The sequence below is a fragment of the Kribbella sp. NPDC059898 genome, assembly GCF_042730855.1.
Classification (GTDB): Bacteria; Actinomycetota; Actinomycetes; order Propionibacteriales; family Kribbellaceae; genus Kribbella.
Window position 1 is genome coordinate 1 of record NZ_JBHWKR010000004.1, and the last position, 54,759, is coordinate 54,759.

61 protein-coding genes and 1 tRNA gene are annotated in these 54,759 nt (G+C 69.6%); 31 read left to right on the forward strand and 31 right to left on the reverse strand.

What is annotated here, in order from left to right; genetic code table 11:
- The first annotated feature begins 247 nt into the window (after nt 1–247).
- The gene (locus tag ACFV9C_RS13930; protein ID WP_380193561.1) at nt 248–784 is read left to right on the forward strand and encodes a GNAT family N-acetyltransferase; all 537 of its coding nucleotides are present in this window, start codon (nt 248–250) and stop codon (nt 782–784) included.
- 57 nt (nt 785–841) lie between these two features.
- On the opposite strand, the gene ACFV9C_RS13935 is transcribed toward ACFV9C_RS13930, so the two are convergent.
- From ACFV9C_RS13935 to ACFV9C_RS13955, 5 genes are all read right to left on the reverse strand, one after another.
- Nucleotides 842–1,291: an NUDIX hydrolase gene (locus ACFV9C_RS13935; RefSeq protein WP_380193563.1), complete on the reverse strand. Its 450-nt coding sequence runs from the start codon at nt 1,289–1,291 to the stop codon at nt 842–844.
- Nucleotides 1,292–2,248 (reverse strand): threonine/serine dehydratase, encoded by a 957-nt coding sequence (locus ACFV9C_RS13940; RefSeq protein ID WP_380193565.1) that lies wholly within the window; start codon nt 2,246–2,248, stop codon nt 1,292–1,294.
- A 52-nt stretch (nt 2,249–2,300) separates the two neighbouring features.
- On the reverse strand, nt 2,301–2,876 hold the full coding sequence (locus ACFV9C_RS13945; RefSeq protein ID WP_380193567.1) for a nucleotidyltransferase domain-containing protein: 576 nt from the start codon (nt 2,874–2,876) through the stop codon (nt 2,301–2,303).
- Between the two features lie 167 nt (nt 2,877–3,043).
- Complete coding sequence (locus ACFV9C_RS13950; protein ID WP_380193568.1) at nt 3,044–3,835, reverse strand: alpha/beta fold hydrolase; 792 nt, start codon at nt 3,833–3,835, stop codon at nt 3,044–3,046.
- A 316-nt stretch (nt 3,836–4,151) separates the two neighbouring features.
- A complete protein-coding gene (locus ACFV9C_RS13955) occupies nt 4,152–4,478 on the reverse strand; it encodes a VOC family protein (protein WP_380193570.1) in 327 nt (108 codons plus the stop codon).
- Between the two features lie 94 nt (nt 4,479–4,572).
- Between ACFV9C_RS13955 and ACFV9C_RS13960 the strand changes: the two genes are divergently transcribed.
- The 3 genes from ACFV9C_RS13960 to ACFV9C_RS13970 all read left to right on the forward strand — a co-directional run bounded on the left by ACFV9C_RS13960 (nt 4,573) and on the right by ACFV9C_RS13970 (nt 8,232).
- Nucleotides 4,573–5,628, forward strand: a complete 1,056-nt coding sequence (locus tag ACFV9C_RS13960; protein WP_380193572.1) for a hypothetical protein — start codon at nt 4,573–4,575, stop codon at nt 5,626–5,628.
- Between the two features lie 145 nt (nt 5,629–5,773).
- Nucleotides 5,774–7,225, forward strand: coding sequence for a bifunctional UDP-N-acetylglucosamine diphosphorylase/glucosamine-1-phosphate N-acetyltransferase GlmU (glmU, locus tag ACFV9C_RS13965; RefSeq protein ID WP_380193574.1), 1,452 nt, complete (start codon nt 5,774–5,776; stop codon nt 7,223–7,225).
- Between the two features lie 26 nt (nt 7,226–7,251).
- The gene (locus ACFV9C_RS13970; RefSeq protein WP_380193576.1) at nt 7,252–8,232 is read left to right on the forward strand and encodes a ribose-phosphate diphosphokinase; all 981 of its coding nucleotides are present in this window, start codon (nt 7,252–7,254) and stop codon (nt 8,230–8,232) included.
- A 51-nt stretch (nt 8,233–8,283) separates the two neighbouring features.
- Here ACFV9C_RS13970 and ACFV9C_RS13975 read toward each other — a convergent pair whose 3' ends face one another.
- Nucleotides 8,284–8,769, reverse strand: coding sequence for a hypothetical protein (locus ACFV9C_RS13975; protein ID WP_380193578.1), 486 nt, complete (start codon nt 8,767–8,769; stop codon nt 8,284–8,286).
- Nucleotides 8,770–8,901: 132 nt separating this feature from the next.
- Between ACFV9C_RS13975 and ACFV9C_RS13980 the strand changes: the two genes are divergently transcribed.
- Complete coding sequence (locus tag ACFV9C_RS13980) at nt 8,902–9,663, forward strand: NAD(P)-binding domain-containing protein (RefSeq protein ID WP_380193579.1); 762 nt, start codon at nt 8,902–8,904, stop codon at nt 9,661–9,663.
- Here ACFV9C_RS13980 and ACFV9C_RS13985 read toward each other — a convergent pair.
- Together ACFV9C_RS13985 and ACFV9C_RS13990 are read right to left on the reverse strand one after the other, a co-directional pair.
- On the reverse strand, nt 9,656–9,994 hold the full coding sequence (locus ACFV9C_RS13985) for a hypothetical protein (RefSeq protein WP_380193581.1): 339 nt from the start codon (nt 9,992–9,994) through the stop codon (nt 9,656–9,658). The genes ACFV9C_RS13980 and ACFV9C_RS13985 overlap by 8 nt on opposite strands.
- Nucleotides 9,995–10,158: 164 nt before the next feature.
- Nucleotides 10,159–10,833 carry a hypothetical protein gene (locus ACFV9C_RS13990; RefSeq protein ID WP_380193583.1) on the reverse strand — a complete coding sequence of 225 codons (675 nt, stop codon included), beginning with the start codon at nt 10,831–10,833 and terminating at the stop codon, nt 10,159–10,161.
- A 285-nt stretch (nt 10,834–11,118) separates the two neighbouring features.
- On the opposite strand from ACFV9C_RS13990, the gene ACFV9C_RS13995 reads away from it, so the two are divergent.
- Genes ACFV9C_RS13995 through ACFV9C_RS14015 form a run of 5 tightly spaced genes read left to right on the forward strand, consistent with a single transcriptional unit; the run spans nt 11,119 to nt 17,639 of the window.
- The gene (locus ACFV9C_RS13995; protein WP_380193585.1) at nt 11,119–11,736 is read left to right on the forward strand and encodes a 50S ribosomal protein L25/general stress protein Ctc; all 618 of its coding nucleotides are present in this window, start codon (nt 11,119–11,121) and stop codon (nt 11,734–11,736) included.
- A gap of 49 nt (nt 11,737–11,785) precedes the next feature.
- Nucleotides 11,786–12,361 (forward strand): aminoacyl-tRNA hydrolase, encoded by a 576-nt coding sequence (gene pth, locus ACFV9C_RS14000; protein WP_380193586.1) that lies wholly within the window; start codon nt 11,786–11,788, stop codon nt 12,359–12,361.
- The gene (gene mfd, locus ACFV9C_RS14005) at nt 12,358–15,987 is read left to right on the forward strand and encodes a transcription-repair coupling factor (protein WP_380193588.1); all 3,630 of its coding nucleotides are present in this window, start codon (nt 12,358–12,360) and stop codon (nt 15,985–15,987) included. Before pth ends, mfd begins: the two co-directional genes overlap by 4 nt.
- A gap of 27 nt (nt 15,988–16,014) precedes the next feature.
- Complete coding sequence (locus ACFV9C_RS14010) at nt 16,015–16,650, forward strand: hypothetical protein (RefSeq protein ID WP_380193590.1); 636 nt, start codon at nt 16,015–16,017, stop codon at nt 16,648–16,650.
- Between the two features lie 47 nt (nt 16,651–16,697).
- Nucleotides 16,698–17,639, forward strand: a complete 942-nt coding sequence (locus tag ACFV9C_RS14015; protein ID WP_380193592.1) for a MazG family protein — start codon at nt 16,698–16,700, stop codon at nt 17,637–17,639.
- Nucleotide 17,640: 1 nt separating this feature from the next.
- On the opposite strand, the gene ACFV9C_RS14020 is transcribed toward ACFV9C_RS14015, so the two are convergent.
- From ACFV9C_RS14020 to ACFV9C_RS14035, 4 genes are all read right to left on the reverse strand, one after another.
- Nucleotides 17,641–17,982 carry a type II toxin-antitoxin system VapC family toxin gene (locus ACFV9C_RS14020; RefSeq protein WP_380193593.1) on the reverse strand — a complete coding sequence of 114 codons (342 nt, stop codon included), beginning with the start codon at nt 17,980–17,982 and terminating at the stop codon, nt 17,641–17,643.
- An 86-nt stretch (nt 17,983–18,068) separates the two neighbouring features.
- On the reverse strand, nt 18,069–18,302 hold the full coding sequence (locus tag ACFV9C_RS14025) for a hypothetical protein (RefSeq protein WP_380193595.1): 234 nt from the start codon (nt 18,300–18,302) through the stop codon (nt 18,069–18,071).
- 36 nt (nt 18,303–18,338) lie between these two features.
- Entirely contained in the window at nt 18,339–18,629 is a 291-nt protein-coding gene (locus ACFV9C_RS14030; protein WP_380193597.1) for a transcriptional regulator, read from the reverse strand.
- Nucleotides 18,626–19,087 carry a hypothetical protein gene (locus ACFV9C_RS14035; RefSeq protein ID WP_380193598.1) on the reverse strand — a complete coding sequence of 154 codons (462 nt, stop codon included), beginning with the start codon at nt 19,085–19,087 and terminating at the stop codon, nt 18,626–18,628. Before ACFV9C_RS14035 ends, ACFV9C_RS14030 begins: the two co-directional genes overlap by 4 nt.
- Nucleotides 19,088–19,432: 345 nt before the next feature.
- Between ACFV9C_RS14035 and ACFV9C_RS14040 the strand changes: the two genes are divergently transcribed.
- The 7 genes from ACFV9C_RS14040 to ACFV9C_RS14070 all read left to right on the forward strand — a co-directional run bounded on the left by ACFV9C_RS14040 (nt 19,433) and on the right by ACFV9C_RS14070 (nt 24,466).
- Nucleotides 19,433–20,266, forward strand: a complete 834-nt coding sequence (locus tag ACFV9C_RS14040) for a phosphotransferase enzyme family protein (RefSeq protein ID WP_380193599.1) — start codon at nt 19,433–19,435, stop codon at nt 20,264–20,266.
- A gap of 183 nt (nt 20,267–20,449) precedes the next feature.
- Nucleotides 20,450–21,730 (forward strand): phosphopyruvate hydratase, encoded by a 1,281-nt coding sequence (eno, locus tag ACFV9C_RS14045; RefSeq protein WP_380193600.1) that lies wholly within the window; start codon nt 20,450–20,452, stop codon nt 21,728–21,730.
- Nucleotides 21,731–21,748: 18 nt separating this feature from the next.
- The gene (locus tag ACFV9C_RS14050; RefSeq protein ID WP_380193602.1) at nt 21,749–22,309 is read left to right on the forward strand and encodes a septum formation initiator family protein; all 561 of its coding nucleotides are present in this window, start codon (nt 21,749–21,751) and stop codon (nt 22,307–22,309) included.
- Entirely contained in the window at nt 22,306–22,788 is a 483-nt protein-coding gene (locus ACFV9C_RS14055) for a DUF501 domain-containing protein (protein WP_380193603.1), read from the forward strand. Before ACFV9C_RS14050 ends, ACFV9C_RS14055 begins: the two co-directional genes overlap by 4 nt.
- A gap of 13 nt (nt 22,789–22,801) precedes the next feature.
- Nucleotides 22,802–23,725 carry an exopolyphosphatase gene (locus ACFV9C_RS14060; protein ID WP_380193605.1) on the forward strand — a complete coding sequence of 308 codons (924 nt, stop codon included), beginning with the start codon at nt 22,802–22,804 and terminating at the stop codon, nt 23,723–23,725.
- Between the two features lie 40 nt (nt 23,726–23,765).
- Entirely contained in the window at nt 23,766–24,068 is a 303-nt protein-coding gene (locus ACFV9C_RS14065; protein ID WP_380193606.1) for a type II toxin-antitoxin system Phd/YefM family antitoxin, read from the forward strand.
- Complete coding sequence (locus ACFV9C_RS14070; protein WP_380193607.1) at nt 24,065–24,466, forward strand: type II toxin-antitoxin system VapC family toxin; 402 nt, start codon at nt 24,065–24,067, stop codon at nt 24,464–24,466. Before ACFV9C_RS14065 ends, ACFV9C_RS14070 begins: the two co-directional genes overlap by 4 nt.
- A 4-nt stretch (nt 24,467–24,470) precedes the next feature.
- Here ACFV9C_RS14070 and ACFV9C_RS14075 read toward each other — a convergent pair whose 3' ends face one another.
- The gene (locus ACFV9C_RS14075) at nt 24,471–25,043 is read right to left on the reverse strand and encodes a TetR/AcrR family transcriptional regulator (RefSeq protein ID WP_380193609.1); all 573 of its coding nucleotides are present in this window, start codon (nt 25,041–25,043) and stop codon (nt 24,471–24,473) included.
- A 129-nt stretch (nt 25,044–25,172) separates the two neighbouring features.
- Here ACFV9C_RS14075 and ACFV9C_RS14080 point away from each other — a divergent pair, with 129 nt between their 5' ends.
- Nucleotides 25,173–26,603: an MFS transporter gene (locus tag ACFV9C_RS14080; RefSeq protein WP_380193610.1), complete on the forward strand. Its 1,431-nt coding sequence runs from the start codon at nt 25,173–25,175 to the stop codon at nt 26,601–26,603.
- Here ACFV9C_RS14080 and ACFV9C_RS14085 read toward each other — a convergent pair.
- Nucleotides 26,588–27,064 carry a flavoprotein gene (locus tag ACFV9C_RS14085; RefSeq protein ID WP_380193611.1) on the reverse strand — a complete coding sequence of 159 codons (477 nt, stop codon included), beginning with the start codon at nt 27,062–27,064 and terminating at the stop codon, nt 26,588–26,590. The genes ACFV9C_RS14080 and ACFV9C_RS14085 overlap by 16 nt on opposite strands.
- 17 nt (nt 27,065–27,081) lie before the next feature.
- On the opposite strand from ACFV9C_RS14085, the gene ACFV9C_RS14090 reads away from it, so the two are divergent.
- From ACFV9C_RS14090 to ACFV9C_RS14100, 3 genes are read left to right on the forward strand one after another with little or no spacing between them, the layout of a single operon-like run.
- A complete protein-coding gene (locus ACFV9C_RS14090; RefSeq protein WP_380193613.1) occupies nt 27,082–27,927 on the forward strand; it encodes a uracil-DNA glycosylase in 846 nt (281 codons plus the stop codon).
- A 49-nt stretch (nt 27,928–27,976) separates the two neighbouring features.
- On the forward strand, nt 27,977–28,720 hold the full coding sequence (locus ACFV9C_RS14095) for a hypothetical protein (RefSeq protein WP_380193614.1): 744 nt from the start codon (nt 27,977–27,979) through the stop codon (nt 28,718–28,720).
- Nucleotides 28,717–29,439, forward strand: a complete 723-nt coding sequence (locus ACFV9C_RS14100) for a DnaJ domain-containing protein (RefSeq protein ID WP_380193615.1) — start codon at nt 28,717–28,719, stop codon at nt 29,437–29,439. The genes ACFV9C_RS14095 and ACFV9C_RS14100 overlap by 4 nt, the downstream gene beginning before the upstream one ends.
- A gap of 10 nt (nt 29,440–29,449) precedes the next feature.
- On the opposite strand, the gene ACFV9C_RS14105 is transcribed toward ACFV9C_RS14100, so the two are convergent.
- The 3 genes from ACFV9C_RS14105 to ACFV9C_RS14115 form a co-directional block, all read right to left on the reverse strand.
- Nucleotides 29,450–29,532, reverse strand: a tRNA-Leu gene (locus ACFV9C_RS14105).
- Nucleotides 29,533–29,550: 18 nt separating this feature from the next.
- Nucleotides 29,551–30,093 carry a peptide deformylase gene (def, locus tag ACFV9C_RS14110; RefSeq protein WP_380193616.1) on the reverse strand — a complete coding sequence of 181 codons (543 nt, stop codon included), beginning with the start codon at nt 30,091–30,093 and terminating at the stop codon, nt 29,551–29,553.
- Nucleotides 30,090–30,596 carry a glycine cleavage system protein R gene (locus tag ACFV9C_RS14115; RefSeq protein WP_380193617.1) on the reverse strand — a complete coding sequence of 169 codons (507 nt, stop codon included), beginning with the start codon at nt 30,594–30,596 and terminating at the stop codon, nt 30,090–30,092. Before ACFV9C_RS14115 ends, def begins: the two co-directional genes overlap by 4 nt.
- Before the next feature lie 104 nt (nt 30,597–30,700).
- Here ACFV9C_RS14115 and ACFV9C_RS14120 point away from each other — a divergent pair, with 104 nt between their 5' ends.
- Entirely contained in the window at nt 30,701–31,810 is a 1,110-nt protein-coding gene (locus ACFV9C_RS14120; RefSeq protein WP_380193618.1) for a sensor histidine kinase, read from the forward strand.
- Nucleotides 31,807–32,466 carry a response regulator gene (locus tag ACFV9C_RS14125; protein ID WP_380193620.1) on the forward strand — a complete coding sequence of 220 codons (660 nt, stop codon included), beginning with the start codon at nt 31,807–31,809 and terminating at the stop codon, nt 32,464–32,466. The genes ACFV9C_RS14120 and ACFV9C_RS14125 overlap by 4 nt, the downstream gene beginning before the upstream one ends.
- A gap of 52 nt (nt 32,467–32,518) precedes the next feature.
- On the opposite strand, the gene ACFV9C_RS14130 is transcribed toward ACFV9C_RS14125, so the two are convergent.
- The 3 genes from ACFV9C_RS14130 to ACFV9C_RS14140 all read right to left on the reverse strand — a co-directional run bounded on the left by ACFV9C_RS14130 (nt 32,519) and on the right by ACFV9C_RS14140 (nt 35,593).
- A complete protein-coding gene (locus ACFV9C_RS14130) occupies nt 32,519–33,826 on the reverse strand; it encodes an NAD(P)/FAD-dependent oxidoreductase (protein WP_380193622.1) in 1,308 nt (435 codons plus the stop codon).
- Nucleotides 33,827–34,015: 189 nt separating this feature from the next.
- A complete protein-coding gene (locus tag ACFV9C_RS14135; RefSeq protein ID WP_380193623.1) occupies nt 34,016–34,390 on the reverse strand; it encodes a VOC family protein in 375 nt (124 codons plus the stop codon).
- A gap of 15 nt (nt 34,391–34,405) precedes the next feature.
- Entirely contained in the window at nt 34,406–35,593 is a 1,188-nt protein-coding gene (locus ACFV9C_RS14140; RefSeq protein WP_380193624.1) for a GNAT family N-acetyltransferase, read from the reverse strand.
- A gap of 113 nt (nt 35,594–35,706) precedes the next feature.
- Here ACFV9C_RS14140 and ACFV9C_RS14145 point away from each other — a divergent pair, with 113 nt between their 5' ends.
- Nucleotides 35,707–36,456 carry a DUF4118 domain-containing protein gene (locus ACFV9C_RS14145; protein WP_380193626.1) on the forward strand — a complete coding sequence of 250 codons (750 nt, stop codon included), beginning with the start codon at nt 35,707–35,709 and terminating at the stop codon, nt 36,454–36,456.
- A gap of 148 nt (nt 36,457–36,604) precedes the next feature.
- Entirely contained in the window at nt 36,605–37,432 is an 828-nt protein-coding gene (locus ACFV9C_RS14150; protein ID WP_380193628.1) for a Bax inhibitor-1/YccA family protein, read from the forward strand.
- Between the two features lie 54 nt (nt 37,433–37,486).
- On the opposite strand, the gene ACFV9C_RS14155 is transcribed toward ACFV9C_RS14150, so the two are convergent.
- Nucleotides 37,487–38,509, reverse strand: a complete 1,023-nt coding sequence (locus tag ACFV9C_RS14155) for a DUF2252 family protein (protein WP_380193629.1) — start codon at nt 38,507–38,509, stop codon at nt 37,487–37,489.
- A complete protein-coding gene (locus ACFV9C_RS14160) occupies nt 38,506–39,645 on the reverse strand; it encodes a cation:proton antiporter (RefSeq protein WP_380193630.1) in 1,140 nt (379 codons plus the stop codon). The genes ACFV9C_RS14155 and ACFV9C_RS14160 overlap by 4 nt, the downstream gene beginning before the upstream one ends.
- Before the next feature lie 103 nt (nt 39,646–39,748).
- Between ACFV9C_RS14160 and ACFV9C_RS14165 the strand changes: the two genes are divergently transcribed.
- Nucleotides 39,749–40,690 (forward strand): VOC family protein, encoded by a 942-nt coding sequence (locus tag ACFV9C_RS14165; RefSeq protein WP_380193632.1) that lies wholly within the window; start codon nt 39,749–39,751, stop codon nt 40,688–40,690.
- Nucleotides 40,691–40,744: 54 nt separating this feature from the next.
- Here the strand turns inward: ACFV9C_RS14165 and ACFV9C_RS14170 are convergent, their stop codons facing one another.
- Both ACFV9C_RS14170 and ACFV9C_RS14175 read right to left on the reverse strand, forming a co-directional pair.
- Nucleotides 40,745–40,975, reverse strand: a complete 231-nt coding sequence (locus ACFV9C_RS14170) for a DUF4287 domain-containing protein (protein WP_380193634.1) — start codon at nt 40,973–40,975, stop codon at nt 40,745–40,747.
- Between the two features lie 115 nt (nt 40,976–41,090).
- The gene (locus ACFV9C_RS14175; protein WP_380193636.1) at nt 41,091–42,131 is read right to left on the reverse strand and encodes an SGNH/GDSL hydrolase family protein; all 1,041 of its coding nucleotides are present in this window, start codon (nt 42,129–42,131) and stop codon (nt 41,091–41,093) included.
- Between the two features lie 78 nt (nt 42,132–42,209).
- Here ACFV9C_RS14175 and ACFV9C_RS14180 point away from each other — a divergent pair, with 78 nt between their 5' ends.
- Nucleotides 42,210–43,583: a cystathionine beta-synthase gene (locus ACFV9C_RS14180; protein ID WP_380193637.1), complete on the forward strand. Its 1,374-nt coding sequence runs from the start codon at nt 42,210–42,212 to the stop codon at nt 43,581–43,583.
- A 220-nt stretch (nt 43,584–43,803) separates the two neighbouring features.
- Here the strand turns inward: ACFV9C_RS14180 and ACFV9C_RS14185 are convergent, their stop codons facing one another.
- The 3 genes from ACFV9C_RS14185 to ACFV9C_RS14195 are packed head-to-tail and all read right to left on the reverse strand — an operon-like array spanning nt 43,804 to nt 47,251.
- Nucleotides 43,804–45,255, reverse strand: a complete 1,452-nt coding sequence (locus ACFV9C_RS14185; protein ID WP_380193639.1) for a flavin-containing monooxygenase — start codon at nt 45,253–45,255, stop codon at nt 43,804–43,806.
- 35 nt (nt 45,256–45,290) lie between these two features.
- Nucleotides 45,291–46,517 carry a lactate racemase domain-containing protein gene (locus ACFV9C_RS14190; RefSeq protein ID WP_380193640.1) on the reverse strand — a complete coding sequence of 409 codons (1,227 nt, stop codon included), beginning with the start codon at nt 46,515–46,517 and terminating at the stop codon, nt 45,291–45,293.
- The gene (locus tag ACFV9C_RS14195; RefSeq protein WP_380193642.1) at nt 46,514–47,251 is read right to left on the reverse strand and encodes a hypothetical protein; all 738 of its coding nucleotides are present in this window, start codon (nt 47,249–47,251) and stop codon (nt 46,514–46,516) included. Before ACFV9C_RS14195 ends, ACFV9C_RS14190 begins: the two co-directional genes overlap by 4 nt.
- 18 nt (nt 47,252–47,269) lie before the next feature.
- Between ACFV9C_RS14195 and ACFV9C_RS14200 the strand changes: the two genes are divergently transcribed.
- Together ACFV9C_RS14200 and ACFV9C_RS14205 are read left to right on the forward strand one after the other, a co-directional pair.
- Complete coding sequence (locus ACFV9C_RS14200; protein ID WP_380193643.1) at nt 47,270–47,749, forward strand: NUDIX domain-containing protein; 480 nt, start codon at nt 47,270–47,272, stop codon at nt 47,747–47,749.
- A 58-nt stretch (nt 47,750–47,807) separates the two neighbouring features.
- Nucleotides 47,808–48,641, forward strand: a complete 834-nt coding sequence (locus ACFV9C_RS14205; RefSeq protein ID WP_380193645.1) for an AAC(3) family N-acetyltransferase — start codon at nt 47,808–47,810, stop codon at nt 48,639–48,641.
- On the opposite strand, the gene ACFV9C_RS14210 is transcribed toward ACFV9C_RS14205, so the two are convergent.
- Both ACFV9C_RS14210 and ACFV9C_RS14215 read right to left on the reverse strand, forming a co-directional pair.
- Nucleotides 48,638–49,660 (reverse strand): NADPH:quinone reductase, encoded by a 1,023-nt coding sequence (locus ACFV9C_RS14210; RefSeq protein WP_380193647.1) that lies wholly within the window; start codon nt 49,658–49,660, stop codon nt 48,638–48,640. The two genes, ACFV9C_RS14205 and ACFV9C_RS14210, sit on opposite strands and share 4 nt — an antisense overlap.
- A 71-nt stretch (nt 49,661–49,731) precedes the next feature.
- Nucleotides 49,732–51,462, reverse strand: coding sequence for a sialidase family protein (locus ACFV9C_RS14215; RefSeq protein ID WP_380193649.1), 1,731 nt, complete (start codon nt 51,460–51,462; stop codon nt 49,732–49,734).
- Between the two features lie 227 nt (nt 51,463–51,689).
- On the opposite strand from ACFV9C_RS14215, the gene ACFV9C_RS14220 reads away from it, so the two are divergent.
- Nucleotides 51,690–52,211 carry a DinB family protein gene (locus ACFV9C_RS14220; RefSeq protein WP_380193651.1) on the forward strand — a complete coding sequence of 174 codons (522 nt, stop codon included), beginning with the start codon at nt 51,690–51,692 and terminating at the stop codon, nt 52,209–52,211.
- Between the two features lie 78 nt (nt 52,212–52,289).
- Nucleotides 52,290–53,258, forward strand: a complete 969-nt coding sequence (locus ACFV9C_RS14225) for a hypothetical protein (protein ID WP_380193653.1) — start codon at nt 52,290–52,292, stop codon at nt 53,256–53,258.
- Here the strand turns inward: ACFV9C_RS14225 and ACFV9C_RS14230 are convergent.
- On the reverse strand, nt 53,251–53,835 hold the full coding sequence (locus ACFV9C_RS14230; RefSeq protein ID WP_380193655.1) for a chloramphenicol phosphotransferase CPT family protein: 585 nt from the start codon (nt 53,833–53,835) through the stop codon (nt 53,251–53,253). The genes ACFV9C_RS14225 and ACFV9C_RS14230 overlap by 8 nt on opposite strands.
- A gap of 46 nt (nt 53,836–53,881) precedes the next feature.
- Nucleotides 53,882–54,241, reverse strand: coding sequence for a YciI family protein (locus ACFV9C_RS14235; RefSeq protein WP_380193657.1), 360 nt, complete (start codon nt 54,239–54,241; stop codon nt 53,882–53,884).
- Nucleotides 54,242–54,759 lie beyond the last annotated feature (518 nt).

The window sequence follows — 54,759 nt, forward strand, 5'->3', positions numbered from 1 at the left end:
TCATCGGTCACCACCAGCACAGCCTTCGGCCGACCCGTCCTCGCCATCCAGCAACCCTACAACTTAAAACACGAATTCCTGACTCAGGACACTAGCTGCCTGAGAGGGTTTTCTTGAAGAAGATTGCGGAGTCTTCGTAGGACAGGGCTGGGCGGGTGCGGATCTGCTGGTCGGGCACGGGCCAAGTCTCACAGGTGAGGCCGCGAAATCTGGTGCGAGGCGGCGGATGGGTCTCTATTGTCCGGGCATGGAGCTTCGGGAAGAGCGGGTAGGAGACCGGCAGGCTGTGCGGGACGTTCAGCTGCGGGCGTTCGGTGATCACGGGGATGTCGTGGCCGAGCTTGTCGACAGTTTGCGGGATGTCGTCGGGCTGTCGCTGGTGGCGGAGCAGGAGGGTCAGGTCGTCGGGCATGTCATGTTCACCCGGAGTCTGCTCGATGCTCCGCGGCGGCTGGTCGACGTACTGGTGCTCAGTCCGCTGGGTGTGTTGCCCGACTTCCACCGGCGTGGTGTGGGTTCCGCGCTCGTGCGGCGGGGGTTGGAGACTCTTGCCGAGCGGTCGGTTCCGCTCGTCTTCCTGGAGGGCGACCCGGGCTACTACTCGCGCTTCGGCTTCGCGCCCGGTGCCGAGCTGGGGTTCCGGAAGCCGTCGCTGCGGATCCCGGACGGTGCGTTCCAGGCGTTCAAGTTGCCGGCGTACGAGCCCTGGATGACCGGAACGCTGGTGTACGCGGAGCAGTTCTGGCGGCACGACGCGGTCGGCCTCCGCACTCCCGACGCATGATCGTTCGGCGGACGTCGCGAGTCTGTCCGTAGGTTCCTGGTGTACGACGAGGTGCGGTTATGGACGGATGCTGTGGATGCCGTTGGTGAGCAGGGTGGTCAGTAGGCGGCAGAGGTTGGGTGGGAAGACCGTGTCGCGGGTGGCTTCGAGTTCGGGGGCGGACCACCAGCGGAAGGCGATGATGGTCCGGGCTTCGTACGCGCTCAGCTCGGCGGGCACTGGGTCGAAGTGCTCGACGCGGTGCAGCAGCCATTCTTCGTGTACGTCGTACCGCTGGTCCTCGTACTCGTACGTGTGATCGCGCCACCAGACCTGCGTACCGACGGGAAGATCACGGAGCCCCGTCTCCTCGTACGCCTCGCGGGCCGCCGCCTGCTGGAGGGATTCGCCGGGCTCGATGCCGCCGCCGACCGGGTACCAGTAGGTGGCGTCCGCGTTGCGTGACTGGATCAGGAGGAGCCGGTCGTCGGGGTCGAGCAGGAGGAGTTTGACTGCTTGCCGCACCATTCAGATCCAGCTCCGGTACTTGGCCTGGTCGACGTTGCTGCCGCAGATGATCGTGGTCACCGGGCGGCCGGCGAAGCGGGCCGGGTCTTCGAGGATCGCGGCGATGCCGAGCGCGGCGGACGGCTCGACGATCAGGCCGGCGTGGTCGTGGAGCAGGCGGATCGCGGTGACGATGGAGGATTCCTCGACGAGTACGGCGTCGTCCGCGACCTGCAGCAGGTCCTCGAGTACTTCGGGGATCGGGTACCGACCGGCGACGCCGTCAGCGATCGTGATCGCGGTCTCGGTGCTGATCACGCGGCGCGCGTGCCAGGAGCGGGTCAGCGCGGGCGCGCCGTACGGCTGCACGCAGACGACCTCGACGTACGGCGTGAGCGTCTTCAGCACGTAGCCGATCCCGGTCGCCATCGCGCCACCGCCGAGGGCGACCAGTACGACGGGCCGGTCATCACTGAAGGAGTCGACGAGTTCGAGGGCGATGGTGGCGGCGCCTTCGCAGGTCTCCAGGTCGAGGCTGTCCTCCAGGAGGCGGATGCCGTCGTACTGCGCGATCGCGGCGGCGCGTTCACGGGCGAGTTCGTGGTCGCCGTCGACGAGCTCGAGGGTGGCGCCGAGGGCGCGGATGCGGTCGAGTTTGACGGGCGTTGCGAAGCGGGACGCGACAACGGTGACGTCGAGATCGCGGTGCCGACCGGACCACGCGAGCGCCTGCCCGAGATTGCCCGCGCTGGCACACACCACGGCCCGGGAATCGCTGCGGGCCAGCTGATCCGCGACCAGCTCGGTGCCACGACCTTTGAAGCTCCGCACCGGGTTCGCGGTCTCGAGCTTGATGTTCAGCGAACAACCGAGCACCGGCTCGAGCGCCTCGCACCTGTACAGCGGACTGTCCAGAAACACCGGATCGATCACCCGCCGCGCCGCCCGAATCCGCTCCATGCCGAGCCGCGTCTCCATGACCGCAGCCTAGGCGGTGGCGCCCGCGATCCCCGGGCGCCACCGCACGTTCCTATTGCGTCAGCTCAGGCAGCCACGCATGCTCCGGGTAGCGCGGGGCGATGTGGTTGTGGAGCCACGTACGGCGTGATGGGTCGAGGAGAGCAGCGACGTCGTGGAAGTCGGCGGTGTCCTTGGTGCGGTCGGAGCGGGACTTGAAGAGGAGCGCGATCTCCGGTGCCAGGTACGGGATTCCGTCCCGGGTGAGGGTGATGTCGTCGAGCGGTTCGCGGATGGTGCCGCGGCCGCGGTGGTAGACCCAGTCGTCGCCGTCGGAGGCCGCGAGGATGATGCGGACCGGGGACGGGAACAGGTCGTCGGGGAACGCCAGTACGTCGGGCCCGGGGGTGAGCGTCTCGCCCGGAACCCACGGTCGCTGGGCTCCGGTGTTCGGGTTCTCGACGGCTGGGCGGGGACCGGTGAAGGTGGCCGCGACCAGGTCGAGGTCGCGGGCCAGGACGAGTACGTCGACGTCGGTGTGCTCGCGACGTACCCGATCCGCGAACAGGTCGAGCGCCCACCCGCCGGCGATCCAGTAGCGGCCGGGGTAGGCGGCGAAGTACGCGTGGACGGCGTTCAGAGAATGCATTGCGGGACTCCCTCGGATGAGGTCGGATGCGGTGAGCCCCGGTGAGAGTCAGAGCCGCCGAGCTTCTCAAGGCGGCACCGCGCATGAGCTGCGCATAGAACCACCTCCTCCTCGCTCTGACACTCGACCCACGAGGCTAGCCGCGCCACGGCTCACCGCACCCGACTTCAGCCGGCGAGGAAGGTGCGGAGGTGGTTGGACCAGGTTTCGGGCTGTTCGAAGTGGCACATGTGGGCGGTGTTGGGGATTACCTGGAGTTGGCTGGGGACTGCCTGGTGGAGGCGGTGGGCCAGTTGGACGGGGAAGCCCATGTCCTTCTCGCCGTGGAGGATCAGGATCGGGCGGGCGAAGTCGCGGAGGATCTGTTCCGGGTCGCGGGTGATCCATTCCTTGGTGTGTTCCTCGGACCAGTCGCCTAGGTCGGGGCTCAGTAGCTGCAGGTACTCCGGGGCGCGGTCGAGGTCCCACACGAAGACCGTGGAGTTGCGGAGTACGCCGTTCGCCTCGTCTTCGATGCGCCGGCGCCGTTGGTACTCGGGCCAGTCCGCCAAGTACGGCGCCGCGTCTTTCAGTGGGTACGCCGACGTCGACGCGAGCACCAGGCGCCGTACCTGGTCCGGATGTACGTCGACGAACTGCATCGCGGCTCGGCCGCCCGTCGAGAACCCGACCAGGTCGACCTCGCCGAGCCCGAGTCGCTCGATCAGCCGGGACGTGTCGCGGACGACGTACTCCGGCTGTAACTCGTCCACCGGCAACCCGCGGCTGCTCCGCCCGCACCCGCGGAAGTCGAACATCACCACGTGGTGATCCCGCGCCAACGGCTCGAACCCCGGCACCAGATACCCGTGCCCGACATCCGGCCCACCGTGCAACACCACCACAGAAGGCTCCGCCCGACGCCGCCCGAGCTCCCGCACGTACAACGTCACGTCCCCGAGATCCACCAACTCGCCCATCCACCAACCCTCCCAGCCCCCACCGACAGATGTACGCGCTGGCCCAAGGAAGTGTCGGCGTGAAAACCAACAGGACGTACACCCCCACAACACCCTCCACAGACCCCGCCTGAGCCTGCACGGAACAGGCCACAGACCAACACGTCCTGTCGAAATTAACGCGCCTGCCCCGAGGCAGTAGGGCTAGTCGGCAGCGAGGAGCGGACCCGGGACTGCGTATTGGAGGTCGTGGAGGCCCTGGCGCAGGTCGAGCCGCCCGACAGCTATCTCCCGCTGGCCGCGAAGCTTTTCAATGCGCCCGAGGTCGCCGAGTTGCTCACGCGATGACGCAGAAGACTGTGCCGTCAGGTGCTTTCAGGACGACGAAGTCGGCGTCCGGTGGGTAGGTCCACTCGATGCGCTCGGCGCCGAGTGCGATCAGCCGCTCCACCTCGGCGTCCTGCGTCGTGCCGTCGACCCACAGGTCCAGATGCGTACGGTCGGTCTCGTCGAGATGGAGCCGGGTCGGCCGCGCGGTCGCGGGTGGGAGCAGGAAGTCGGGGTTGCCGGCCTGCGCGGTGAAGCCGAGGGCCTCGCGCCAGAACTCGGCCGCGGGGCCGTTGGCGGGGACGTTCAGGACGATCGCTCCGAGGGTGAGTGCCATGGTTCCCAGGTTGGCAGAGATCCGGGTGTAACGCGGGCCGGCCGCCACGGCGTCGGGAGGGGTGTACGCACACACTGACTCGGAGGGGATCTCAGTGAAACTGCTCGTGGCAACCACAGCCCTGCTCGCGATCACGGCCGCACCGGCGGCCGCCGGTCCGTTGCAGTGGGCAACGACACCGACGCATCGGCAGCCCGCCACGTTGAACGACGTGGCGACCGGCGCCGGCGGGACCTGGGCCGTCGGCGGCGACCAGGTGCAGGACTTCCAGGACCAGCGCCCGCTGGCGATGCGCTGGGACGGCAAGACCTGGAAGGCGACCGCGCAGCCGGTGAAGACGAACGCGGTCCTGGAAAGCGTTGCGGTCGGTACGGCGAAGAACGTCTGGGCGGTCGGCGAGGACCGGGCGAACCCGGACAAGCCGAAGCCGCTCGCGATGCACTGGAACGGTACGAAATGGCAGGTCGTGAAGCCGCCCGCCGTACCGACAGGCTCGTTCGACGACGTCGTACTCGCCCCGGACGCGTCGGCGTGGGTGACCGGCTGGGCGAACGTCGGCGGGAAGGAACGGGCCGTCGTCTACCGGTACGCCGCCGGCAAGTGGCAGGCGCTCAACACCGGGCTCGACACGTCCATCAACGGCAACGTGCTGTCCGTACTGTCCGCGAAGAACGCCTGGCTCGGCCTGAACGCCGGGCTCGCGCACTTCGACGGCAAGCGCTGGACGCTGGTGAAGGATCTGCCGACCGACGGCTCCCAGATCCCGACCGGTGTCGCCGCCGCCGGCCCGAAGAACATCTGGCTCGTCGGCGTCCAGTACCTGTCCGGCATCAAGCCGCTCGCGATGCACTACAACGGCACGAAGTGGACCAAGGTGGCCGCGCCCACCGGCATGGCCCAGCTGTACGGCGTCGCGCTCCGCAACAACAGCCCGGTCGCGGTCGGCGAACGCTTCGAGGGCCCGAACCAGACCGCGAAGCCGTACGTCCTGCAGCTGAGCGGCACGAAGTTCGTCCCGGCGCCCGCGCCGAAGGTCGCCACCGGGACCCTGACGGCCGTCTCCGTCGCGAAGGACCGCACCTGGGCGGTCGGCATGACAGCCACCTCCACGACCGCTCCGTTCGCCGCGCTGGCCGCCTACACGCGGTAACTGAGTGTTCGGGGCGTGAGATCGCTCTCGCCCGGGGCGGGGGAAGGCAGTTCTGGAGAGCAAGTAGGCTTGCGCGGGCGCTGTTTCGGGTGCCCGTGCTGATACTGGTTGAAAGAACTCGCAGGGAACTCGAGGAGAAGACCGCGTGACTTCCCATCGCCCCGCGGCGGTCGTGATCATGGCCGCCGGGCTCGGAACCCGGATGAAATCGGCGACCCCGAAGGTGTTGCACGAGATCGGCGGGCGCAGTCTCGTCGGTCACGCCGTGCTGACCGCCCGGGCGCTCACCCCCGAACACCTCGTGGTCGTGGTCGGCAACGGCCGCGAACTGGTCGAGGAGCACCTGAAGATCGTCGACCCGGAGGCGCGGACCGCCGTCCAGGAGCAGCAGCTGGGTACGGGCGACGCCGTACGCGCGGGTCTGACCGCCGTACCGGAGAGCTTCGACGGCTCCGTGATCGTCACGTCGGGTGACGTCCCGCTGCTGGAGGCGGAGACGCTGCACGAGCTGGTCGCCGCGCACGACAAGGACGGGAACGCCGTCACCGTGCTGACCGCGCGGGTCCCGGACCCGACCGGGTACGGGCGGATCGTGCTCGCCGCGGACGGTACCGTCGCCGCGATCGTCGAGCACAAGGACGCGACCCCGGAGCAGCGGGCGATCGACGAGATCAACGCCGGCATCTACGTCTTCGATGCGGCTACGCTGCGTGACGGTCTGAGCCGGCTGACCACGGACAACGCGCAGGGCGAGCTGTACCTGACCGACGTCCTCGGCATCGCCCGGAACGACGGCAAGCGGGTCGGTTCGCACGTCACCGACGACGCGATGCAGACCGAGGGCGTGAACGACCGCGTCCAGCTCGCTACGCTCCGCGCCGAGCTGAACCGCCGTACGCTCACCAAGCACATGCGCGAAGGCGTCACGATCGTCGACCCGAACACCACCTGGGTCGACCAGACCGTCGACCTGGCCCGCGACGTCACGCTGCTGCCGAACACCCAGCTGCACGGCGCGACCGTGGTCGGCAGCGGTACGACGATCGGCCCGGACACCACGCTCACCGACGTCGAGATCGGCGAGGGCGCCACGGTCATCCGGACCCACGGGTCACTCGCGGTGATCGGCGACGGCGCGTCCGTCGGCCCGTTCGCGTACCTGCGGCCGGGCACCAAGCTCGGCGTGAAGGGCAAGATCGGCACGTTCGTCGAGACCAAGAACTCCACCATCGGCGACGGCGCCAAGGTCCCGCACCTGACGTACGCCGGGGACGCGACCATCGGCGAGGGCGCGAACATCGGCGCCGGCACGATCTTCGCGAACTACGACGGCGTCGCGAAGCACCCCACGCACGTCGGCAAGTACTCGTTCATCGGCAGCAACTCGGTCCTGGTCGCGCCGCGGACGATCGCCGACGGCGCGTACCTGGCGGCCGGTACGGCGCTCACCGAGGACGTCGGCCCGGGCGAGATCGCGGTCGCCCGCGGGCGGCAGCGCAACATCCAGGGCTGGGTCGCGCGGAAGCGGGCCGGGACCAAGACCGCAGCGGCTGCCGAGGCGGCGCTGGCCGAACAGGCCGGCGACGAGCAGTCCTGAACAGCAGAACAACGGGAGGCGCGGCGATGAGCGGGATGAAACGAACCACCGAGAAGAACCTGATGGTCTTCTCCGGCCGGGCGCATCCCGCGCTCGCCGAACAGGTCGCCGAGGAGCTCGGCAGCGGCCTGGTCCCGACCCAGGCGTACGACTTCGCCAACGGCGAGATCTACGTCCGGTTCGAGGAGTCGGTCCGGGGCAGCGATGCCTTCGTGATCCAGAGCCACACCTCGCCGATCAACGAGTGGATCATGGAGCAGCTGATCATGGTCGACGCGCTGAAGCGGGCGTCGGCCAAGCGGATCACGGTCGTGCTGCCGTTCTACGGGTACGCCCGGCAAGACAAGAAGCACCGCGGCCGGGAGCCGATCTCGGCCCGGCTGATGGCCGACCTGTTCAAGACCGCGGGCGCGAACCGGCTGATCTGCGTGGACCTGCACACCTCGCAGATCCAGGGCTTCTTCGACGGCCCGGTGGACCACCTGATGGCGCTGCCGATCCTCAGCGGCTACGTGGCCGAGAAGTACGGCGACCAGCAGCTGGCCGTGGTGTCGCCGGACGCCGGCCGGATCAAGGTCGCCGAGCAGTGGTCCGCGCGGCTGAACGGCGCGCCCCTGGCGTTCATCCACAAGACCCGCGACATCGACCGCCCGAACGAGACGGTCGCGAACCGGGTCGTCGGCGAGGTCAAGGGCCGGGTCTGCATCCTGGTCGACGACATGATCGACACCGCCGGCACGATCACCAAGGCCGCGGACGCGCTGTACGCCGAGGGCGCCGCCGGCGTGGTGATCGCAGCCACGCACGCGATCCTGTCCGGCCCCGCGGTCGACCGGCTGAAGAACTGCCAGGCCAGCGAGGTGATCGTCACGAACACCCTGCCGATCGCCGAGGACCGCCGCTTCGACAAGCTCACCGAGCTGTCGATCGCCCCACTGATCAGCCGCGCCATCCGCGAGGTCTTCGAAGACGGCTCAGTCACCAGCCTCTTCGACGGCCGCGCCTGAGCCGCGCACCCGGCGCCGTACCAGGCAGGTACGGCGCCGGACACGCCGAGGTCACGCAGTGATGCGGCGGCCGGTGACCGTCCCGGTGCCGGAGTCCACGACCTGGGTGTCACTCATCGGCGCGAAGACGGTGACCTGGTACTTCGCAGTCAGCGTCCCGTGCGACACCGAACCCCACGCCCGCACCCGGATCGTCGGCCCGACCGAGTTCGGGCCCTGGTCACCCGCCTGCCCGGTCCACATCGTCAGCCGGAACGACTTTCCCTCGGACGACCACGTGCCGGTGAACGGCGGGCCGGCCGGGCTGATGTCGTGCGACAGCACCACGCCGCCGCTGCTGAAACTCAGCACGAGCCGGACCTTGTCGGGAGACCCCGTGTCCTGGCGCACGCACATCCAGCTGCCCAGCAAGCCATTGCTGTTACCGCTGTCCGCCAGCGCCGGCGTTGCGGTGGCCAGACCTGCGACCGCCACCCCGCCTGCCGCGATCCCCGCACCCCTCAGCGCCTGACGGCGCCCGATTGCGTTCTCACTCATCAAACCCTCCCCCTGAGAGCCGCTGTTTCTTCAACGCTGCGCGCGGATCCGGCGCGTTGGCAACGGTTCGGCGCGGACGATCACTGACATAGATTTGGTGGTGACAGAACGGATCGACGATCGGACGCCCACATGCGGATCGCTGTGTTCCACCCCGGGGCGATGGGGTCGAAGTTGGCCGCTCAGCTGGTTGCGGCCGGCCACGAGGTGCGTTGGGTCCCGGACGGACGGAGTGCGGCCTCGAAGGCGCGGGCGGACGAGGCCGGTCTGATCGGTACGTCGTTCGCCGAGGCGGTCGGGCAGGCCGATGTCGTGCTCTGTTCGTGCGCCCCGCAAGGCGCCGTCGACATCGCGCGGCAGGTCGGGGGCGCGGGTTTCTCCGGCCTGTACGTCGAGGCGAATCCGCTGTCGCCGCGGTCGCTCCGCGTGGCGCGGGACGCCGTACCCGAGGCGACCTTCGTCGACGCCGGGGTGGTCGGGCCGCCGCCGGCCGGTGGGCCGAGCCCGACCCACCTGATGCTGTCCGGTACGGCGGCCGACGAGGTCGCGGCGTTGTGGGCCGGTACTGCGGTGACCCCGATGGTGGTCGGTACCGAACCGGGTGCGGCGAGCGCGGCGAAGTCGTCATACGCGCTCTACAACAAGGGCAAGGCGGCGCTTGCCGTGCTCGCGTTCCAGCTCGCCGAGAAGCACGGCGTGACCGACGCGCTCGTCGCCCAGCAGACCCGCGCCGACGGCGGCTCCCTGAAGGACCCGAACCTCCCCGACCAGCTCCGCGCGGTCGCCTGGCGCTGGGGCCCCGAGTTCGACGAACTCGCCGAAACCCTCGACAACGCCGGCCTCGACGGCGACGCCGCCCGCGCGCTGCGCCAAGTCTGGACCGGCCTCACCTGATCCCGTAGTCCTCGACCACGAACGGCGGGATCAGCTCGACGATCCGCCCGAACAGGTACGTCGCCTCGGACACCATCGGCGTGGTCCAGTACCCGAGACCCCACGTGACGAGCGTCCGTCTCACGATCCGCCAGGGCACGTGTTCGTAGTCGTCCACCAGCATCGCCATCATCCGCGGGTTCAGCACGGCGCTCGCGTACCGCCGATCGCCCGACTCGACCGTGAACAGCTGGTTGAACCGCGCGCTCTCGAACTCCTGGCTCGGCACCAACAGGTTCCTCGGCCCCACGGACAGCGGCGGCAGCTCGTACGGCAGGTCGTACGCGATCACGTGGCACTTCGCGGCCGTCGACGTACCGCTCGCCGCGTAGGTGAAGTCGACCGCCCGTACCCCGGACGCTGCGGTCGAAGAAGGTACGGCGGCGCCGTACGGACCGCACGTACAGCAGCATCAGCCGATCGCGACGAGGCCGAGGGCGACGAGTGTCGTGACCATCAGGAAACCGGTCTGCCGTAGTCGCGGAGGACGAATGGTGGGATCAGGTCGATCAGTTGGGTCATGGCCTGGAGGCGGGCGAAGACGTCGGGTACGACGAAGCTGCCGGTGCTCCAGGTCACGAACGCGTTGCCGGCGATGTGCCACTGGAGGCCTGGATTGCACAGAACGCACTCCATCATCCGCGGGTGCATGACGGCCGATCCGTAGCGATCGTCGAAGCAATCGACCCGGAACCGCTCGTTGAACTGCTGATTCTCCAGCTCCAGGCCATGGTGGCGCAGGGTCCGGAGCACGCCGGACTCGCGTCGCACGGTGAGCTGTGGCAGCGCGACCGGAAGGGTCAGTACGACCAGGTTTCCGGTCAGCGTCGACTGTGACTTGCCGTTGCTCACGACGTAGTTGTAGTCGAACACACGCATCCCGCGACCGTTCCACTGGCCGCCGCAGGTCTCGCCGAGTCGTCCGGGCTGGCCCGGGAACAGATGGTGGGCGACCCGGAGCAGCCATTGGTCCGGTGCCACCGGATACCACCTGGACGCAGACACCTGAGCGGCCCGCCACATCAGGAGGGCCCGGCGGCGGCGGTTGCCGCGCTCCACCAACGCAATCACGCCGGCGGCGATCAGCGCCAAGGGGAGCACCAGGCTGAGGACGGCCAGCGACGGGAACACCCTCGCAACGTACCCAGAACCGGCCGGAAACGGGTCACCTGGACGGCTGTCGTGCCGGGAGCAAAGTGGCGTTGAACGTCGGATTTCCCGTCTGGGCGGGCTCGTGGGTAGACTGTTTTGGTTGCCTCGGCGAGGGACGCCCCCCGAGAACTGTTGGGCGCGGCTCCGTGATCGACGCGGTGGTTCGTTGCCTGACGCCTTCTCCGGGGTCAGCAGGCGCCCGCTGAGGCCGCAGCCGAGTTATCCAGACAACAGATCACCGCAACGCTTTTGAGGAGTTCAGTCGTGGCCGAGGTCAAGATCCAAGCCGAATCGCGTACGGAGTTCGGCAAGGGTGCTGCCCGCCGAATCCGCCGGGACAACAAGGTTCCCGCTGTCCTCTACGGCCACGGCAGTGACCCCGTGCACATCACGCTGCCCGGTCACGACACCATGCTGGCCCTGAAGACCGCGAACGCCCTGCTGCTGATCGAGGTCGAGGGCGGCGAGCCCCACCTCGCGCTGCCGAAGCAGGTCCAGCGCGACCCGCTGAAGGGCACCATCGAGCACGTCGACCTGGTCATCGTCACGCGTGGCGAGAAGGTCCAGGTCGAGGTCGCCGTGCACCTCGAGGGCGAGGCCGTCTCGGACGCGCTGGTCGTCACCGAGCACGCGTCGATCCTGGTCGAGGCCGAGGCGACCCACATCCCGACCAGCATCGTGGTCTCGATCGAGGGCCTGGAGATCGGCGCGCAGATCCACGCGTCCGACCTGACCCTGCCGGCCGGCTCCACGCTGGCGATCGAGCCGGACACCCTGATCGTCAACGTCACCGCGCAGCCGACCGCCGAGCAGCTCGAGGGCGACACCGAGGGCGCCGAGGGCGAGACCGCCGCCGAGCCGGTGGCCGCCGCCGCCGAGTAGTCTGCCGGTCGGTAGCAGCACAGCCGAACTTTCTGGAGGGCCGGGATCCGTGGCGGACGACGTGTGGTTGGTCGTCGGACTGGGGAATCCCGGCCCTTCGTATGCCCGCACCCGGCACAACATCGGGCAGCTGGTCGCCGACGAGCTGGCCGCCCGGGCCGGGGCGAACTGGAAGCAGAGCAAGCAGGTCAAGGCCGAGGTGATCGAGACCCGGATCAGCGGCCTGCGGACGGTGCTGGCCAAGCCCCGTTCGTACATGAACGAGTCCGGCGGCCCGGTGTCCGGGCTGCTGAAGTTCTTCAAGCTGGATCCGGCGAACCTGGTCGTCGTGCACGACGAGCTGGACATCGACTTCGGCGTCCTGCGGTGCAAGTTCGGCGGCGGCGACAACGGCCACAACGGGCTGAAATCGCTGCGCAAATCGCTTGGCACCGGTGAGTACTATCGAGTCCGGTTCGGTGTGGGTCGTCCGCCGGGCCGGCAGGCGCCCGCCGACTTCGTCCTCAACGAGTTCTCCGCGGCCGAACGCAAGGACCTCCCGTTCGCCGTCGACCGGACCGCGGACGCCGTCGAGTCCCTGCTCACCGACGGCCTGGAGACAACCCAAGGGAAGTACAACTCGTGAAGCTGACCGGTCTGGTCGACACCCTGATCACCGATCCGGTGGTGTCCGAGGCCGTCCGGGACGCCCGTGCCGAGGGCGCCACGACCCTCGACCTGAGCGCGCCCGGCCCGGTGCGCCCGGTCCTGCTGGCCGCGATCGCCGCGGCCGGGAACGGCGCCGACCGCCCGGTGCTCGCCGTCACCGCCACGTTCCGCGAGGCCGAGGAGCTCACCGAGTCCCTCCAGTGCCTCGTCGAGGAGCCCGGCACGGTCGCCTACTACCCGGCCTGGGAGACCCTCCCGCACGAGCGCCTCAGCCCGCGGTCGGACACCGTCGGCCGGCGGCTCGCCGTACTGCGGCGGCTCGCGCACCCGGATCCGTCCGACGAGACGACCGGCCCGATCAAGATCCTGGTCGCGCCGGTCCGGTCGGTGCTGCAGCCGCAGGTCGCGGGCCTCGCGGACCTGAAGCCGGTGCAGCTGCACGTCGGCGACACGGCCGACCTCGAGGACGTCGTCGAGCGGCTGGCCGGGGCGGCGTACCACCGGGTCGACCTGGTCGAGCGGCGCGGCGAGTTCGCGGTCCGTGGCGGCATCATCGACGTGTTCCCGCCGACCGAGGAGCACCCGCTGCGGGTGGACTTCTTCGGCGACGACGTCGAGGAGATCCGGTACTTCGCGGTCGCCGACCAGCGGTCCCTGGAGATCGCCGAGCACGGCCTGTGGGCGCCGCCCTGCCGGGAGCTGCTGCTCACCGACGAGGTCCGCGCGCGGGCCGGCGTACTCGCGAAGGAACACCCGGAGCTGGCCGAGCTGTTCGAGAAGCTCGCCGAGGGTCACGCGGTCGAGGGCATGGAGTCGCTGGCGCCGGTGCTGGTCGACCACATGGAGCTGCTGGTCGACCTGATGCCGGCCGGTACGCACGTGGTCGTGAGCGACCCGGAGCGGGTCCGGGCCCGGGCGCACGACCTGGTCGCGACCAGCCAGGAGTTCCTGGAGGCGTCGTGGGCCGCGGCCGCGGGTGGCGGCGAGGCCCCGATCGACCTCGGCGCGGCGGCGTACATGTCGCTCGGCGACGTCCGTGCGCAGGCGCTGAGCAAGGGGCTCGCGTGGTGGAGCCTGTCGCCGTTCGCGGCGGCGCCGGCCGACGGGCCGGAGCTGCGGGACTCGATGGGCGAGCGGATCGCGTTCGACATCGACACCGAGTCCGGCGCGGTGACCAGCAGGATCCTCGCCGTCCGCGAGGTCGACCCGTACCGCGGTGAGACCGGCGCGGCCGCCGAGGACATCCGCGGCTGGCTGCGGGACGGCTGGCGGGTCGTCTGCGTCACCGAAGGACACGGTCCCGCGCAGCGGCTGGCCGAGGTGTTCTCCGAGGCGGAGCTGCCGGCCCGAGCGGTGGACGGCATCGAGGGTATCCCGGAGCCGGGCGTCGTGCTGATCTCGCAGGGGCAGCTCGAGCACGGGTTCATTGCCGAGGGCATCAAGTTCGCCGTACTCACCGAGAACGACCTGGCCGGGCAGCGGTCGGCGGCCGAACGGCGTTCCCAGCATCGGATGCCGTCGCGGCGGAAGAAGACGATCGACCCGCTGGAGCTGCAGCCCGGCGACTTCGTCGTGCACGAGCAGCACGGCGTCGGCCGGTACGTCGAGATGATGCAGCGGACCGTCGGCACCGGGTCGCAAAAGGCGACCCGCGAGTACGTCGTGATCGAGTTCGCGGCGAGCAAACGCGGCCAGCCCGGCGACCGGTTGTACGTGCCGACCGACCAGCTCGACCAGGTCACGCGGTACGTCGGCGGCGAACAGCCCACGTTGGACAAGATGGGCGGCGGCGACTGGGCCAAGCGCAAGGGCCGCGCCCGCAAGGCGGTCCGCCAGATCGCGGGCGAGCTGATCAAGCTGTACGCCGCGCGCCAGGCGACCAAGGGGCACGCGTTCGCCAAGGACACGCCGTGGCAGCGGGAGCTCGAGGACGCGTTCCCGTTCGTGGAGACGCCTGACCAGCTGTCCACCATCGACGACGTGAAGCACGACATGGAACGCGTCATGCCGATGGACCGGATCGTCTGCGGTGACGTCGGGTACGGCAAGACCGAGATCGCCGTCCGTGCGGCCTTCAAGGCGGTGCAGGACGGCAAGCAGGTCGCCGTACTGGTGCCGACGACGCTGCTCGTGCAGCAGCACTACGCGACGTTCGCCGAGCGGTACGCCGCGTTCCCGGTGAACGTGGCACCGCTGTCGCGGTTCCAGACCGACAAGGAGGCGAAGGCCACCGTCGACGGTCTCGCCGACGGGTCGATCGACGTGGTGATCGGCACGCACCGGCTGTTCAGCGGCGAGGTCGCGTTCAAGGACCTCGGCCTGGTGATCGTCGACGAGGAGCAGCGGTTCGGCGTCGAGCACAAGGAGCAGCTGAAGCGTCTCCGGACGGCCGTCGACGTTCTGACGATGTCCGCGACGCCGATCCCGCGGACGCTGGAGATGTCGATCACCGGCATCCGCGAGATGTCCACGATCGCCACCCCGCCGGAGGAACGGCACCCGGTGCTGACGTTCGTCGGCGCGTACGACGAGCACCAGGTGACCGCCGCGATCCGGCGGGAACTGCTCCGTGAGGGCCAGGTCTTCGTTGTCCACAACCGGGTGAACACGATCGAGAAGGCGGCCGCGCGGATCCGTCAGCTCGTGCCCGAGGCGCGGGTGTCGGTCGCGCACGGCCAGATGAACGAGCACACGCTGGAGAACGTGATCCAGGGCTTCTGGGAGAAGCAGTCCGACGTCATCGTGTGTACGACGATCGTCGAGTCCGGGATCGACATCTCGAACGCGAACACGATGATCGTCGAGCGCTCCGACCTGCTCGGCCTGTCCCAGCTGCACCAGCTCCGCGGGCGGGTCGGCCGGGGCCGGGAGCGGGCGTACGCGTACTTCTTCTTCCCGCCGGAGAAGCCGCTCACCGAGACCGCCCACGACCGGCTCGCGACGATCGCGCAGCACGCCGATCTCGGCGGCGGGATGGCGGTCGCGATGAAGGACCTGGAGATCCGCGGCGCCGGCAACCTGCTCGGCGGCGAGCAGTCCGGGCACATCGCGGACGTCGGCTTCGACCTGTACGTCCGGCTCGTCGGCGAGGCGGTCGCGGAGTACCGCGGCGACACCCAGGCGGAGGAGCCCGAGGTCAAGATCGAGCTCCCGATCGACGCGCACCTGCCGCACGACTACGTCCCGTCGCAGCGGCTGCGGCTGGAGATGTACCAGCGGCTGGCCGCCGTACGGGATTCCGACGGCATCGCGGAGCTCGTCGAGGAGTTGCACGACCGGTACGGCGAGATCCCGCAGCCGGTGCTGAACCTGATCGAGGTGGCGAAGTTCCGCAACCACGCCCGCCGGGCGGGGCTGCACGACGTCACGCTGCAGGGGAACCTGATCCGGTTCGGGCCGGTCGAGCTGCCCGACTCGAAGGTGCTGCGGCTGAACAGGCTGTACCCGAAGAGTCTGGTGAAGCCGCAGTTGCATACCATTCTGGTGCCGAGGCCTGCCACCAGGCAGATCGGCGGGCAGCCGCTGCGCGACCAGGAGCTGCTGCAGTGGTGCACCCGGTTGATCGACGACGTGATCGCCGAACCTATTGTGGTGCCGGCGTAGACCTTTAGTGAGATACGAGGAGATTCGGTGAGCACACGGCTTCGGGCACTCGGTGCGGTGGCGGCGATCGTGCTGCTGACCGGCGGTTGCGCGGCGGGTACGCACCCGGGCGCGGCGGCCGTGGTCGGCAAGACCGAGATCAGCGTCAGCGACGTCGACAACACCTCGCGCGCGGTCAGCTCCGCGCTCGGGCAGAACTTCAGCACCGTCGCGGCGCTGAACATCCTGGTCAGCAACGCGCTGGTCTCCGAGATCGGGCAGCAGAAGTCGATCACGGTCACGCCCGCCGAGACCGCCGCCGCGGCGCTCAGCTCGGTCGGCGAGGACGACTCGATGTACCAGAAGTTCCAGGGCTCCGCGGACACGCGCGACTTCCTGAACGCGGTCGGTACGGCGTCGGTGATCACGGTCAAGCTGGCCGGCGGCACCATCAAGGACCTGCAGAACCAGGCCAAGCTGCAGCAGGGCGTGCTCGCGGTCCGCGAGGCCTCGAAGGGCATCGACGTCGCGGTCGCGCCGCGGTTCGGCAAGTGGAGCGACGGCACCCTCGACAACACGATCTCCGGATCCCTGTCGAAGGAGTCCGACCAGACCGCCGCCAAGCGCAAGGCCGCCGAGAACGCCGCCCAGCAGGCCCAGGGCCAGGGCCAGGGCCAGGGCTGATCCCGCTGACCTCCGGCCGCATCACCGTCCTGGTCACCACCCCCCGGGTGGCCCCAGGCCTACTCACCCGCGCCGCCTGGCAGTCCCTGGAGACCGCCGACGAGATCGCGGCCGCGGGCGGTCCGCGCCGGGCCGACGTACAGGCGGTCATCGGCTCCGGCCTCGTGGTGAGCCAGGTCGAGGGCGGAGACACCGCAGCGTGGGCATGGCTGTCCTCGGCGGCTGCCACCGGGCAGCGGGTGGTCTGGCTGACCGGCGACGACGGTGAGCCCGGTCTCCTGCGCCTGGTGGCCGACGCGCGGATGCGTGATCCGCAGGCGCCGTACGAGGTCGAGGTCGTGCACGGGTCGTACGACGTACCCGGTGCCCGGCTGATCGATCTGGTGACGGTCATGGACCGGATCCGCCGGGAATGCCCGTGGACCCAGCAGGAGACGCACGAGAGCCTCGCGAAGTACCTGCTGGAAGAGACGTACGAGACCCTCGAGGCGCTCGACACCGGCGACCGCACCCACCTCCGCGAGGAACTCGGCGACCTGCTCCTCCAGGTCGCCCTGAACTCCCGCATCGCCGAGGAGGACCCGGACGAGGGCTTCACGATCGACGACGTCGCGGCCGGCATCGTCGAGAAACTGATCCGCCGCCACCCGCACGTCTTCGCCGCGGTCGACGCCGCCGACGCAGCCACCGTCGAAGCCAACTGGGAAGCCATCAAGGCCGCCGAGAAGCAGCGCACCTCCGTCCTCGAAGGCATCCCCCTGGCCCTCCCCGCCCTCGCCCTCGCAGACAAGGTCCTCGGCCGCGCCGCCAAGCTCCTCCCCGAAGGGCTACCCGCAGCCGAACCCGCGAACGACACCGACCGCATCGGCCGACGAGCCCTGGAGCTGGTCCTCGAGGCACGCAACCTCGACGTCGACGCCGAGCAGGCACTCCGCAACGCCGTACGCCGCCTGACCGCCGAGATCCGCGCCGCCGAGAAGGCCGGTTAGGTCACACCCGGTCCGCTGCCACCACCGCGACCCGCGTCTCGTCGCCGACGAGTGCCTTGAGATCACCGGGATCGGACGTCGCGATCACCACCGGCCCCGCCTCGGCCAGTGCCGTGGCGACCAGGATCGCGTCGACGGCCTGCCCGGAGCCGAGACGCGCCGCCCCGATCAACTGGCCGGCCCGTTCGCCGACCGCACGACTCACAGGTTCGACAACGATCCCGGCCAGCACCCGATAGACCGCGGCATCCCGGCGCTCACCGCGCAGGGCCTCGGCCAGGATCGCCGCCGACGTGAGCACACGTCGGCCGTCGGCGTGCGCAGCGTACAGCCGCACGTACATGGAACGGTCCGTCGCAGCCCGGGACAGGCCCTCGTTGTCGAGGACAAGGGTCCCCTGGGCCGACGTACGTACGCGCTTTCGAGGGCTCACGACTGCGGCCACTCCGCCCGGGCACGAGCGAGCTCGTCGTCCGTCACCGGCCCGTGCGTTTCCGACAGTTCGTGCAGAAGGTCACCGAGCCGATCGTGTTCCAGTTGCCTGACCAGTGCTTGAGTTACGTACGCGGACACGTTGCCTCGGCCGGCCCGGGAGCGCAGTTCCTCGGCCAGGTCGGTCGGAATGGTCACGGACAGCTTGTCCGTGTGGGCAGGCTCGCTCATGTCCCAATCCTACTCCTGGTGGGATTGGGAAACCAGCTACTGCGGGCCGTCCAGGAGTGCTCGGAGGGCGGTGCGGTGGGCGGTGTAGGCGCGTTCGCCGGTCTTTGTCATGCGGTACGTCGTGGTGGCGCCGCGGCCGTGGCCGGACTTGGTGGTGGTGATGTAGCCGGCGGCCTCCAGGGCGGACATGTGTTTGGAGAGGTCGGAGTCCGCGAGCTCCAGGTAGTCCTTGAGGAAGCGGAACGTGACCGTGGTCGCGTTCGCCAGGACGGCCATCGCGGCCAGGCGTTTCGGGGCGTGGATGATCGGGTCGAGTCCTTCGATCACCCGAGACGCTCCCGCACCTGCGCGGCGGCGACGGCGTACCGGCGTTCGTAGTACCAGATCCCGGATGTCACCAGCACGAACGCGGTCGCCGCGGCCGCGGGTACGCCGGCCAGCCACCAGACCGCCGCGACGATCACGACGACGACCATCACACCGGCGAAGTACCCCTTCCAGATCTGCCCGATCTCGCGCGGCGGCTTGCCCCGCCCGGGGAACGGCATCGCGCCGTGGCGGCGCTGCATCCACACCAGGAACGCGATCTCCAGCCCGATCAGCACCACCAGCGCCGGGAAGAACAGCGCCGCGCTGTCCCGCCACCAGGTGAACACGCCGATCAGCGCGGCCACCCAGAGCCCGATCACCGGCGGGTACCACCCCGGCGTCTTCGGATAACTGACGTACGGCGCCGCCTCGGCCCGCTCGATGATCCGCAGCTGCTCCTCCGCATCACTTTCCATACCAGAAAGCTACCCGATCACTTTCCACTTCCGCAAGTGGAAAGTTCCGGGACCGGTGCGGGGTTACCGTGGGCAGCGGCTGCGCATTCGGCCGCAAGGGTCGTGAACGACTGGGGATGGTGGGTTTGATGAAGAGACTTGTCGCGCTCATGGGGCTGGTGGCGCTGGTTGTCGCAGGTGCTGCGCATCAGGCCTCGACTCCGACGGCTGCTGAGCCGGGATGCGTGATTATGGCGCAGTGGTGCTGACGGGCCGCTGAATCCCGCGGCGCCCCGGGGAGGGGGCTGTAGCCGCTCGCCGGGAAATGCGTGTGCGGTCGGGTCCTTCGGCTGGCAGGCTGCGCGGGTGGATGTTGCCGAGGTACTGCGGGAGCACTGGGACCTGAAGGTTTCCGGTCTGGAGGTGCTGACCGGTGGCATGAACTCGGCCACCTGGCTGGCGACCTGTGGTGCGGATCGGCTTGTGCTGAAGGCGGTCGGCGTCGACGACGGGTCGTTCGGGCCTGGGCTGGAGCTGGCCCGGCGGCTGGACGACGCGGGTGTGACGACCGGCAGGCCGCGGGCGAGCAAGCGCGGACGGCTGGTGGAGCGGGTCGACGGGCGCCAGGTCGCCGTACTGGAGTATGTCGACGGGGCTGAGCTGGTGCCTTCCGACCAGGTCGAGATCGGGGACGTGCTGGGGCGGGTGCATTCGGCGGCGCCGCTCGAACCCGGGGAGACCGCCGAGTGGCTGCGGTTCCTGCTGCCGTTCGAGGATTCGCTGGACCTCGAGCCGTGGATCCGGCCGGCTGTCGAGTCGGCGATCGCGGAGGCGGTCTCGCTGGGGCCGGTGTCGTGGGCGTGGCTGCACGGGGACCCCGCCGCGGAGGCGTTCCGCCGGCAGCCGGACGGGCAGGTCGGGTTGATCGACTGGGGGAGCGCGATGCGAGGCCCGATCCTGTACGACGTGGCGTCGGCGGCGATGTACGTCGGCCGCGAGGTCGTACCGGCCTACCTCGACCGGCGGCCCGATCTCACCGACGAGATCCACCGAGGCCTCGACACCTACCTCCGCGTCCGGTACGCCGTACAGGCGGGCTACTTCGCCTGGCGGATCACCACCAACCTCCTCACCGGCATCTCCGGCCCGGCGGACAACCGGAAGGGGCTGGACGACGCGCGCCGCTCGTTCGGCCTGTAGATCCCAAGAAGTCTGGCTGGGTGTGGATTCAGGGAATCTGGAGGTCGACCGGGCGCCCAACGGAGTGTTACTGACGCGGGAAGTACCTTCGGATGCGATCGTTGGGGGCGACGCGGTCCACTGAGCTCGGTGGTCTGGGGACTAGGCTCAGAGCGATTCGTCATCGAGAACTTGGGAGTCAATGTGGCCACCATCGAGGCCGTCGGCGCGCGCGAGATCCTCGACTCGCGCGGCAACCCCACTGTCGAGGTCGAGGTTCTGCTCGACGACGACACCATCGCCCGCGCGGCCGTCCCGTCGGGCGCGTCCACCGGCCAGTTCGAGGCCGTGGAGCTGCGTGACGGCGACAAGGAGCGGTACGGCGGCAAGGGCGTGCAGAAGGCCGTCACCGCGATCCTCGAGGACATCGACAAGGAGATCGTCGGGTACGACGTCCACGAGCAGCGGCTGATCGACCAGGCGCTCCTCGACCTGGACGGCACCCCGAACAAGGCCAAGCTCGGCGCGAACGCGATCCTCGGCGTCAGCCTCGCGGTCGCGAAGGCGGCCGCGGACAGCTCCGGCCTGCCGCTGTTCCGGTACGTCGGCGGCCCGAACGCGCACGTCCTGCCGGTGCCGATGATGAACATCCTGAACGGCGGCGCGCACGCGGACAGCAACGTCGACGTCCAGGAGTTCATGATCGCCCCGATCGGCGCCGCCACCTACGGCGAGGCGCTGATGCAGGGCGCGACCGTCTACCACGCGCTGAAGGCGGTGCTGAAGGAGCGTGGCCTGTCCACCGGCCTCGGCGACGAGGGCGGCTTCGCGCCGAACCTGGACAGCAACCGGGCCGCCCTGGACCTGATCGCGGTCGCGGTCGAGAAGGCCGGCCTGCAGCTCGGCAAGGACATCGCGCTGGCGATGGACGTGGCCGCGAGCGAGTTCTACACCGAGGGCGTGTACGCGTTCGAGGGCGGCAAGAAGTCCGCCGACGAGATGATCGCGTACTACGCGGACCTGGTGTCGTCGTACCCGATCGTCTCGATCGAGGACCCGCTGAACGAGGAGGACTGGGACGGCTGGAAGGCCATCACCGGCGAGCTCGGCGGCAAGATCCAGATCGTCGGCGACGACCTGTTCGTCACCAACGTCGAGCGGCTGCAGCGCGGTATCACCGAGAAGTCCGCGAACAGCCTGCTGGTCAAGGTGAACCAGATCGGCTCGCTGACCGAGACCCTGGACGCCGTCGACCTCGCGCACCGCAACGGCTTCACCTGCATGATGAGCCACCGTTCGGGCGAGACCGAGGACACCACGATCGCCGACCTCGCGGTGGCGACGAACTGCGGCCAGATCAAGTCCGGCGCCCCGGCCCGGTCCGACCGCACCGCGAAGTACAACCAGCTGCTCCGGATCGAGGAGGAGCTCGACGACGCGGCGACGTACGCCGGTCGCTCGGCCTTCCCGCGGTTCCAGGGCTGATCTCAGGAGGTTTGCCGTATGCCGTCCCGTCGGGAAAGTGGTGCACGACCCGGCTCGCGTCCGTCGAGCCGGACCCAGTCGCGTCCACCGGCCCGGCGGGGCGACCAGCCGAAACGCCGTACGGCGGGCACCTCGGCGGAGCCGTCGCGGACCCGCGGGTCGCGCAACCTGACCGGCCGGGCGGCCGTCGTCCTGCTGGTGCTGGGCGCGCTGATCGTGTCGTACGCGCAGAGCCTGCGGGTGTGGTTCGACCAGCACCAGCAGATCAGCGCGCTGAACCAGGAGATCCGCGACCGGGAGAAGCGCGTCGGCGAGCTGAACGACGAGATCGCCCGGTGGAAGGACGACGCGTACGTGAAGGCGCAGGCCCGGCAGCGACTCGGCTGGGTGATGCCGGGCGAGGTCGGGTACCGCGTGATCGGCGCCGACGGGAAGCCGGTCGGCGCTCCGCCGGAGCCGTCGACGCCCGCGGACGGTACGGCGGACACGCAGAAGCCGACCTGGTACACGAAGCTCTGGGGGAGTGTGGAGGGCGCCGGCAACCCACCGGCACCGGCGTCACCTAAGGTGACCAAGTGAGTGTCAGCCCTGCCGACGAAGAAGCAGTCAGTAAGCAACTGGGCCGGACCGCGCGCGGCATCCGCTCGATCGCGCACCGCTGCGGTTGCGGCCTCCCCGATGTGGTCGAGACCGAGCCGCGACTGCCGGACGGTACGCCGTTCCCCACGACGTACTACGTGACCTGCCCGCGGCTGGCGTCCGCGATCGGGACCCTCGAGGCGTCGGGTCTGATGAAGGAGATGACCGACCGGCTGGCCGACGACGAGGACCTGGCGGCCCGGTACCGCGCGGCCCATGAGTCGTACCTCGCGCACCGCGAGTCGATCGAACACGTCGAGGAGATCGCCGGCATCACCGCGGGCGGCATGCCGGCCCGGGTGAAGTGCCTGCACGTCCTGGCCGGCCACTCCCTGGCGGCCGGCCCAGGCGTCAACCCGCTGGGCGACGAGACCCTGGAAGCCCTGGAGGACTGGGGCCGCCGAGGCCCTTGTGTCTGACACCGAGGCTGGCATGTCTGACGCCGGCGGTGCGGTGCGGGTCGCCGCGATCGACTGCGGCACCAACTCGATCCGGCTGCTGATCGCCGACCTCGTCGACGGCGGGCTGGTGGAGGTCGACCGCCGGATGACGATCGTCCGCCTCGGGCAAGGTGTGGACGCCACCGGCGCCTTCGCACCCGAAGCCCTGGCCCGGGTCTTCGCAGCCACGGAAGACTTCGCCTCCCTCATCCGTTCCAGGGCCATCAGCAGGATCCGCTTCGTCGCGACCTCCGCCGCCCGCGACGTCAGCAACCGCGACGAGTTCTTCACGGGCATCGAGCAGCGCCTCGGCGTACGCCCGGAAATCATCTCCGGCACCGAAGAGGCCGAACTCAGCTTCCGCGGCGCCACCACCGGAATCGACCTGCCCGAGCCGTACCTGGTGACCGACATCGGCGGCGGCTCCACCGAGCTGGTGCTGGGCGACCGGACCGGCGTCCGAGCGGCCCAGTCCCTCGACATCGGCTCCGTCCGTCTGACCGAGCGGCACGTCACCACCGACCCGACCGCCCCGGCAGAACGCGCCGCGATCGCGAAGGACATCGACGCGCTCCTGGACGCCACCACGGTCCCGCTCCACGAGGCCCGCGCCCTGATCGCCGTCGCCGGCACCGCGACCACCGTCGCCGCGGTAGCCCTCGATCTCCCGGAGTACGACCGCACCGCCGTGCACCACGCGACCCTCACCACGGCTCAGCTCCGCGAAACGACCACCTGGCTGACCACCTCAACCCACGCCGCCCGAACCGCGGTCCCCTCGATCCACCCCGGCCGCGTAGACGTCATCGGCGCCGGCGCCCTCATCCTCCAACACCTCGTCGACCGCCTCCAGGTCACCACCTTGACCGTCTCCGAACACGACATACTCGACGGAGTCGCCCTCTCCCTCGGATAACTCGACCAGATGTGTCACAAAATTGTGCTACCTTTTGGGTATGGCGATGGTGAACGAGAACGAGCATGCCGTGGGGCTGCGTGAGTTGCGTCACCGGACGAGTGAGGTGCTGGCGCGCGTCCGGCACGGTGAAGCGATCGACGTGACCGAGTACGGCCGGCTGATCGCGCGAATCGTCCCGGTGGTGGAGTGGGACGAGACTCCAGTGCTGGATCGGCTCGCCGCGGAGGGCAAGGTCCGGCCTGCCGTGCGGCCCGGCTACCGGCCGCGGATGCGGGCAGGTGACGGCACCGACAAGTTGGGCGACTCCCTCGCCGCACTGCGCGACGAGGAGCGTTGGTGACGCTCTATTACGTCGACACCTCTGCCGCTTTGAAGTTGTTGGTCGAGGAGACGCACTCCAAGGCGTTCGCGGCGTTCTACGACGAGGCTGCGGGTGCTGCTTGGGTCAGCTCGGCGTTGCTGCGGATCGAGGTGATGCGGGCGGTCACGCGGGTCGTCCCGGCCGTGCTGCCGGATGCCCGCGACCTGCTGCTCGCGTTCGACGTCATCAGCATCGACGACGACATCGTGGATGCCGCGATGAACGAGCCGGATCGCATGCTGCGCTCGCTGGACGCGATCCATCTGGCGACAGCCCGGGTGCTGGGTACGGACCTGACGGCGGTGGTCACCTACGACGACCGTCTTGCGGAGGCGGCGAAGGACGCCGGATTCGAGGTTGTCAGCCCGCGCGACTGATCCGTCACCTGGCGCGGACGCCGTCCAGGGCTATGTTGAGGACGCGGTCGCGTTGGGACTGGTCGACGAAGCCGGCGGCGGTGAGGCCGCTGACCATGCGGAGGAGGTCGTCGAAGGAGACGTCCTTGCGGGCCTCGCCGGACTCCTGGGCGCGTTCGAACAGCGGGGTTCCGGCGGCGTACATCGCGGCGCGGGCGGTCTTGAAGCTCTCGGACTCGCGGTTCAGCGACTCCCAGATCGCCCGCTTGGTGGCGGCGTACTCGACGAAGCGGTGCAGCCAGGTGGTGAGGGCCTCCCACGGCGGTAGGCCGGCCGCGTCCTCGGCGGCGATGCAGAGCTCCTCGATCTCGCCGAGGTACACCGCGTTCAGCAGGTCCTGACGGCTCGGGAAGTTCCGGTAGAGGGTGCCGATGCCGACGCCTGCCTGCCGGGCGATGTCCTCCAGCGACGCCCCGACGCCCTTGCTCGCGAACGCGTCCCGGGCAGCGGTGAGCAGCGCGTCGAAGTTCCGCCGCGCGTCCGCCCGCTGCGGCCGCCGTACGTCGACCTGTAGCGCAGGCCGGATCTGCTCGCTCATCGGATCACCTTAACCACTTGGTACCGGAGGCACCCCTCCGCTATAGTGGAGGCATACCTCGACTTTATCAGGCCGAGAAACACCGCGCCGGGTCTCGGCGCGTGCGTCCCCTTTCCGAAGGACTTCCGCATGCCTGTCATCAGGTCTGGCAATCCACGACTGACCCTGGCGGTACTCGCCACGGTGGTCGCTTCGTTCTCCATGTTGCAGTCGCTGGTCAGCCCGGCGCTGCCCGTCATCCAGCACAGCCTGCACACCACCCCGGGCACGGTCACCTGGGTCTTCACCGCACTCCTGCTCTCGGTCTCCGTCGCCACCCCGCTGCTCGGCCGGATCGGCGACATGGCGGGCAAGGAGCGCACGATGTTCATCGCACTGGCCGCGCTCGCGGTCGGCTGCCTGGTCGCCGCCCTCGCGCCGAACATCGGCGTACTGATCGCCGCCCGAATCTTCCAGGGGGTCGGCGGGGCCGTGTTCCCGCTGGCGTTCGGGATCATCCGCGACGAGTTCCCGGCCGAGCGGGTCCCGTCCGTGGTCGGCGTGGTCTCGGCCGTCATCGCCGCGGGCGGCGGGCTAGGCATCGTGCTGGCCGGCCCGATCGTCGAGTGGCTCGGCTGGCGCTGGCTGTTCTGGATCCCGATGGCGGTCGTCACGGTCGCCACCGCCTTGGTACGCCGGTACGTCCCGGAGTCGCCGAACCGGGTCCCCGGACGGATCGACTGGCTCGCCGCCGCCTTCCTGTCCGGGTGGTTGATCGCGTTGCTGCTGCCGTTGAGCACCGGTCGTACGTGGGGCTGGGGCTCGTTCCGCACCATCGGGCTCTTCGCGCTGGCCGTCGTACTGTTCGCCGGCTGGATCGCGGTCGAGCTGCGGTCGCGGAACCCGTTGATCGACATGCGGATGATGCGCCGGCCGGCGGTGTGGACGACGAACTTCGTCGCGTTGCTGTTCGGGGCCGCGATGTTCGCGGTGTACGCGTTCGTGCCGCAGTTCCTGCAGATCCCGAAGGCGGCCGGGTTCGGGTTCGGGGCCAGCGTGACGCAGGCCGGGCTGCTGATGTTGCCGATGCTGGTGACGATGGCGCTCGCCGGGTCGTTCAGCGGTCCGCTCGCGGCGCGGTTCAGCGCCAAGGCACAGGTGGTGTCCGGGTCGTCGGTGATCCTGGTCGGGGCGCTGATGTTCGCGGAGTTCCACCACGCACGCTGGCAGATCGCGTTCTCGACGGCACTGTTCGGGCTCGGGCTCGGCCTCGCGTACGCCGCGATGACCAGCCTGATCGTGCAGAACGTCCCGCGCGAACAGACCGGTGTGGCGACCGGGATGAACACCAACATCCGCACGATCGGCGGTTCGATCGGCACGGCCCTGGCCAGCTCGATCATCACCGGTCACACCCAGCCGTCCGGCCTCCCCGCCGAGTCCGGCTTCACCCACACCTTCGTACTACTCTCCGCCTTCGCCGCGGCAGCCGTCGTACTGGCGCTGGCCATCCCCACCCGCCAGGTCACCCCGGCAGCGCGGCCAGAATCCGCCCCCACGGCAGTTCACGCCCGTCGGTAGCCCGCGGCTCCAGCAACTCCCACTCCACCAGCACCCGCCCCCGCTGCCCGCAGCGTCGCGAGATGCCCGGCCCAGGCCGGGTGTCGCGCGTGCGCGGCGTTCACCCGCGGGAACACGACCATCGGCGTACTCCCGAGCGCCTCGCACAGCACGCTGAGCGCCTGGTTGTCCCCGATCCCCAGCGCCAGCTTCGCCACCGTGTTCGCCGTGGCCGGTGCCGCGACGAACACGTCGACCGGTGGGTGCGGGCGGGCCTCGCCGGGCCGGCGGGGGTGAGAGCGGACCGGGAGCTCGGTGAGGCGCTCGAGCTCCCATCGCTCGGCCGGGGCGAGCCAATCGGCGGCGGTCGGCGTGAGGGTGATCGCGACCTGGTGGCCGCGCTTCAGCAGCGGTACGACGAGTCCGCCACGCAACTGTTCGACACCGCCCGCGCCGGAGGCAACCACTCCTACAGTGCTCATGTCTCTAGTGTGGAGGGATGAAACTGCGGCATCCGTTGACGGGGGAGTTGTTCGAGAGCCCGGTGCCGGCGGGGACGGGGTGGCCGGAGGATCCGGCTGCGGTGGGGACACTCGTGGCGCGGGATGCCGGGGAGGTGGTGGAACTGGCGAGGACGGGGGATCTGCGGGAGCTGGAGGCGCGGGTGTCGGTCTGCGCGGCCTGTCCGCGGCTGGTGGAATGGCGGGAGGAAGTTGCTGTCAGCAAGCGGAAGTCGTTTGCGGACCAGCCGTACTGGGGCCGCCCGATCCCGGGTTGGGGCGCGCCGGATCCGAGGATCCTGATCGTCGGCCTCGCTCCGGCCGCGAACGGCGGGAACCGGACCGGCCGCGTCTTCACCGGCGACCGCTCCGGCGACTGGCTGTTCGCCGGCCTGTACCGCGTCGGCCTCGCGAGCCAACCCACCAGCGAACACGCGGGCGACGGCCTGCACCTGTTCGGCACCCGGATGATCGCCGCCGTCCGCTGCGCCCCGCCCGCCAACAAGCCGACCCCGGCCGAACGCGACACCTGCGCCCCCTGGTACCGCCGCGAGCTCGAACTCGTCCTCCCCAGCACGCGAGCGATCGTCTGCCTCGGCAAGTTCGCGTACGACGCCCTGCTCACGGCCCTGGTCGCGCTCGGAGCCGACGTACCGCGCCCTCGCCCCAAGTTCGGGCACGCCGTGGAGTACCGGGTCCCCACGCCGTACGGCGACGTCACCGTGCTCGGCTGCTTCCACCCGAGTCAGCAGAACACGTTCACCGGCAAACTCACCGAGGAGATGCTCGACGCGGTCATGATCCGCGCCAAGGAGTTGTCCACAGGCGAGGCGAACGGGAGTTGACCATGCCCCCCGCCGTATTGGAGGCTCTTCACCATGCAAACGGGCGCTCATGAGTCGTGACAACCTGCCCGAGCAGTCTCGGGGCTTTCCGGCCGCGCAACGACCCGCGGGCGGGGGCGTCGAGCGCTCGACGGGCGGACCGGCGGCGGCCGGCGCACACGAGGCCAAGCAACTGGGCTGGAAGGTGCGACCGGACCGGTTCCACTACTGGGCCGAGCTGTCCAACAGCGTGAAGGCGCACGTCGAGCGCCAGGTCGGACCGGCGGTCGAGTGGTGGGCGGACTGGGACGATCGCGACCGCGACCGCCCGTACGCCGTGGTCCTCGGGCCGAAGGGGCTGGCAGTCACCACGCCGAAGGTGAACCAGCACGGGCAGCGGACGCAGAGCGTGCACATCGACGCGTTCGTGCCGTCCAGCCTGAAGCATGCCGTCGTGCAGCAGCACGCGACGCCACCGCGCTCCGGTCTGCGTTCGCTCATGTCGCGTGGCGGTCCCCAGCTGCCGCCGCCGGCCGCGCCGCAGCTCGCGCTCACCGAGAAGATGCGCGGCGTCCTCGGCAACCTGCCGCTGGAGGCGCAGCAGCGCCTGCAGACGCCGTTCCTCGGTTCGCAGGAGATCAAGCACTACAAGATGTACTACTTCGGCGGCGACGAAGACCTCGACCTGTGGATGTACCTGGCGGGCGACTGGACGGTCACGTTCGTCAGCGGCCACCGGACGCTGCCGGCCGGCGCCGACCCGCAGCAGGCGGCCTGGCGGTTGGTCTGCTACCAGGCGGACGTCGCTCGATGAGCGGAGTCCGGGACTTCCGGGACCTCGACGGAGCCGATCCCTGGAAGTTGCTCGGCGTACGCCGGGACGCGGACGCCGACGAGATCCGCCGCAGCTACCGGCGGCTGTCCCGCAGCACCCACACCGACGTCGGCGGCGACTCGACCGAGCAGGCGAAGCTGAACCGCGCGTACGAGGTGCTGTCCGACCCGGTCCGCCGCTCCGACTACCTGGACCTGCTGAACGGCCCGCCCACGCCTCCGCAGCAGCCCGAGCCGCAGCCCGACGAGCCGCCCGAGGACCAGTTCGAATGGTCCTCCGGCCCGTACACCCAGCAGGCGCAGACACCCCCGCGCCAACCGGGCCCGCAGTACCAGGACCCGTACACCGCACCGCAGTACCAGGACCCCCACACGGCACCGACATACCAGGATCCCTACACTGCGCCGCAGCACCGGGACCCCCACACTGCACCGCAGTACCGGGACCCGCACACGGCGCCGACGTACCGTGGCCCCTACTCGGACCCGTCGCGGAGCGGTCAGAAGCCAGGCGTGAACCGGTTCGCGATCGCCGCGCTCCCCACCGTGCTGTTGTGCATGCCGATCTCGATCGGCCTCGCCATCCGGGCGCTGCGCACCATCCGCCGAACCGGCGAACGCGGCAAGCTGCTCGCCTGGCTCGCGCTGCTCCTCGACGCGCTCGTCATCGCGTACTACCTGGGCGTGTTCAGGAAGTAGCCGACCACAGTGCCCGGGACGGGATTCGAACCCGTACGCCTGTGAGGGCCAGGAGGTTTAAGCTCCCTGCGTCTGCCGTTCCGCCACCCGGGCTCCGGGGACGAGAGTACGTTACTGGTACGTCTTCCGCGGGTACACCGCGTGCGCCCCCGCGACGCGGTCGAGGAACAGCTTGCCGGCGCAGTGGTCGATCTCGTGCTGCAGGGCGCGGGCCTCGAACGCGTCGGTGGTGATCCTGACCTGTTCCGTCGTACCGGGAAGAATCCCGGCGACCGTCAGCCGGGTCGCGCGCTTCACGTCGCCGGTGAAGTCCGGCACCGACATGCAGCCCTCGCGGGCCTTCTCGTTGCGGGAGGCCTCGACGACGACCGCGTTGCAGAGTACGAAGACGCCGTGGCACGTGCGCGTCTTCGGGTGACCGGTGACGTCCAGCGAGAACATCTGCGCCGCGACGCCGACCTGCGGCGCGGCGAGGCCGACGCAGCCGGGGGAGACGCGCATCGTTGCGACCAGGTCCGCGGCGAGCTGGATCATCTCCGGGTCGAGCGGGTCCACCGGCGCGCTCTCGGTCGCCAGCACCGGGTGCGGGGCCCGGACGACCTCGAGGATCGCGCCCTCGACATCCAGCCAGGCGGGGGACCAGTCGGTGATCACAGGTCGTCGCTCTCGGCCGGCCGCAGCGTGACGCCGACCCCGAGCTCCTCGGCGGTGATCTCGAGCGCCCGGTTCAGCATCTCCAGGTCGGCCGCCGGCGGCAGCTCGACCTCGGCGGTCAGCACGTACAGCCCGCCGCTCAGCCGGGTCGACATGTCCGTCACGGTGCCGCCCGCGGAGGCGATCATCCGGGTCACCGCGGCCACGATCCCCGGCCGGTCCGCGCCGTGCACGCTGAGCATGTACGGCGCCCCGAGCGGCGCGTGCCGGTGCTCCGGGCCCATCGTGCGGACCGTGATCACCAGCTCGCCGCGCAACGGCTCCAGCGCCGACTTCACCTCGTCGAACGGCCCGGCGCAGACGATCATCATCGCGAAATGACCGCGCAGCAGCGTCATGGTCGAGTCCTCGAGGTTGACCCCGGTACCGACCAGGGCCTCGGTGACGTCCGCGATGATCCCCGGGCGGTCCGGGCCGATGACGGTGACAGCGAGCTGACTCATGCCCGGAAACCTACCGGTCGACCTAAGTACCCCGGCACGCGACTTCGGTATCCGGACAGCCGCCGAAGCCGTGGAGAACGCTTACACGCCGCTACATTCGTCCTATGGGGCCGAAGCGCAGCACTCGCGACTGGATCGTGGACAGTGTGGCGTTCGTGGCCGCGATCCTGATCGCGCTGTTCACCTACAGTGACGGCGAGTCCGACGCGGTGCCGCGGCTGCTGCTCGCGTTCGACTTCTGGACCGGGATGGTGCTGTGCCTGACGCTCTGGTTCCGCCGCCGATGGCCGGTGCAGCTGGCGTTGATCGCGTGCGTGCTGTCGACGTACTCCGACTCCGCGGCCGGGCCGACGCTGGTGCTGATCATGACCGTCGCCGTCCACAAGCCGTGGCGTACGTCGGTATGGGTCTTCGCGGCGAACTTCGTCGCCACCGTCATCTACGCCCGGGTCCGGCACATCCAGGACTGGAAGACGCTGCTCGTCATCGCCGCGATCCTGTACGTCGCGGTCGCGGGCTGGGGGCAGTACATCCGCTCCCGCCGGCAGCTCCTGCAGACGTTGCGGGACCGCGCCGATCGCGCCGAGACGGTGGCGAAACTCCAGGCGGAGCAGGCGCAGCTCCGGGCGCGGGAGGAGATCGCCCGCGAGATGCACGACGTACTCGGGCATCGGTTGTCGCTGCTGAGCGTGCATGCGGGTGCGCTGGCGTACCGGCCGGACGCGTCCACCGAGGAGGTGGCAGGTGCCGCGGAGATCATCCGCGCCAGCGCTCACCAGGCGCTGCAGGACCTCCGCGAGGTGATCGGCGTCCTGCGAGCGCCCGTCGGGGAGCTGCCGCAGCCCGCGTTCGCGGACCTGCCCGAGTTGGTGGAGGGGTCGCGCGCGGCGGGGATCCCGGTCGAGCTGACGCTGGACGCGGACGGCCCGATGCCCGAGCACGTCGGGCGTACGGCGTACCGGATTGTCCAGGAGGGACTGACGAACGCGGTGAAACACGCTCCCGGCGAACCCGTGACGATCAGCGTGGTCGGTGCCCCGGGCAACGGATTGTCGGTCGAACTGCGCAACCCTGCCCCACACCGCCGCCGCGGCGACGGCCAAGGCCTGAAGGGCCTCACCGAACGCGCCGCCCTCGTCGACGGCCGCCTCGAACACGGCCGCACCCCCACCGGCGACTTCCGCCTCTACGCCTGGCTACCGTGGCCCGCATGACCATTCGGGTACTGATCGTCGACGACGATCCCTTGCTGAGGGCCGGGCTGAAGTTGATGCTGGGTGGCGCCGAGGAGATTCGGGTGGTCGGGGAGGCGGGCGACGGGTCCGGGGTGCAGGGGCTGATCGACCGGCTGGCGCCGGACGTGATCCTGATGGACATCCGGATGCCCGGCACCGACGGACTCACCGCGACCGAGGCGGTCCGCCGCCGTCCCGGCGCGCCCGAGGTCGTCATCCTGACCACCTTCGACGCCGACGAGCACGTACTGCGCGCACTCCGCGCCGGCGCCGCCGGGTTCATCCTCAAGGACACCCCGCCCGCCGAGATCGTCGAGTCCGTACGCCGGATCGCGGCCGGCCAGCCCGTCCTGTCGCCGGCCGTCACCAAACGGCTGATCACCCGCGTCGCGGACTCCGGCCAGGACAGCCGCAAGGCCAAGGCCGCCGCCCGGCTCGCCCAGCTCAACGACCGGGAACGCGAGATCGCCGTCGCGGTCGGCGAGGGCAAGTCGAACGCCGAGATCAGCGCGACGCTCTACCTCAGCGTCCCGACCGTGAAGACCCACGTCTCCCGGATCCTTACCAAGCTCGACCTGAACAACCGCGTCCAGATCGCCCTGCTGGCGCACGACGCCGGCCTCCTGCACGAATGAAGGAGGCCGGGCCTCCGGCGAGTTGGAGGCCCGGCCCGATCTGGGTGGTGCGCTACGACTGCGTCGCCCGGCGGAACTCCTCGTTCGGGGTCTGCAGGCTGCCCAGGCTGGTCACCTCGCGCCGGAAGAACAGCGCCAGCGTCCAGTCCAGGATCACCCGGGCCTTCCGGTTCAGGGTAGGCACACGGGACACGTGGTACGTCCGGTGCACGAACCAGGCCAGCCAGCCCTTCACCTTCACGCCGTACAGCTGGGCGACGCCCTTGTGCAGGCCGAGGCTCGCGACCGAGCCGACGTACTTGTGCTTGTAGTCCTGCGGCGGCTGCCCGTCGACGACCCGGAGGATGTTCGCCGCGAGGCGGTTCGCCTGCCGGACGGCGTGCTGCGCGTTCGGGGCGCAGTACGCACCGGTCTCGCTGGTCAGGTCCGGCACGGCGGCGTTGTCGCCGGCCGTCCAGGCGTCCTCGAGGCCCTCGATCCGCAGGTTCGCCAGGGTCTTGATCCGGCCCTTCTCGTCCAGCGGGAAGTCCGTCGCGGCGAGCGCCGGGTTGGCCTTCACCCCGGCCGTCCAGACGATCGTGTCGGCGTCGAACTCGTCGCCGTCGCTGAGGATCACGCGGCCCTTCTCGCAGGACTCCAGCCGGGTCTCCAGCCGAATGTCCATGTTCCGCCTGCGGAGCTGGTCCACGGTGTACTTGCCGAGGTCCTCGCCGACCTCCGGGAGGATCCGGTTGGTGGCCTCGACCAGGACCCAGTGCATGTCCTCGGGCTTGATGTTGTCGTAGTACCGGGTGGCGTAGCGAGCCATGTCCTCGAGCTCGGCGAACGCCTCCACCCCGGCGTACCCGCCGCCGACGAAGACGAACGTGAGCGCGGACTTGCGCAGCGCCGGGTCGGGCTGGCTGGACGCCACGTCGAGCCGGTCCAGGACCTTGTTGCGCAGGGCAATGGCCTCTTCGACGTTCTTGAACCCGGTCGCTTCCTCGGCCAGGCCGGGGATCGGCAGCGTCCGGGCGATCGAGCCGAGCGCGACGACGATCTGGTCGTAGGCGAGCTCGTACTCCGGGCCCTCCTCGGGCATCACCCGGGCGACCTTGTGCGCGTGGTCGATGCCGGTCACCCGGCCGGTCACCACCCGGCAGCCCTTGAGGGTCTTGCGCAGCGGCACCACGACGTGCCGCGGCTCCACCGATCCGGCCGCCGCTTCCGGCAGGAACGGCTGGTACGTCATCACCGACCGCGGGTCGACCACCGTCACGCGGATCCGCCCCTGACGGGCGGCGCGGCGCAGGCCGTACGCGGTGTACATCCCGACGTAACCGCCTCCGACCACGAGGATGTGCGGCACCTGGGCTGTCATCCGGTTCACTCTCCCTGAGTGGGTCTCCGACTTCATGTTCACTTCAACGCTAAACGCTCGTGAAAGATTTCACAAACCCTCCCGCGAGTGATCTCACCCACCGAACATCCCCCACCCGAGGGACCTCTCATCCCCTCATGGTGCGGCTCCCACCCCCGTGCCCACCACCCCGGCACGCGAACCGTTCGCTTACTCCGTCGGCCCCTCGAGTGCCAACCGGTACCCACTCGGCGTCCTCAGCAACAGCCGCCGGTAGGTCCAGTCCGCCGCCGGCGCGTTCTCCTCCAGCTCGAAGTCGAGCCCGGCCGCCCGGCACCGCTCAGCAGCCACGTCCACGTCGGACACGGCGATCTGCCAGGTGAGCACACTCGGCGGGTCGTTCGGCGCCGACGCCTGCTGGATGCCGAAGTGCACCGTGTCCGTGCCGAACGCGATGAAGTCCGGGTACTCCGGTCCCTCGTAGATCACGGGTAGGCCGAGCTTCTCGTAGAACGCCCGCTCGGCGGCGAGGTCGGAGACGTTGAGGACAGGTGCGAGACGGGTGAACAGCGCGTCGGAGGTCACCTGTCCCAGCTTGGGCTATGTGTCGGTAAGGCGGTAGACGGAGACGTGTGCGGGGGAGTCTGCGGTGAACGGTGTGCCGGACCAGTCGGCGTGGCGGGATTCGAGGGTGAAGCCGGCGAGTTGGGCCATCAGGTCGAGTTCGGCGGGCCAGATGTAGCGGTGCGGGGTACGGCCGAGCGTCGCCTCGGTGCCTTCGCCGAAGTGGAAATGGTGGGAGACGACGTGCTGCCGCAGGACGTCGTACGTGTCCAGCAGGATGTAGCCGGGGTCCGCGATGCCTACCGTGGCCGGGATTCCCGGTGGGAGGCGGCGGAGTTCGGGGACCCAGAGTTCGATCACGAAGCGGCCGCCGGGGGACAGGTGCCGGGCGGCGTTCCGGAAGCAGGCGACCTGCTCCTCCTGGGTGAGCAGGTTCGAGATCGTGTTGAAGACCAGGTACACGAGCGCGAACTCGCCCGGCGCCCGCGCCGTCGCCATGTCACCGACGACGACAGGGATCGAGTCGTTCTTCGTACGGAGCTGGGCGAGCATGGCCGTCGACAGCTCGATCCCACTCACCGGGACGCCCCGTTCGGCAAGTGGTACGGCGACCCGGCCGGTACCGATCGCGAACTCGAGCGCACTGCCGCCCGCCGCAAGCTCCTTCAACCGGTCGACGGTCGGGCCGATCACGTCCGCCGCGAACATCCCGGCGTCCGGCGTGTCGTACCCGGCGGCGACGTCCGCGTTCCAGAGCTGGTTCTGCTCCACGCCTTTCGTCCAGCGCAGTACGTCCTCCGCCCCGTCCTCGCCGACCTTGACGAAGCCGAGCCGGTCGTACAGGCGGCGTGCGTCCGGGTTGTCGCGTTCGACGGTGAGCTGCAGCGGTACGCCGCGACGTACGGCGTCCTCCTGCAGCGTGGTGATGATCGCCGTACCGATTCCGCGGTTCTGGACGTCGGGGTGGAGCTGGATGCCGTTCAGTTCGACGGCTTGCGGCGTACGGCTGACCCGCAGGCGGCCGGCGGCGCGGTCGTCCACCTCGACGACGTACAGGTCCGTCGCCGGGTCGTCGATCGACTCGAGCGTCCACTCGGCGAATCCCCGCCGCCACTCGATCTCGTCGAACCCGTCGGCCAGCCGCCCCTGGGCCCGGGTGGCGCTCAGCACCACCTCGGCCAGGAACTCCGCGTCGGACGCCACCGCAGGACGAAGTTGGTACATGTCTCGCAACCTACGCAGCCGTCCGGTCGCCGGCCACCGGTTATTCGTAGTAGATGTGACAGACACCTGTGAGAACTGTTGATCCGGGCTGTCATCTGCGCATCAATAGGGGTGTGGAGAACTACCGCGCCCCGGTCCTGACCGCTTCGTTGCTGGCTCCGCCGGCGGTTTGTGCGTTGCTGACGCCGTTCCGGGAACATTTCGACAACGCGAACGCCGCGCTGGTACTCGTGGTCGTGATCGTCGCGGTCGCAGTATTCGGTATCCGGCTGGCCGGGGTACTCGCTGCGGTGTCGAGCGCGGTGTGGTTCGACTTCTTCCTGACGGTTCCGTACGACAGCTTCACGATCAACAGCAGCAACGACGTGGAGCAGGCCTTGCTGCTGCTGGTGATCGGCATCGCGGTCACCCAGATCGCGATCTGGGGCCGTCGGCAACAAGCGAAGGCGTCCCGGCGGCGCGGGTACCTGGACGGGGTGATCACCGTCTCGCAGGCGGTCGCGACCGGTGCGTCCGCCGACGACCTGATCGAACAGGTCCGCGCGGAACTCACCGCCGTACTGGGCATCGACGGCGTCAAGTTCGTTGCCGGAAGCAAGCAGACGGCCGCGCCCCGGCTGAACCCGGACGGCTCGGTCACCCGCGGCTCCCACGTCCTCAAGGTGGAACGCGACGGCCTCCCCACGAACGCCGAGATCGAACTCCCCGTCCAGTACGCCGGCGTCTCCCGCGGCCGCTTCCTCCTCACCGCCGCCGCCCGCATCGCCCGCCCCGACCTCGAACAGCGCCTGGTGGCCGTAGCCCTCGCCGACCAGGTAGGCGCCGCCCTCTCCACCCAGGAACCGGCCCACCCGCACGTCTGACCGCGGACGAATTCCATCGACGCCCGATACAACCCCTGGATTTACAGGGGTTTCGGTTGGGGAACATCAGGGGGGATTCTCAGATTGTGTTCAGGATGGGGTCGTAGGATCTTGATACGGCCCCGGATGTGGGTCATCAGGAGGAAACATGCAGAGCAGTAACCCGGTGCTGAACCGGTCGAGTGCGTTCGCGCCTGGCCACGGGCAGGCCTATCCGGGGGCCGCTCCGTACGGTCAGCAGGCTCCCTACGGGTACGGCGGGTCGGGGATGCCCCCGCAGCAGTACCAAGGGGCTCCGGCCGCGAGCCGGCCGATGACGTTGGACGACGTGATCGTGAAGACCGCGATCACCCTGGGTGTTGTCGTGGCGGCCGCCGCGGTGGCGTGGCGGATGATTCCGGCGACGCTGGTCACGCCGGCGTTCCTGGCCGGGATGCTGGTCGCGTTCGCGATCGCGATGGTGCTGTCGTTCTCCCGCAAGGTGAACCCGGCGCTCGTGATGGTGTACGCCGCCGCCGAGGGCGTGTTCCTCGGGATCGGCAGCAAGTTCATCGCCCACTGGGTCGGTGACTCCGGCATCATCGTGCAGGCGGTGCTCGCCACGATGGTGACGGCCGGCCTGACGCTGGCGACCTACAAGTATTTCGCGATCAAGGTCACGCCGAAGTTCACCCGGATGGTGGTCATCGGCACGATGGGCTTCGCCGGTGTGCTGCTGATCAACCTGCTGCTCAGCCTGTTCGGCTTCAGCACGGGTATCAGCGGGTTCGGCCCGATGGGGCTGCTGTTCGCGGCGATCGGCGCGGGTCTCGCGGTGTTCAACCTGATCCTCGACTTCGACCTGGTCGAGCAGGGCATCCGCCAGGGCGCCCCGCAGAACGAGGCCTGGCGGGCGGCGTTCGCGCTGACCGTCACGCTGGTCTGGCTGTACTGGAACATCCTGCGCATCCTCGCCATCCTCCGCGGCGGCGACTGATCCAGCTGACACAACGGAAGGGCCGGTCCAGGTGGGCCGGCCCTTCCGTCGTTCTCACCCGGCGTACTGCTTGTACAGCTCGGTCGTGTCGTCCGCGAGCCGCCGCGTCCCGTCGAGCAGCCACCCGGACGGCAGCGCCCCGACGTACCGCCGCGCGTCCCGCAAATGATGCGGAACCGCCCCGTGCACGTCGGCAGCCGCGCGCGCCATCGACGTCAGCACCAGCTCGACCGCCCGCGGCCGCAGCGACTCGATCGTGATCCGCTCGACGTCGGGCGACAGCCCCCGGAGCTGCCAGCCCGCGATCCGGCGCATCGGATCCGGCCCGCGCAGCGCCCCGAGGATCCGCCCGTACAGCAGGTCGTCCGGCTGCAGCCCGACGTCCACGTACTCCGCGGTCGGCGGCCCGACCACCTTCACCTCGCGGGCGAGGTCGTCACCGACCGCGACCATCCGCGGATGCCCGAGCGACCCGGTCCCGGCCTGCCGGCGATGCCACGACGCGTCCGGCACGTTCACGGCCTTCCGTACGGCGGCCGGCAGCATCGACGGATCGGCCGCCGCCGCCTCCCGGAGCTTCCCGTAGTACCGCGCGGCACTCGGCGGCTTCGGCACCAACGCCCGCAGATGTTTCGCACCGGAGCCGGCCAGGTCCACGGCCCGCCCCGGCTTCGCCGTCGACCACGCGTCCAGCAGCACCCGGCAGATCCGCTTCGGGCTGATCGCCACCTCCGGCGTCAGTACGGCGGACACCGCGAGCCGGAGCAGGTCGATCGTCGGCGGCCCCCAGGCCAGCTCGTCGAAGTCGTTCACGCCCCACCGCCGGACGCCGCGATGGTCCCGCCAGGTCCCGAAGTTCTGCACATGCAGGTCCCCGACCACCGGCACCTGCGGACCTTGCAGCAGGTCGGGCGTCAGTACGGCGACCCGCTGCAGCCACAGGTAGTACGTCCCGCGCAGGAACCGCAGTGGATCACCCGCCAGCTCGTGATGCTTGAGCGCCAGATCCTCCGGTACGACGGGGATCCGGTCCGCCAGCCACTTCTCGTACGCGGCCGTCTCAGCCTGCACCGTCATTTCGTCGCCACCAATCCACGCCGTACGGCGAGCCCGCCCGCGACCGCGCTGACCGCGATCGTGACCAGCGCGCCGAGGATCAACGCGGACGGCTCGCCCGGCTGGAGCACGTGCAGCGACGTACCGACCGTCGCCGCCGCCACCGGGACGCCGAGCTGCGCCGCCGCGAGTGCGCCGATGCTCAGCGGCTGCCGGGTGAGCCGCCCGGACAGGTGACTGAGCACGGCGCCGATGCCGAGCGCGGCGCCGAGACCGATGAACGCCGGCTTGGTGCCGAGTTCGCGCAGGTCGAGCGACGCGCCGAGCCAGACGAAGAACACCGGGCCGAGGAAGCCCTCGGTCAGCGCGAACAGCTGCCGGGCGAGCCGCCGCGGCTCGCCGACCGCTGCCACCGCGAGCCCGAGCACGAACCCGGCGAGCATGATCGACACGTGCGTCGCGGTCGCCAGCCCGGCCAGCGCGAACAGCACCATCAGGCTGATCCGCAGTTCGGCCGCGAACCGCCGGTCCTCCGACACGTCGTGCAGCCGGTGCCGGGCGCCGGACTGCTCCGCCTTGTTCAGCCCGAAGAACACCACCACGCCCGCCGCGATCACCGCCAGTGCGCCGAGCGCGGCCCGGCCGGCGTGCGGCGGGTCGATCGCGAGCGGCAGCGCGACGATGCAGGCGGCGTCCGCGATCGCGACCTGGGGGAGCAGCTCGACGACCGGCCGCCCGCCGAGCCCGAGCGAGTCGACGATCGGCAGCACCAGCGCCGCCGACGAGGACGCCATCAGCACGGCGTACAGCGGCACGTGGCCGGTGTGGAAGATCGCGTTCAGCGCGAACGCGAGCGCGGTCGCGACGATCCCGGTGCCGACCGCGCGGAGCAGGCCGGGCCGGATCGCCCGCCGCAGGCTCTCGTCCCGGGCCGGGACGTGGGTGCCGGCCACGAACATCACCAGCCCGAACCCGATGTCGGCGAGGAACGTGAAGCTCGGGTCGGCGGCCTTCAGGTACCCGATCCCGGTCTTGCCGAGGATCACGCCCGCGACCAGCTCGCCGAGCACGACCGGGATGTGCCAGCCGCGCCGCAGCGCGAGCAGCGGACCGGCCAGTCCGACCGCGACGACCACCGCCAGCATGGTGAAGCTCACCGAACGCTCCTTTCCCCAGAGCGTCATTGTGCCTCCGGGAAGCTGAGGAACAGCGACGGCGTTCCGGACGCGGGTCGTCCGGTTCCGGTTCTACCGTGGTCGCATGCAGACCGTCTGGTACGACGCTCCCTCGCACACGGCCGGCGCCGCCCTGGCCACCGCTGTCACCGCTGACGCCGACGTGCGGGCGACCGGCGTACTGGTCCGCGCCGACGACCTGACCGCGGCCTCAGCGGCGGCCCGGAAGCTCGGGCTGACCGAGGGGACGGCCCGCACGCTGTCCGCCTCGATCGAAGCGGCGAACCCGCCCGCGATCCAGGCCTTCTGGGACCAGATGGCCGGCGCCCCGCTCTTCCCGGTACGCCGCCTCGACGAGCCGCGACCGCTCCGGAACCGGATCCACGTCGACGTGGTCCGCCCGTCCGACGAAGCACTCCGCGCCCGCGGTGACCGCGAGCCGTCAGGCCCGTTCGGGGTGCTGCTGGCCGACGACGAGGGCAACGAGGTCGACCTGGTCCCGGGCGATCTCGTGCCGGGAACGACCGACTGGTACGCGTTGTTCAGCCCGATGGTGCACTACCCGAACGCACCGGCCCGGTTCGTCACCGCGGTCGCCGAGCTGGCCGACGCCGCGGGCATCCCGTTGCGCCTCGACGTACGGACCGAAGGCCTCACGATCGCGGGCCGGAAGGACGCGTGGGAGACCGATCCGGAGTTCGTCGTACTCGCCCGGCGGATCGAGGGTGCGGCCAAGGATCTCGGGCTGCGGCCGGATCCGGCGCCGCTGCGGTTCGTGCAGTTCGGCATCGACGCTTCGGATGTCCCGGCGGTAGGGGCGTTCTGGGCGGAGTTCCTCGGCTACGAGTTCGACAGCAGGCCGGACGTCACCGACATCTACGATCCGCTCGACCTGAACCCGGTGCTGTTCTTCCAGCAACTGCAGGTACCGCGGCCGCAACGGAACCGGATCCGGTTCGAGCTGACCGGCCGGAATCCCTTGCTGGTAACGGATCCGGAGGGTAACGAGGTCCTCGCCGGAACGTGAAAGACCTGCCCCTCCACCTGAAAGGGCAGGTCTTCGAGGTTGTCTCCTTTGCGGTCAGCCCATGCGTCGGTGCGCCTTGACCAGGTCGAACTCGTGCACGATGGCGGTCGCGTGCCCATGCGCGAGCGCGTACTCGCTGGACAGCCATCGCACTCTGTCGTCGAAGCGCAGGAACGACGGTCCGTCGTTCATCAGCTGGAACCACTCGGTCATTGCGCGTCCGGTGCATCTGGGCACGGCCTCCACCAAACGCTGATGCGTCTCCTCGGAGTGGTTCAAGCCCATCTTCGCCTCCCGTTATCGGGGTACCGCGTAGTTATCGACTGTGCACCACCTGGCCGCCCGGAATCAAGACTCCCGACATGAAAGTCGCCGCTCAGCGGACGCACAACCTCAACAACTATGGGCAGACGGGCACGGTTTCCGGGTCCGCGGCGGGAGTTTCCGCGGCGGTTTCCTCGACCCGCTCGACCTCGGCCCTCGGGTGCCGGCGGCGGTGCCGCAGTGCCGCCCAGCGGCCGCGCGGTCCGCGCTCCCGGCCGGCCACCTCGGTGGCGGCGACCTCGGTGCCCGGACGGCGGGCAGCCTGGACGGCGGCCTCCGCGATCGGCAGGATCGCCTCGCCGCGGAACGGCTCCGGATGCACGAACGACTCGGCCCCGATCCCCATCGCGGCCGCCACCGACGGCAGCAGGGCGGCCGACGCGGCGGCGTACCCGGTGGCGGACGGGTGGAAGTTGTCCCGGCCCCACATCGACGGGTTGGTCCGGAACACCTCGCCGAGCAACGAGCCCAGCGACACGGAGCGGCCGCCTGCTTCGACGACTGCGATGGTCTGAGCGGCGGCCAGCCGGTGGCTCCAGGACCGGGCGACCTGCCGCAGCGGCGGCATGATCGTCCGGACCACACCCAGGTCCGGGCAGGTTCCTACCACCACCTCACAGTTCGCGGCGCGCAGTCGGCGGACAGCGGTGGACAGCAGCCGGACCGACGTCGACGGCGGCATCTTCGCCTTCACGTCGTTGACGCCGATCAGGATGACGGCGACGTGCGGACCTGCCTGGAGCGCGGCGTCCACCTGGCCGGCCAGATCGGTCGACTTCGCGCCGGTCTTCGACACGTCGACCAGCCGCACCGGGCGTTCGGCCAGCTCGGCCAGCCCCGAGGCGAGCAGCACCCCGGGAGTCTCCTCCGGGGAGTCGGTGCCGTAGCCGGCCGCGCTCGAGTCGCCGAGCATGGCGAACGTGATCGGATGTCCTGAATACCGGCCGTACAGACCGTTGCCCGGAGTGGGGTAGTACCTCGTCGGTCCGATCACGCGCTTCGCGTACTCGGCCTCAGCGGTCAGTACGCCGTACAACGTGGCACCGATGAGTCCGAGTCCCCCGCCCCCGAAGGCTGCGGCCTGGGCCAGCTTCTTCGCTGCCCTGGCTCTGCTCATAAGTACAAGGATTACACGCTGTTATCGCGACGCAAGTGAAAATAGGGCAAAGCGCCCGGTATCACTACAGTAAAGATCGTGCGCTACGCAGAATCACTCCTGGACCTCGTCGGCAACACCCCGCTGGTGCGGCTGACCAAGACCACCGACGGGGCCAAGCCCCTCGTCCTGGCCAAGGTTGAGTACTTCAACCCCGGCGGCTCGGTGAAGGACCGGATCGCGGTCCGGATGATCGAGGCCGCGGAAGCCTCCGGCGAGCTCAAGCCCGGCGGCACGATCGTCGAGCCGACCTCCGGCAACACCGGCGTCGGGCTCGCGATGGTCGCCCAGCAGAAGGGCTACAAGTGCGTCTTCGTCTGCCCCGACAAGGTCAGCGAGGACAAGCGGAACGTGCTCAAGGCGTACGGCGCCGAGGTCGTCGTCTGCCCGACCGCGGTCGCGCCCGAGCACCCGGACTCGTACTACAACGTGTCCGACCGGCTGGTCCGCGAGATCGAGGGCGCCTGGAAGCCGAATCAGTACGCGAACCAGAACAACCCGCGCTCGCACTACGAGACCACCGGGCCGGAGCTCTGGGAGCAGACCGACGGCAAGATCACGCACTTCGTCGCGGGCGTCGGCACCGGCGGCACGATCAGCGGCACCGGGAAGTACCTGAAGGAGGTCTCCGGCGGCCGCGTGCAGGTCATCGGCGCGGACCCGGAGGGCTCGGTGTACTCCGGCGGTACCGGGCGGCCGTACCTGGTCGAGGGCGTTGGCGAGGACTTCTGGCCGGAGACGTACGACCGGGACATCTGCGACCGGGTGATCGAGGTGTCGGACGCGGACTCGTTCGCGCTCACCCGGCGGCTGGCCCGCGAGGAGGCGATGCTGGTCGGCGGTTCGGCCGGGATGGCGGCCGCGGCGGCGATCCGGCTCGCGCACGAGCTGGACGACCCGGACGCGGTGATCGTCGTACTGCTGCCGGATGGCGGGCGCGGATACCTGACGAAGGTGTTCAACGACGACTGGCTGGCGCAGTACGGATTCCTCGCGCACTCGAAGCAGGGCACTACGCTCGGTGACGTACTGGCCGGGAAGGACGGCAGTCTGCCGCCGCTCGTGCACACGCACCCGCACGAGACGATCGCCGAGGCGGTCGCGATTCTGCGGGAGTACGGCGTCTCGCAGATGCCGGTCGTTCGCGCGGAGCCGCCGGTGATGGCGGCCGAGGTGGCCGGCGCGGTGTCGGAGCGGACGCTGATGGACGCGCTGTACTCCGGCAAGGCGCGGCTCGCGGATATCGTCGAGCAGCACATGGACCCGGCCCTGCCGTCCCTGGGCGCCGGCGAACCGGTCACCAAGGCGGTCGAGCTGCTCGAAAGCCGGGACGCCCTGATGGTCCTGGACGACGGCAAGCCGGTGGGCGTACTGACCCGGCAGGACCTACTGGTCCATCTGTCCGCCGACTGAGGTTGCTCAGCGGTCTACGACTGACGGGATGATGGCGATCAGCGCGGTGATCACGATACCGATCACCACGACGGCCGCTCCTGCGATCTGAAGAATGTCCATGCCTCAAGAGTCCTGCAACGGCGCCCCCGAGACATCGGCCTCCGGATCGGTCTTCCCCTCATCCCAAGGTCGTACACCACCCCACCCACCCTCCTACTAGAGGAGTCCGGGTAATCACCTAGTGGACGACCGCGAAGTCGGCGGGGTTGAGGTGTCTGGTGCGGCGCCAGTAGGTGAAGGTCCATTCGGGCCAGATGGTGGAGTTCCGGCCGGTGGGGTCGAGGTACCAGCTGGTGCAGCCGGAGTGCCAGACGGTGTGGTCGAGGTCGGTTTGGACGGCTGCGACGAACTGTTCCTGCGCGTCCTCGCGGACCTCGACGTACGTCGCGTTGCGGCGGCGGAGGAGGTGTAGCGCCTGCATGACGTAGCGGACCTGGGCCTCGATCATGAAGACCATCGAGGAGTGGCCGAGGAGGGTGTTCGGGCCGACCAGGAGGAACAGGTTCGGGTAGCCGGCGACCGTGATGCCGAGGTGGGCGCCGATGCCGTTGCGTTTCCAGTGGTCGGCGAGGTCGACGCCGTCCTTGCCGCGGATCGGCATCCGGGTGAGGTTCGCGGAGACGTCGAAGCCGGTGCCGAGGACGATCGTGTCGCAGGACCGTTCGGTGCCGTCGGCGGTGACCACGCCGGTCGGGGTGATCCGCACGATCGGGGTGCTGATCACGCTGACGTTGGGCCGGGCGAGCGCCGGGTAGTAGTCGTTCGAGATCAGGATCCGCTTGCAGCCGATCTGGTAGTCCGGGGTGAGTTTCGCGCGCAGTTCCGGATCGGTGACCTGCTTGCGCAGGTGCCGTTTCGCCTGGATCTCCAGGCCTTTCATCAGCTTCGGGTTCCCGGCGAACCCGGCGCCGCGCCCTTCGAGCCCCCAGTAGACGGCGTTCCGGATCGTCCGTTGCGCGGCCGGGAAACGTTCGTGCAGCGTGCGTTCCCAGCCGCCGATCGCGCGGTCCGGCTTCGGCGTCACCCACGGCGCCGTCCGCTGGTACACGTCCAGCTGCGCCACCTCCGGCGCGATCCGCGGTACGAACTGGATCGCCGACGCCCCGGTTCCGATCACCGCGACGTTCCGCCCGCGCAGGTCGCGGCCGTGATCCCACTGCGCCGAGTGGAACGCCGTACCGCCGAAGGACTCCAGGCCTGGGATGTCGGGCAGCTTCGGCCGGTGCAGGCTGCCGACGCCGGCGACCAGGGCCTGGGTCTCGATCGTCTCGTCGTCGTTCACCGTGACGGTCCAGTGCCCGGACCTCTCGTCGAACTCCGCCGCGGTCACCTCCGCGCCGTACCGGATCTTCTCCGTGACGCCGTACTTGTCCGCGCAGTGCCGCAGGTACGCGAGGATCTCGTCCCAGGGCGCGAACATCCGCGTCCAGCGCGGGTTCTGCTCGAACGAGAACGAATAGAGGTACGACGGGATGTCGCACGCGCAGCCCGGGTACGTGTTGTCCCGCCAGGTACCGCCAAGGTCGTCGGCCTGCTCCAGGACGACGAAGTCCTCGCAGCCCGCCTGCTTGAGCTTGATCCCCATGCACAGCCCGGCGAACCCGGACCCGATGATGACGACGTCTGTCATAGCGGCTCAGGTTACCGGCGGGTCAGGTCGAGCGGCTAGGGCTTGAGCCGGTACAGGGTCTCGCCGGCGTTCGGTACGACGAAGGTGTCCGGGTCGGCCTCGTACGCGTCCAGGTCGACCGCTGCCGGGTCGACGTACCCGAGGTTGGCCGCTCGTACGACGTCCTCGGGGATGCCGGTCGCGAGCGTGACCTGGACGCGGAGGTGCTCGCCGTTCACCGGGTCCCAGGTGCCGGCGCCGCGCAGGTGCGTGGAGTGCGCGAGGACACCCCAGTGCAGGTCACGGAACTTCTCCCACTGGCCGAGGAAGTAGTCGCGGCAGTGGTACCCGATCTCCTCGATCTCCGGGTGCATCGCGGCCAGCTGGGTGACGTGCGGCGCGTACAGGATCACCTCGCCGCCGTCCGCGACCACCGGCTCGAGCTTGTAGAAACCCTTCGCCGCGGTCCAGATGTCGGCGTACTTCGGTGGCATCACGGAGACGACCCGCCGCACCGGGTGGTCGAGGTAGCGGACGTGGGTCAGCGCGGAGATCCCGGCGGCGGCGCGCCACGACTCGGTGGTGTCGCCGAACGCGATCGCGTGCAGCTTGTCCGTACCGGACTGAGCGACCACCGACAGCGCGAGCTTCTCGGCCGGGATCAGCGCGGCGGCCTCGTCGATCAGCGCCCGGACCGGGGTGATCCCCGGCGTACCGATGATGTTCGCGCTGGTGATCAGCGCGCCGAGCCAGTGCGAGAAGTCGATCACCTCCTGGCCGGCGACGCCCGGGAAGAAGTACTTGTTGCCGCCGGAGAAGCCGACCACCTCGTGCGGGAACACCGGCCCGACGACCAGCGCGACGTCGTGCTCGACGACCGCCCGGTTCAGCCGGACCGGGACCTCGTCGCGGAGCATCTCGCCGGAGATCTCGCCGACCCGGTCCGGGCTGATCGTGCCGAGGTCCGCGAAGGTGTCCGGCTTCCACCATTCGTGATTGATCACGTTCGGGTAGTCGTCGCCGAGGTGCTTGCGGAGCTGCTCCGGCGTCATCTCCGCATGGGTGCCGAGGGCAACCAAGATCGTCACCTGGCTGCCCTTCAGGGCCTGGGTGACCGCCTTCAGCAGCAGCGGGAGCGGGCAGCTGCGGGTCGCGTCCGGGACGATCACACAGACGCTCTTCCCCTCCAGCCCCGCACCGGCCAGGGCGTCGCCGATGAACGCCGTCACCTCGTCCTCGGTCAGGACCTGACCCGCACCACCGATCACCGCCGCATTGGTCACACCTCGACCTTAGAGGTCGCGCGGGACCATTGCACTCCCGCGATCACGGCGTACGCGATCCCGCCCGCCGGGACCGCCCAGAAGCGGAAGAACGGGAGCTGGCCCGAGACTGCGGTCGCCGCGAACACCATGCCGTACGTCGCGACGCCCGCGACCGTCCCGCGCCGCCGCGAGTCGAGCGCGGTGCTCGGCAACGGACCCATGTGCCGGTCGAGGACCGCGCCGAACGCGCTCAGGCCGACGAGCGACGTGAGGATGGCCAGTACGCCGCCGGGCAGACCGCCGAAGACGATCGCGGCCGCGTTCAGGAACGTGATCAGCGCGAACGCGACCGCCAGGTCCAGCGCGCCGAACGTGAGGTGCGACCGGCGCCGGCGCTTCAGGTCGACGTCGTCGCCGGTACGGAGCGGGCCGGGGTCGCCGGACAGCCGCCGCACGGTCAGGATCAAGCCGGTCACGAGGATGATCAGGAGCAGTACGCCGAGGATCGACAGCGTCACGGAGCGCGTCGTCGACATGTACTGGTGGGCCACGCCGTCGTCGGACATGCAGCTCGCGGACGGCGGGAACCAGCTCGTCCGCGGTACGGCGTTCACCGCGCCGAGCTTGCGCGCGCAGTCCTCGCCCGGGTCGTACCAGTTCGGCTGCGACAACGTGACCACCGTCGCCCACACCAGCCCGCCGATCAGCCCCAGCCCCAGCAGAGATCCCGCCCGCCGCCGTACCCAGTCCACGGCTCTACCCTCTCATCCGTGGATCCTTACCTTGCCCAGCTCCGCCGCGACGTGGGCTCACGGTTGTTGCTGCTGCCGGGCGCGCAGGTGCTGGCGATCGACGCGGACGACCGGATCCTGTTCCAGCGGAGTCGTGACACCGGTGTGTGGGAGCTGCCCGCCGGCGGCGCGGAGCCCGGTGACAGCTTCCGCAGTACGGCGGCCCGCGAGTTCGCGGAGGAGACCGGGCTGGTCGTGGCGGAGGAGGACCTGGCGCCGTTCGCGAGCGTGTCCCGCCCAGACGTCCACACGCTCACCTATCCGAACGGCGACGTCGTCCAGTGCTTCGCGCTCTGCTTCGAGACCCGCACCTGGACCGGATCCCTCCGCCCGGCGGCAAACGAAGTACTCGAGGCTGGCTTCTTCACGAAGCCACCCGGCCCGCTGCATCCGCCAACCGAGCTGGTCCTGCGCCTCCACAGCACCTACCAGGAAACCGGCCTGTTCCAGGCCTACTGAATGCGCTGAGGTGACAGTTGCCGTTGGCAAGTACAGGAAAGAATGGGATATTGCTGGGATGGGCGTGACCGTGGCGGAATTGTCCGACGGGCTTCGGCGGTTGGGGCTGGGGGAGGCGTCCGAGGTGATCGTGCACTCGTCGTTGAGCTCCTTCGGGTACGTCGACGGTGGGGCGGAGGCGGTCTGCGCGGCGTTGGCCGAGGTGTGTGGGACCGTGCTGATGCCGGCCGGGACCTGGGATCTCACGGGGCTGCCGGCGCCGCCGGGGATGGTGCGGCCGCGGAACGCGTACTGGAACGCGGAGAGCTGGCCGGAGTTCGACGAGAAGTTGTCGCAGGCAACCAGTTTCCGGGCGGACCTGCCGGTCGACCGGTGGCTCGGGCGGATCCCGGAGACCTTCCGGCAGACCCGCGACCCGTTGCGGAGCGAGCATCCGCTGTTCGCCTACCAGGCCGCGGGACCCGCCGCCGAACGCCTCCTCGCCGCCCAGCGCCCGGACTGGCCGCTCGGGCCGATCGAGGCGCTCGACGGCGACGTGCTGCTGCTCGGTGTCACGCACACCTCGAACACCACGATCCACCTCGCCGAGCAGCACCTCGGCCGCTCGCGGTTCTACCGGTACGCGAAGGCCGCCGACGGGCTGTGGGTCGAGTACCCGAACGTCCCCGGCGAGAGCCACATGTTCGACGCGATCGAGCCGGTACTGCGGCCTGCGACCAAGGAGGTCCGGATCGGCCAGGCCCGCGTCCGCCGGATCCCCAAGCAGGCCGTGCTGACCGCGACCCGCGACCTGATCGAGTCCGACCCGACCGCTCTGCTCTGCACCGATGACCCCAGTTGCCGTTGCGCCGCCGCACTCCAGCAGCGACTGGCCGCCTGGGAACTGCTTTAGCTGACGTCGATCAGCACCTTGCCGACGATGCTGTTCTCGACCGCGGCGTGTGCCTCGGCGGCCTCGGCGAGCGCGTAGTGGAGCAACGGGATCCCGGCCTCCGGCCCGACCCGGATCGCACCGGCCGCGACCGCCGCCGCGACATCGCCCAGCCCACGCGGCCGCCACGAGTCCGGCGCCGTGTACAGCAGCACGAACTGCCACCGCGCGTTCGGCACCATCGACGCCCGCACCGGAAGCTCCATCGTCCCGCCGCCGTCGGTCGCGTACACCGCCACCGACCCGTGCGGCGCGATCACCGCCGCGTCGATCGCCGCGTTCGCCGCCGGTGACACCTCGACGATCGTGTCGACCCCGCCCGGCGCGATCGCCCGTACCTCGGACACCACGTCCTGCTGCCGGTAGTCGATGACGTGGTCCGCGCCGGCCAGCGCGGCGAGGTTGCCCTTCTCCGGGCCGCTCACGGTCGTGATCACGGTTGCGTCCGACCACCGCGCCAGCTGGATCGCCGCGTTCCCCACCGCGCCCGCACCGCCGGCGACCAGCACGGTCCGCCCGGCCAGCTTGCCCGGCCCGAGATGCACCGGCCCGTCCTCGGTCACGGTCAGGCAGCGATGCGCGGTCAGGAACGGTACGCCGAGCGCAGCCCCGAGGTCGTACGACGCCTCATCGGGCAGCGGCACCACATGCCGCACCGGCACCACGGCGTACTCCTGCGCCGTACCGCCCGACGGCCGTTGGTACGCCGCCTCCCAGAGCCACACCCGCTGCCCCCGGAGCCCCGCGTCAACACCCTGCCCGACCGCGTCGACGACCCCGGACCCGTCCTGGTTCGGCACCTGCGCCGGGTGCACCGGCGTACCGGGCTCATTCCCCCGACGCGACTTCCAGTCGGTCGGATTGACGCCCGACCGATGGATCCGCACCCGCACTTCCCCCGGCCCCGGCTCCGGCATCGGCCTGTCCACGAGGGTCAGGACGTCAGGATCACCGGTCACGGAGTACTCGACAGCTCGCACCCCACCGACGCTACCTCAGCCGCCGGTGAACCCACCGGAGGGCGCCAGGGACGGCGCCCTCCGGTGGGGCGTCACGGTGTTGGGTCCGGGTAGCTGCCGCCGAGGATGTCGGTGTTGCCGAAGGTCGCCGGGCAACCGCTGATATCCGGTGCCGTCGCCGGCCCGGCGTACAGCGCCGCCCGATAGGCGTTCACCGGTCCACAGACCGCGGCAGCGTGGGCGTCGTTCCAGACCGCGACCGCCGAGTCGTTCGTGGCCGCGGCGTACACGTAGTCGCCGAGGAACTCGTCGGTCAGCGCATTCGCGCTGCTGCCGCGCGGATCACCACCTGGTGTACGTTCGAGCGTCGTCCAGCCCGCGGGTACGCCGCCCGCCACGTTCGCGTGCCGCACCTCGCCGACGAGACCGCGAGGGTCCGTCGTGTTGTCGCGGTACGGCGTCGTGAAGGAGTTGTGTACGACGTACAGATCGGTGCCGTCCGGGGACACCGCCGGTGCGGTGTACACCGGGCGATCGCCTGGTGTGAGCGGGATCGGAGCCGGTGTGGCCCAGGTCGTCCCGCCGTTCCGCGACCAGGTGAGCAGCAGCTGCTCGTTGTTCAGGCCCAGCCGTCCGTCCGACCAGGTCATGAAGATCTCGTTGGTGGCGCCAACGCCGGTCGGGCGGCCGTTCGCGATGTCGACGCTCGGAGCGCCGGCCAGGTCGACCCGGGCGCCGCCGCGCCCGTCCATCACCGGACGGCCCTGGACCGGGTCGAACACGCCGGGCTCGGCCACGGGCGCGACCACGGTCGGGCCGGTGAAGTGCGCGCCGCCGTCAGTGGACTTGTACATCAGCTGCAGGCTCGCGCGGTTGCGCACGCCGACGCCGAACACGTAGACGTTGCCGGCACTGTCCGTACGTACGGTGCATCCGTCGGGCTGCGAGTTGATGCCGTTGCTCGTTGCGGGACCGACCTGGCTCGTGGTCCACGTGCTACCGCCGTCAGCAGACCGTGCGACGGTGAGCGGTACCGGGAACGCCTGGCCGTGGCTGTTGCTGCGGAAGCTGGCCCAGCACACATACACGTTCCCGAAGAAGGGGCTGCTCGACGCGTTGTCGGCGTACACCTGTTCCTTGTCGGAGAAGGTGGTCGACGACTGCTTCGAGATGATCACGGGCGCGGTCCAGGCGGACGCGTCGTTGTTCGCCGCGGCGTGAACGTCGTCGGTGGCCGAGACCGCGATCGCCTCGAACCCACGGAACGTCTCGAGCTGCCGTACGGCGGAGAAGTTCGCCGTCAGGTTGGCGTAGTACAACCGGGAACCGTTCGACCAGGAGAACCTGCCGTCGGGGCCGGGGCGCGGTCCGAAGGCGACCGCCGGGTCACCGTCGGAGACCAGGCCGGCCTCGAAGTAGCCCGGCAGCGTCCCGATCTTGCCCACCTGCGGAGCGCAGACCGCTGGGCCGAGGCAACCGCGGGCGGTCCAGCCGGTGTACGTCGGTTGCTGCCAGCTCTGACCGCCGTTGAACGAGAAGTACACACCGGACACGCCGACGCCAGGGGTGAACGGGCACGTGTTGGGAGCGCCCGCGGCACACGATTCCATGTCGATCTCGTCGTTCGCGCCGGCGACGACGACCGACGGCTTGTTCGCATCGATGGCCACCGCGGGTTCGTTCTGCTTGTTCTGCGAGAACGGCGTCGGCGGGCTCCCGACCGTCACCTCGCCGGCCGGTGCAGCATAGGCAGCGACCGCGGCGCCGAACAGGGCGGCTGCGAACGCAGCAACGGAAGCGATGATGAGGCGTGGTTTACCCATGATCCCTCCCCAGGGCGGCCAGCGGGCCGGGACCGTTTCCCGGACCGGCTGGGCGATTCGACAGTGCGCCTCCGGACGGCGCCGCACAACACTTCGACACCGTCCGTGACGGCCCGCGCCAGATCGTGCGCAAGCCGTCACGTCGTCGGTCCTTGCCGTCAGTGCATCCCCCAACGAGATTCGATAGCGGTCAATAGCTGGCCGCTATTGGAGGTTAAGGTCTGGGCATGACGACGAACGAGCAGACCCTGGCACCGGAGCGCGCCGACATCCTGGACCTTCTCGCGACCCGCCGGCACTTCCTGCGGCACACGGCGCAGGGCCTGACCGACGAGCAGGCGAGCACCCGCAGTACCAAGAGCGAACTGACGGTCGGCGGGCTGATCAAGCACGTCATGACCGTCGAGCAGCACTGGGCCGACTTCGCCCGCGGCAAGGTCGGCACCACGCCGACCGAGTACACCCCGGAGGTGATCGCGGCCTGGCAGGACCAGTTCCGGTTCGTCGAGGGCGAGACGCTCGCCGACGTGCTCACGGCGTACGAGAAGGTCGCCGCCGAGACCGAGGAACTGGTCCGCACCCTCGACCTGGAGGTCAAGTACGAGCTGCCGGCCGCGCCGTGGCAGCCGCCGGGCGTGTTCTGGTCGGTCCGGATGGCGTTCCTGCACATCGCCTCCGAGACCGCCCAGCACTCCGGCCACGCGGACATCATCCGGGAGACCATCGACGGCCAGAAGACGATGGGCTGACCCTTGACGTTTTGTGATACGAGCGTGTTAATGTCCGAGGTGTATTGACACGCTCGTGTTACAACCTCGGAGTCCTTCGTGATCGTGCTGCTGGCCGCGTTGGGGTGGGTGCTCTGCAACGTGCTGGTGCTCGTGGTCGCGAAGGGCAACCTGCCGTTCGACTGGCCGGACGCGGCGTCGGGCAGCCCGGTCGAGCGGCTGGTGAGCGCGAACCTCGGCCTCGTCGAGGTGCTGCTGCTGGCCGTGCTGGTGTTCTGGATGACCCGCAAACGGCGCACTCTGAACCTGGCCTCGCGGGCTCCTGAACGCTCACTCGCCGCCCGCGAGACGACGCTGCTCCTGCTGTACGGCGCGGGCGGGCTGATCGTCGGGTTCGTCCTGGCGCGGTTGCTCGGCTGGCATCCCTTCGGACTGCACCTGGCCGGATCGCTGTACGGCACGCACGCGCACGTCGCTCCGGCCGAGGCGATCGTGTGGGCCGTCTACAACCTCGTCGTGTACGCCGTGATCCCGCTGCTGTACTTCCGGCGGCGCTACTCGTCCGAGGCGCTCAACCTCCGCTCGTCGAACCGGCGCGCGGACGTCGTACTGATCCTGGTGGTGCTCGCGATCGAGTCCGCCGTCCAGATCGCCGCGCTCGACCCCGGGATCTTCGAACTCACCGGCCGCCAGTTCGCGATCGGCGTACCGCTGACGTTCGTGCTGTACCTGGCCGGCGCCGTACTGCCCGCGATGGTCTTCATCTACGCGATCCTGGTGCCGCGGTTCCTCCGGCTCACGGGGTCGGTCGCGGCGACGGTCGTCCTCGGCGGGCTGACGTACACGGTGCTGCACGTGTGGGACGCGTGGACGCTCTTCAACTCACCCGGGAACGCCGTACTGTCGATCGCGTTTCTGCTGCTGACGTACTTCGCGCCCGGGATGTTCAAGACGGTCCTCACGGTGCGGACCGGCAACGCGTGGGTGCACGTGTGGGCTTATCACGCGTTCGTACCGCACACGCTGGTCGATACGCCCAACATCGTCCACATCTTCCGGATCACCTAGCCGCGCGCAGCTTGTCGAACGCCGTCGGCGGGCCGTCGTCCAGCCGCTCGTGGATCGCCTTCGCGCAGTCCTCCGGGGACAGGTGCTCCGAGTCGACCTCCACGTCGTACACACCGTGCTCGTGGACGATCGGGAACTGTACGGCGGCCCGCCCGATGGTGCGGTTGCCGCGTTCGCGTTCGCGGCGTTCGAGTTCCGCGAGTGAGCAGCGGACGCCGACGAACAGGACGGGCAGGTCCTCGAACACGGTCAGGCAGTCGTCGAGCCGCCAGCGCTCGCCGAGGATGTGGTCCACGACCACGTTGTTCCCGGCCGACGCCATACCCGCGACGGCCCGGTGGAAGCCCAGCACGGTCCGCTGGAAGATCGGCAGGAACTCGTCGTCGGTCCACTCCCGCCGGCTCCGGATGTGGTGGAAGTGGTCGATCTTCAGCAGGTACCAGGCACCGTCGAGGGTGTTCATCAGCTGCTCGGCGATGGTCGACTTCCCGGAACTCGACGTCCCGTTCAGCAGAATCATCCGCCCGGGTCCGGCGGGCGTGGCCTCGGTCAGTTCATGCGTTGCGGTGATCGACACCGCCCCATCATCCCGGACCGCCCCGCCCGTCGGCCGCGCGGATGCGTCAGCTCTGCCGGACCCGCGGTACCTGGAAGCGGCTCACCTGCTGCGGCCACCCGCACGCCTCGGCGATCTTCCCCGCCCAGTGCCGCGCCTGCTCCTCGTCGTCCACGGTCAGTACGGCGAACCCGCCCAGGTGCTCCTTCGACTCGACGTACGGCCCGTCCGTGAACATCGGCGTACCGCCCGCGGCATCCGCGCTGAACACCGGCGCCTCCGGATCCAGCCCCCCGGTGAAGATCAACACCCCCGCCTCCCGCATCTCCGCCAGCAACGGCCGCAACGCCAGAGACTTCGCCATCAACTCCTCATCCGTATGCTCCGGCACCCACTCGTCGTTGAAGGCAACGAGGTACTCAGCCATAACGTCCTCCTCAAACGGGCAGCCCAACGCTCGCCCTCCTACCCCCACCACGAACTGAGCCGCCCCAATCCGACAACTCAGCCTAGGACTACATGCCGAACCAGCCCCCACCTGTTGCCACAACCTGCAAAGCCCTACTGCCAAACACCCAAGCCGCACCAGGATCCCCGCGTGTCCGACCAGGACCGCGTCACCAGGCCAGACCTCTCCGGCTTCCTCAAGCCGATCTCCCAGCCTCGACAGTTGCCGGCCCTCCCGCTCGGACCCGTAGCCGGTCGGAGCCGGTGGAGCAGCGGGCTCGTCGAGCAAGAGAGCGCCAGGACCTCAAGAGTCCTGGCGCACTGCGCTACTCGTAGACGATGCTCACCTGTTCGCTCACCGAGCCGTCCGGGTTCGTGACCGTCCGACGGGTCGTCTCGCGCGGCAGCACTCCCGCCGTGCCGTCCGGCGGCGCGACTGGCGCCATGACTGGATTCCCCTCATCGTCCAGCACTACCTGACCGTCTTCTCCGGCAATT

Coding starts and splice junctions, on each gene's coding strand:
- ACFV9C_RS13930 (WP_380193561.1), top strand. CDS start 248: ATGGAGCTTCGGGAAGAGCGGGTAGGAGACCGGCAGGCTGTGCGGGAC.
- ACFV9C_RS13935 (WP_380193563.1), bottom strand. CDS start 1,291: ATGGTGCGGCAAGCAGTCAAACTCCTCCTGCTCGACCCCGACGACCGG.
- ACFV9C_RS13940 (WP_380193565.1), bottom strand. CDS start 2,248: ATGGAGACGCGGCTCGGCATGGAGCGGATTCGGGCGGCGCGGCGGGTG.
- ACFV9C_RS13945 (WP_380193567.1), bottom strand. CDS start 2,876: ATGCATTCTCTGAACGCCGTCCACGCGTACTTCGCCGCCTACCCCGGC.
- ACFV9C_RS13950 (WP_380193568.1), bottom strand. CDS start 3,835: ATGGGCGAGTTGGTGGATCTCGGGGACGTGACGTTGTACGTGCGGGAG.
- ACFV9C_RS13955 (WP_380193570.1), bottom strand. CDS start 4,478: ATGGCACTCACCCTCGGAGCGATCGTCCTGAACGTCCCCGCCAACGGC.
- ACFV9C_RS13970 (WP_380193576.1), top strand. CDS start 7,252: ATGAGCGGGATGAAACGAACCACCGAGAAGAACCTGATGGTCTTCTCC.
- ACFV9C_RS13975 (WP_380193578.1), bottom strand. CDS start 8,769: ATGAGTGAGAACGCAATCGGGCGCCGTCAGGCGCTGAGGGGTGCGGGG.
- ACFV9C_RS13980 (WP_380193579.1), top strand. CDS start 8,902: ATGCGGATCGCTGTGTTCCACCCCGGGGCGATGGGGTCGAAGTTGGCC.
- ACFV9C_RS14020 (WP_380193593.1), bottom strand. CDS start 17,982: ATGTACGTGCGGCTGTACGCTGCGCACGCCGACGGCCGACGTGTGCTC.
- ACFV9C_RS14025 (WP_380193595.1), bottom strand. CDS start 18,302: ATGAGCGAGCCTGCCCACACGGACAAGCTGTCCGTGACCATTCCGACC.
- ACFV9C_RS14035 (WP_380193598.1), bottom strand. CDS start 19,087: ATGGAAAGTGATGCGGAGGAGCAGCTGCGGATCATCGAGCGGGCCGAG.
- ACFV9C_RS14050 (WP_380193602.1), top strand. CDS start 21,749: ATGCCGTCCCGTCGGGAAAGTGGTGCACGACCCGGCTCGCGTCCGTCG.
- ACFV9C_RS14060 (WP_380193605.1), top strand. CDS start 22,802: ATGTCTGACGCCGGCGGTGCGGTGCGGGTCGCCGCGATCGACTGCGGC.
- ACFV9C_RS14065 (WP_380193606.1), top strand. CDS start 23,766: ATGGCGATGGTGAACGAGAACGAGCATGCCGTGGGGCTGCGTGAGTTG.
- ACFV9C_RS14075 (WP_380193609.1), bottom strand. CDS start 25,043: ATGAGCGAGCAGATCCGGCCTGCGCTACAGGTCGACGTACGGCGGCCG.
- ACFV9C_RS14080 (WP_380193610.1), top strand. CDS start 25,173: ATGCCTGTCATCAGGTCTGGCAATCCACGACTGACCCTGGCGGTACTC.
- ACFV9C_RS14085 (WP_380193611.1), bottom strand. CDS start 27,064: ATGAGCACTGTAGGAGTGGTTGCCTCCGGCGCGGGCGGTGTCGAACAG.
- ACFV9C_RS14090 (WP_380193613.1), top strand. CDS start 27,082: ATGAAACTGCGGCATCCGTTGACGGGGGAGTTGTTCGAGAGCCCGGTG.
- ACFV9C_RS14095 (WP_380193614.1), top strand. CDS start 27,977: ATGAGTCGTGACAACCTGCCCGAGCAGTCTCGGGGCTTTCCGGCCGCG.
- ACFV9C_RS14100 (WP_380193615.1), top strand. CDS start 28,717: ATGAGCGGAGTCCGGGACTTCCGGGACCTCGACGGAGCCGATCCCTGG.
- ACFV9C_RS14115 (WP_380193617.1), bottom strand. CDS start 30,596: ATGAGTCAGCTCGCTGTCACCGTCATCGGCCCGGACCGCCCGGGGATC.
- ACFV9C_RS14120 (WP_380193618.1), top strand. CDS start 30,701: ATGGGGCCGAAGCGCAGCACTCGCGACTGGATCGTGGACAGTGTGGCG.
- ACFV9C_RS14125 (WP_380193620.1), top strand. CDS start 31,807: ATGACCATTCGGGTACTGATCGTCGACGACGATCCCTTGCTGAGGGCC.
- ACFV9C_RS14130 (WP_380193622.1), bottom strand. CDS start 33,826: ATGACAGCCCAGGTGCCGCACATCCTCGTGGTCGGAGGCGGTTACGTC.
- ACFV9C_RS14140 (WP_380193624.1), bottom strand. CDS start 35,593: ATGTACCAACTTCGTCCTGCGGTGGCGTCCGACGCGGAGTTCCTGGCC.
- ACFV9C_RS14150 (WP_380193628.1), top strand. CDS start 36,605: ATGCAGAGCAGTAACCCGGTGCTGAACCGGTCGAGTGCGTTCGCGCCT.
- ACFV9C_RS14155 (WP_380193629.1), bottom strand. CDS start 38,509: ATGACGGTGCAGGCTGAGACGGCCGCGTACGAGAAGTGGCTGGCGGAC.
- ACFV9C_RS14165 (WP_380193632.1), top strand. CDS start 39,749: ATGCAGACCGTCTGGTACGACGCTCCCTCGCACACGGCCGGCGCCGCC.
- ACFV9C_RS14170 (WP_380193634.1), bottom strand. CDS start 40,975: ATGGGCTTGAACCACTCCGAGGAGACGCATCAGCGTTTGGTGGAGGCC.
- ACFV9C_RS14175 (WP_380193636.1), bottom strand. CDS start 42,131: ATGAGCAGAGCCAGGGCAGCGAAGAAGCTGGCCCAGGCCGCAGCCTTC.
- ACFV9C_RS14185 (WP_380193639.1), bottom strand. CDS start 45,255: ATGACAGACGTCGTCATCATCGGGTCCGGGTTCGCCGGGCTGTGCATG.
- ACFV9C_RS14205 (WP_380193645.1), top strand. CDS start 47,808: ATGGGCGTGACCGTGGCGGAATTGTCCGACGGGCTTCGGCGGTTGGGG.
- ACFV9C_RS14215 (WP_380193649.1), bottom strand. CDS start 51,462: ATGGGTAAACCACGCCTCATCATCGCTTCCGTTGCTGCGTTCGCAGCC.
- ACFV9C_RS14220 (WP_380193651.1), top strand. CDS start 51,690: ATGACGACGAACGAGCAGACCCTGGCACCGGAGCGCGCCGACATCCTG.
- ACFV9C_RS14235 (WP_380193657.1), bottom strand. CDS start 54,241: ATGGCTGAGTACCTCGTTGCCTTCAACGACGAGTGGGTGCCGGAGCAT.